We start from the raw sequence: 51,247 nt of genomic DNA, 5'->3' as shown, positions 1-51,247 counted from the left end.
CTCTACAACGCCATGGGCATCGACCTGCCCACCGAACCCCCCTTCGCCCCCGACCCACCGCCCGACTCCCGCCGCCACATCATCTTCGGCACCCCGGAACCCACCGCGTCCGAATCCCCCACACCAACCCCCGCTTTCAAAATTCAACCCGCCTGACCCAAGCGCCTTCGCACGCCCATATCGTTACGATATCGTAATAAATAGAGAGAACGACTGAACCATAGCGAACGCCGAACCCGTCCCCAGGCCAAACAACCAAAAGTTTTCCGCCTCACCACAACAAAAAAACGTCCCGCCCTTCCCCGCGCACCCCCACCCGGCCATTAGGCGAATCGGCGGTTTTCTGCTAGAAACACCGCAAATCCCACCCTTCGGAGTAACCACCCGGCATGACCGATACGGCCGATACGACCCCTATGCCCATTCCGCCCGAGCAACAGCCCGATGCCGCGTACGATGCCGCCTCGATCAGCGTGCTCCGCGGCCTCGATGCCGTGCGCAAGCGCCCCGGCATGTATATCGGCGATACCGATGACGGGTCCGGCCTCCACCACATGGGCACCGAAATCATCGACAACGCGGTCGATGAAGCGCAGGCCGGTTTCGCCGACAAGGTCGATGTCGTGCTCAACGGCGATGGCTCAATGACCGTGACCGACAACGGCCGCGGCATCCCGACCGATATCCACCACGAAGAAGGTATCTCCGCCGCCGAAGTCGTGCTCACCAAACTGCACGCCGGCGGCAAGTTCAACCAGAATTCCTACAAAGTCTCCGGCGGCCTGCACGGCGTCGGCGCCGCCGTGGTCAATGCGCTGTCCGAATGGATGGAAGTCCGCATCTGGCGCGAAGGCCTCGAACATTTCATCCGCTTCGAACACGGCGACGCCGTCGCCCCGCTGAAAATCGTCGGTCCGTCCGATCACCCGACCGGCTCGGAAGTCACCTTCAAACCCTCCTCCGGCACCTTCACCCATGTCGAATTCGACTACGCGATCTTCGAACGCCGCCTGCGCGAACTCGCCTTCCTCAACTCCGGCCTCGCCATTAACCTGCGCGATGAACGCCACACCCCGGTGCAGGAAGCCAATTTCCTCTACAAGGGCGGCCTGATCGAATTCGTCAACTGGCTCGACCGCGCCAAAACCCCGATTTTCGGCCCCCCGATCACCGACTATAAAGTCGATGCGGTCGGCGGCATCCGCGTCGAATTCGCCCTCGCATGGAACGAAACCTACCACGAAACCATGCTCTGCTTCACCAACAACATCGTCCAGCGCGACGGCGGCACCCATCTCGCCGGCTTCCGCTCGGCGCTGACCCGCGTCGTCTCCAAAATCGCCGACCAGGTCAGCAAAAAAGACAACCTCTCCCTCAACGGCGAGGATATGCGCGAAGGCCTGACCGCCGTGCTCTCGGTCAAGGTGCCCGACCCGAAATTCTCCTCGCAAACCAAGGACAAGCTGGTCTCCTCCGAAGTGCAGCCCCTGGTCCAGGCCGCCGTGGCCGATGCGGTCGAACACTGGTTCGAAACCCACCCCAAGGAAGGCCGCCTGATCGTCCAGAAAGTCATGGACGCCGCCTCCGCCCGCGAAGCCGCCCGCAAGGCGCGCGAACTCACCCGCCGCAAAGGCGTGCTCGACATCAGCACGCTGCCCGGCAAACTCGCCGATTGCCAGGAACGCGACCCCGCCAAATCCGAGATTTTCATCGTCGAAGGCGACTCGGCCGGCGGCTCCGCCAAACAAGGGCGCGACCGCAAAACCCAAGCCATCCTGCCGCTCAAAGGCAAAATCCTCAACGTCGAACGCGCCCGCTTCGACCGCATGCTCGGCTCCGCCGAAATCGGCACCCTGATCACCGCACTCGGCACCGGCATCGGCCCGACCGAACCCGAACAAGGCGGTTTCGACGTCTCCAAACTCCGCTACCACCGCATCGTCATCATGACGGACGCCGATGTCGACGGCTCGCACATCCGCACCCTGCTGCTCACCTTCTTCTTCCGCCAGATGCGCGAACTGATCGAACGCGGCCACCTCTACATCGCCCAGCCGCCGCTCTACCGCGCCAAACGCGGCAACGAGGAACGCTACCTCAAAGACGACGACGCCATGGAAGCCTACCTCTTCGAGCGCGCCCTCAACGAAGCCCGCATCGATGGCATCGACCTCGCAGCCGAACTCCCCTTCCTGCGCGAAGCCTCCCGCCGCATCACCGATCTCGCGCGCGACATGCCGGTCGCCTACATCGAACAAGCCGCCATCGTCGGCGTGCTCGGCGCCGAACCCGGCCAGATGACCGATCGCGCCCCCATCCTCGCCCAACGGCTCGATGCCATCTCTTTGCCCAACGAACGCGGCTGGGTCGTCGCGGTCGATGCCGGCGGCATCATCATCGGCCGCACCGTCCGCGGCGTCGCCGAACGCTTCACCCTCGACCTCGCCACCCTGCGCTCCACCGAAGCCCGCTGGCTCGCCGACCGCGCCGAACGCCTCGCCACCATGTTCACCACCCCGCCCGCCCTGCGCCAGGGCGAGACCGAAAAACCCGTCCAAGGCCCCTCCAGCCTGGTCGAAGCCCTGTTCGCCATCGGCCGCAAAGGCCTGTCGATCCAACGCTTCAAAGGCCTCGGCGAAATGAACCCCGACCAACTCTGGCACACCACCCTCGACCCCGACCTGCGCCGCCTGCTCCAGGTCCGCATCGGCGACGCCGAGGAAAGCGACCAGATCTTCTCAACCCTGATGGGCGACGTCGTCGAACCCCGCCGCGACTTCATCGTCGGCAACGCCCTCAAAGTCGCCAACCTCGACGTGTGAAGTTTGGGCTGGGGCGCGTAACGAAGGAAGGCCAGGGGCTCTGCCCCTGGACCCCGTTAAAGGCGGAGCCTTTAAAATCCATTAGTTTTAGGCAAGGGGAGGGCGCTGCCTCGGTCGTTCCGTCGATCTGACCTGTGTCGCCCTCCCCTTGCCTAAAACTAGCGGGTTCTAAGGGCTAAGCCCTTAGTGGGGGTCGAGGGGGCAAAGCCCCCCGCCTTGCTTCCTCACGCGCCCCAGCCCCAACCTCACATATCGAGGTCGGCGTGTTCGCGGAGGGTGCAGGTGCGGCGGGTGGTGAAGGTGCGTTTGGTATCGGCGAGGGTGTGGGGGGTGGACCAGCGGACGTTGGGGAAGATCGGGTCGGGTCGTTTCCCGGCGACGCCGATGAGCCAGTAGCCGCCGTCGGTGGCGGGGCCGAATACGGCGTCGGCGCCTCGCAGGCGGCGGCAGGCGGTGCGCAGGTCATCGGGTGTGATGGTGGGGATATCGCTGCCGATGATCAGCACCGGCCGGCGTTGGTAGTGCCGGAACAGGGCCTGCATGCGCGCACCGAGATCGCCGCGGCTTTGGCCGATGATCGTGAAGCCTGGGGCCCGCAGACGGGCGTGGTGTGCGGGGGCGACGGCGATGACGCGCTCGATCGTTCGCATGCCGCGCAGCAGCCGCATGGTGCGGTTCAGCATGGCGCGGGCGAGGCGCAGCGCCGCGCGATCGCCGCGGGTGGCGGCGAGCCGCCGTTTACCGACGCCGAGGCGCGGGATGCGGGTGAACAGCACGATTACGGGTCGCCTCATCGCCGGTATTCTGCCGCCAGAAGCACGGCATCGGCGCCGGCGAGAAACCGTGCCAGCCGTGCGAGGTTGCGCAGGCTGCGCCGCAGCCAGCCGTCGCGCGCATAGGCGGCGGCGTCGGTCATGACGATCATGTCGCAGGGTGCGAGCCCCGCGCGGCCGAGCCGGCGCGCGAGAGCGACGTCTTCCATCAGCGGCAGGGTCGGCATCCCGCCGATCGCGGCCAGCGTGTCGCGGTGGATCAGCAGCGCCTGATCGCCATAGGGCAGCCGGAGCAGCGCGCAGCGCAGCGCCGCACCGTATTCGATCAGCCGGGCGCGCGGATCGGCACTCGCCAGGCGCAGCCGCCCGTACCACGCCTGACCGGACCGATTGCTGGCGATGCAGCGGGACATCGCGTCATCCCAGCCGGGTTGCGGCAGCGAATCCGCGTGCAGCAGCAACAGCCACGCCGAGGGTGCGGCGGCGATGCCGCGTGAAACCTGCGCGCCCCGCCCGGCACCGCCGGCCACCACGATCGCGCCGTGCGATGCGGCGATCGCTACCGTGCCATCGGTGCTGCCGCCGTCGCTGATCACCACCGCGCCGACCAGGGCGGATCGCGCGAGCAGGGCCAGCAGCGCGGGCAGGGCAGGGGCTTCGTTCAGCGTGGGGATCACCACGGTCAGCGCGCCGTTCATCCGCGCCGCCGGGCGTGAAACCATGCCAGCACCGCGAGGCCGCGCGCCGAGGCATGGCGCTGCCGCCACTGCCCCGCCACCGCGCGGATCGCTTCGGACCGGGTTGGGTAGGGGTAGATCACGCCGAGCAGTTTTTTCAGGCCGAGCTTGTGCTGCATCGCGATGGTAAAGCCGGTCAGCATTTCGCCGGCCTGGGTGCCCACGATGGTCGCGCCCAGAATCCGGTCCGACCCCGGTTTGGTCAGCACGGTCACGAAGCCTTCGGTATCGCCTTCGGCGATCGCGCGATCGAGCTCGCTGAAGGCGTAGCGCGTCGTCTCGAACGCAATGCCGGCCTCGCGCGCCGCGCGCTGGTTCAGCCCGACCCGCGCGATTTCCGGGCTGGTATAGGTTACCGCCGGCACCGCCCGATAATCCGGCCGGAACCGCCAGAACGGCGCGAACAACCCGTTCAGCGCGGCGAACCCGGCCTGGAATCCGGCGACATGGGTGAATTGATACGGCCCGGCGACATCGCCGCAGGCGAACACATTGGGCAGAATCGTTTGCAGCCACGCGTCGGTCTCGATGGTTTTGGCCGGCGTCAGCGCGATGCCCAGCGCCTCCAGCCCGAACCCGGCGGTGCGCGGCACGCGGCCGAGGGCGACCAGGATGCGGTCGAACCGCAGCATCACCGGTGCATCGCCGTGTAGCGCTTCGAGCGAAAACCCCGCATCATCGCGATGCACCGCGACGGCGCGATGTCCGGTGAGCACCGCGACACCATCGCGCCGCAGGGCAGCCGCCATCGCCGCCGAGACATCATCATCCTCGCGCCCCAGCAGCCGGTCGGCCAGCTCCACCAGGGTCACCGTGCTGCCGAGCCGTGCGAAGGCCTGCGCCATTTCGCAGCCGATCGGCCCGCCGCCGAGCACGACCAGCCGCGCCGGCAGCGCCTCGATATCCCACAGCGTTTCCGAGGTCGCGAACGGGCAATCGGCCAGCCCCGGCAAATTCGGCACCAGCGGCGCGGCACCGGTCGCGATCACGATCGCGCGGGTCGTCAGCGTTTCACCATCGACCGAGACCGACCAGGGGGTTTCGATGGTCGCGTGGCCGCGCCGCACATCGACCCCCAGGGACTGATAGCGCGCCACCGAATCATGCGGCGCGATCGCCGCGATCGCCGCGCGCACCGCCGCACGCGCCTGGCTATAATCCATGCCGCCACGGGCCGCGTGAAGCAGCGCTTTCGAGGGAACGCAGCCGGTATTCAGGCAATCCCCGCCCATCGCGGCCTGTTCGATCAGCGTGACGCTGGCCTTCAGCGCGCTCGCGACATAGGCGGTCACCAGCCCGGCCGAACCCGCGCCGATGACCACCAGATTCCGATCGAACCGGCGTGGCCGCCGCCAGCCGGCATAGCGCTGGCGTGCAGCGAGCGCGTTGCGCAGCAGCGGGGCGGCAACCGGCAGGGCGGCCAGCAGCAGCAGCCCCATGATCAGCCGCGGCGTCAGGATCGCCTGATGCGGCCCGAGGGTTGCGAGACTGGCACCCGCGTTGACGAAAATCAGCGTCGCCGGCAGCATGCCGATCTGGCTCGCCCAATAGAACCGCCGCAGGGGCAGGCTGGTCAGCCCGGCCAGCAGATTGATCGCGACGAACGGCACCGCCGGCACCAGCCGCAGCGAGATCAAGTATAGCGCACCGTCGCGCGCGATTCCCCGTTCGATCCGCGCGAACAGGCCAGGAAACCGCGCCAGCGCCGCATCGCGCAGCAGGAACCGCGCGCTCAGAAACGCGAGCGATGCGCCGATCGAGGCGGCGAACGAGACCAGGATGCTGCCCGCCACCACGCCGAACAGCGCCCCGGCCGCCAGCGTCAGCACCACCGCACCGGGCAGCGAAATCGCCGTCGCCACGACATAGACCGCAAAATACAACGCGAACGCCGCAACGCGGTGCTGCGCCACCGCCGCCCCAAGCGCCGCCGCGTGAGCTTCCAGCCCCGCCAGCGTCAGCCGATGCCGCCCGAGCGCGATGACCGCCGCCACCACCAGCACGATCACCAGGCCGAATGCCGCCGGCCGCCACCAGGCACCGCGCGCCACCGCCGTGCCGCTCATCGCGCGCCCATGCAGGAGGAGGCGCCGAACACGCAGAATTGCGCGCAATACGGGTGATCGAGCGTGACCGGCCGCGCCGAAGCCGCCAGCGTCGATCCCAGATCGAACCGCGCCTCATAGGGCAGCAGCGTGCACGCCACGATCGAGGCGCGAGACTCTCCCTTGCGCTGCACCACCATCCGCGCGGTCCGGCACATCGCATCCGCCCCGCGCGACCGCAGCGCCTGCCACGCCGCCGCGGCGACGCCGGGAACCGGCGTTTCGGTCGCGAGTTCGGCGAACAGCACCAGCGCCGCGGGATCGGCCGCATCGATGGCGAAGCCCTCTTCCGCGAACAGCCCGGCAAACCCCGCCCGGATCTCGGCCTCGCTCGCCAGCGCCGGATCGAACCGCGCCGCGACCGAGGGGGCGAAACCCGCCGCATCCAGCGCGCGCAGCCCGGCCAGCGCCGGCTGCCAGCTGTCGGCGCCGCGCAACGCCTCATGCCCGGACGGGGTGAAATGATCGAGCGAAACCCGCACCCCGAGCTTTGCCCCATGCGCCGCGTGCAGCGCCCGCAGGGCGTCGAAATGCCGCTGCATCGGCCGCATCGCGTTGGTCAGCACCAGCACGCGATATCCCCGGTCGAGCGCATCACCCAGCATCGGCATGATCGCCGGGTTCATGAACGGCTCACCGCCGGTGAAGCCGATTTCGCGCAGGTCAGGCTGGACGTCACGCGCCTCGTCCAGCAGGGATTTCAGGATTTCGGGCGCGATATAGGCGAGCCGGTCGTTGCGCGGGCTGCTCTCGATATAGCAGCCGGCGCACGCCAGATTGCACAGCGTGCCGGTGTTGACCCACAGGGTTTCCAGCCGCTCCAGCGCGACCAGCGCATCGGCCGGCGGTGCGGCGGCTGCCGGCGGATCGCCCGGCACCGCGATCACTGCGGGCGCCAGCGGCATCGCGGTCGCCGCGCGTTCCGGCAGCGGCAGGATATCGAAATTGGGCCAAACCCCGGTCTCGATCGCGCCGGCGTAGTCCTCGGCCAGCCCCGCCGCGCGCATCGCGAACGCCGCCGCACGGTGATCGAACGCGAGCGGCATCGGCGTGATGCTGAACCCATCGCCGTGCGGCGTCAGCACCGAAAACCAGCCGCGCGGCGTGCCATCGTTCGCCGGCAGCCCCACCGCGCCGGCGTTATGCCAGAGTTTGCCGCCCACCATGCGGGTGAAACCGAGGCCGCAATGCCCGGCGATCACGCCATCCGCACCGGTCAGGGCGATTTCATCGGCAAGCATCGGCTCAGGGTCCGAGCCGAATACGAAGCGGTTGATCCGGCTCGGCGCGCCATGCACGATCGCGAGACGCCGGCCGCCGATCGCAAGGTCGATCCGGCGCGGCAGCCCCGCCATCCAGCGTTTCGCGGCCGCATCGACGCGCGCATTGGCGTAGCCGAACCAGCCGGCCGAAAGCCGGTCGCACGCCGAACCGGCCGCGAAGCCGCAGCCGCAATCGGGCGCGTTCTGGGCGAGTTGCTCCTCGCAATTGCCCATCACGGTCGCGACCCGATGGCTCCTGATCAAATCGACGCAGGCCTGCGGATCGGCGCCATAGGCCACGATATCGCCGGTGCAGATCATCTGGTCGGGCGCGATGCCGAGCCGCCGCGCCTCATCGAACAGCGCCTCGGTCGCCTGGATATTGCTGTACGGCCCGCCGAAAATCAGCACCGGCCCGGTCGCTGTGATCAACGGCACCACTGGCTCGCCATCAAACATAGCGCGCGGGCTCCACGGCGAGTTGTTCGAGCGCCAGCCCCCGCGCCTCGATGCCGCCGCGCCGCCGCCACACCAGAACAGCCACCGCGCCCAGTGCCCAGAATCCCGCCAGCATCACCAGCGCCGCCGGCATGCTGCGCGCGCCGACATACCCCACCAGAAACGGCGACAGCGCCGCCCCGATCCGCCCGACCGCGACCGAAGCGCCGATGCCGGTCGCGCGCAGGCTGGTCGGGAACAATTCGGCAAACATCGGGTAGGCGGCGATCCAGCTGCCGGTCGCCAGCAGATTGACCAGCGCGAACCCCAGCATGATCGCCCCGGCACCCATGCCGGTGATCGCGGCGAAGCCGATCAGCGCCAACGCGGTGGCGAGATAGAACCCCGCCACCGTGACCCCGCGGCCGATCCGGTCGAGCAGCGATGCGGCGGCGAACCCGCCGATCAGCGCGCCGACACTGCCCGCCAGATAGAACAGCGGCAGGCGCGCCGGCGGCAGATGCAGCGCGGGCAGCACCACGATCGGCAGAAACGCGAACAGGCCGTAGTAGCCGGAGGCTTCGGCGAAATCGAGCACGGCGCCGAGCGCGAGCCGGCCGGGATAGTGCCGCAGCAGCACGCGCAAGCCGTTCACCTCGCGCCGGACCCGCTGCACCACCGGCGCGGGCGCAAGCGTGGTCGCATCGGTCAGCCCCGCCGCGATCCGGCCGATGATCACGCGCGCATCCTCGCGCCGCCCCGCCTCGATCAGCCAGCGCGGGCTTTCGGGCAGATGCCGGCGAAACCACGCTGCTGAGAGTGCAATGGCGCCGCCGAGCGCGAACACCACCCGCCAGCCGAGGTCGGCCGGCAACGCCGACAGCACCAGCCAGGCCAGCAGGGCGGCCACGAAACTGCCGACCGGCCAGAAATTCAGCACGATCGCCGAGGCCCGGCCGCGCGACCGGCTCGGCACCAGCTCCGCGATCGCCGCATTGATCGCCGCATATTCCGCACCGACGCCGATGCCCGCAATCAGCCGCAGCACCATCAACGCCGCCAGATCGGGCGCAAACGCGGTCGCTAGCGTCGCCACGCCGTACAGCACCAGGCTGGCCAGAAACACCCGCCGCCGGCCGTACCGATCGGACAGGATGCCGAACCCCGAAGCGCCGAGCATCAGCCCGGCGAACCAGGCCGCCAGAATGAACGACATGGCGTTGCTGCCGAGGTGGAAATGCTGGCGCAGCGCGCCCAGCACATTGCCAATCAACGTTACCTCGAACGCATCGAGCGCCCAGCCAAGGCCGAACAGCAGGACGACGATGGTGTGAAACCGATTCCAGCGCAGGTTGGCCAGAGTCTCGAGCAAATGGGCATCGGTCGCGGCGGTGTCTGGATCGGTCATTGGGGTCCCTGGGTGATCGATATAGGGGAATACGGGCCAAGCGGGTCAATGGTTACAACTGAGAGATCAGGGAAAGGGAAGGTCTTCTTTTTTGTGAACAAAAAAGAAGCAAAAAAAACTTCATTAATCTGGGCCCGTGGTGGTCCAAACGCCGGTGCCCCAGTGTCGGAAAGTTTTTTGTTTCTTTTTTTCAAAAAAGCAGCGCTTCCCTTGCCTTCTCCCGAAACCCCGCCGAAACAACCCATCATGCCCTCCGCCGCCCGCACCCTCGTCCTGATCGGCGGCGGCCACGCTCATGTGGCGGTGATCCGCGGCTTTGCCACCAATCCGTTACCTTGCGTCGAACTCACCGTCATCGGCCGCGATGCCGAAACGCCCTATTCGGGGATGCTGCCGGGCCTGATCGCCGGGCATTACACCCATGCCGAGGCGCATATCGATGTCGCGGCGCTCTGCCGTTTCGCCGGTGCGCGCTTTATTCATGACGAAGCGACCGGCCTCGATCTCGCTTGCCAGCGCGTGCTGTGCCGCGCGGGGCCGCCGGTGCCTTACGATTGCCTGTCGATCGACATCGGCGCCAGCCCGTCGCCGCGCGCATCAGGCATCGGGGTCAAGCCGATCGCGCCGTTTCTCGCACATTGGGAGGCGTTGTGCGCGCGCACGCTGGCAACGCCGGAGCGATTGCACATCGGCGTCGTCGGCGCCGGTGCCGGTGGTGTCGAACTGGTGCTCGCCTTGCAAGTCCGGCTCGAAGGATTGCTGCGCGCCGCCGGCCGGCCGGACGATGCGCCGCGTTTCAGCCTGTTCGGCCAGGCCGCCACCATTCTGCCCGGGTTCGCAGAGCCAGCCCGCCGCCGGCTGGAACGCATCCTGCACCGGCGCGGCATCGGCGTGTTCACCGGCCAGGTGATCGGCACGACGGCGGACGGCGCGCGGTTCGACCTCGATGACGTGATCTGGGCAACCGGCGGTGTGCCCGCGCCCTGGCTTGCGCGATCGGGTCTGGCGCAAACGGGTCTTGCACTCGATCCAAAGGGCTTCATCGCGGTGCACGACACGCTGCAATCAACCTCGCACCCAACGGTGTTCGCGGCGGGCGATATCGCGAGCGTGATCGGCCGGAAGTTGCCGAAATCCGGTGTCTACGCGGTCAGACAGGGCAAGCCGCTCGCGGCCAATCTGCGTCGCGCGCTGTCCGGCCAGGCGCTGGTGCCGTTTCGGCCGCAGCGCCACGCCCTTGCGCTGATCGGCACCGGCGATTGCCGCGCGATCGCCGTGAAAGGCGGTTGGAGCGCCGAAGGACGCTGGGTCTGGCTCTGGAAAGACTGGGTCGATCGGCGATTCATGGGCCGCTATACCAATCTGGCGGACCATGCCCGCGCCGATCATCAGCGCTGATCCACCGGCGTCACCTTGCGGTCGATCGCGGCGGCGATCCGGCCGTTGCGCACGCCAAGCTGCGCGTCGAACAGGCTGATATCGCCGCAGCGCAATGCAATCGGTGCGCCTTTCGGCGTGCCGAGCGGCATGATGTCGCCCTCTTTCAGCGCCATCAACGCGCTCAGCTTCATGGTCTGCTGGTCGAGCACGGCTTCCAGTTCGATGTCGGTATGCCAAAGCTCCTCGGCCAGATGCGCCTCCCAGATCGAATCCCGGCCGAATTTTTCGCCCATGAACTGCTGCAACAGCAACTCGCGCACCGGTTCGATCGTGGCATAGGGCAGGATGATGCCGACCGAACCCTGCCGGCTCGCCGTCGTCATCCCGATCCGCGCGGTCAGTGCGGCGCCCGAATTGCGGCCCACCGCGGCAAAGCGCGGATCGGTCTCGGTGCGCTCCAGCTCGAAAGTCACCGCACAGATCGGCGCGAAACTCACCGTCAGATCCTGCAGCACGATGCGGATGAGCCGTTCGGTCAAATTGCGCTCGATCGAGGTGAGCGGGCGGGGCGCGTGCGGCTGGCCCGCCGGCACGCTGCGGCCACCGAGCAGGATTTCGGTCAGATTATAGATCGTGTCGTAATCGATCACCAAAATACCGAGATTGTCCCACTCCAGCGCGCGAAACACCGCCAGCAGCGAGGCTTGCCCGCTGCCCGGCGCGCTGACCCCGGCGATGCTCTCGGTCAGGCGCTGCGAGGCGAGGGCGGCGAGCCTGACATCGACATTGTCCTGAAACAGGTTGCGCAGGCTGCCGCCGAGGATGCGGGCGAGCCGCTCGAACACGATTTCCGCCATCGGCAGGCGTTCGTAGCGCACCGCATTGCCATGGATCAGCCGGTTCAGCGGCGGGGCGGCCGGTTCGGGCGCGCCGGAATCGGACTGCGTGCCGAGGATCATGTCGATTTCGGCCTGCGCGAGCAATGATTCAGCCGACCCGTCCTCGGAACTCATCATCGATATCAAACCTTATCTGCACGAAACGATTGGCCCGGTCAGATCCGAGCCAGCCCAGTATCGACCAGAAAGGTTAACATTTCATTGAGCCGCGACGATTTCAGAGCCCATGACCGAGATTGATCGTGCGCGCGCTGGTTACAGCACCGCCGATCGCACCGATCGCACCGCCGATCAGAGCACCGCCGGCCGGTCCGGTGCCGGTCGCCGCACCAATGATCGCGCCCGTACCGGCGCCGATCGCACCCCCGGAAAGCGCACGGCTGCCCGGCGTATAGCCGCAGCCCGACAGGCCGAGTGTGGCGCCTGCGAGGACGACGATAAGACCAAAAGCGCGTAATTTCATGGTCGGAATCCCAATGGTTGATGATGATCGAACGTCGTGTCGCGGATACCCGCCGATCATGTCCATTAAGTGGCACCGCCGAAGCCGGTTGACAGCCGGGCTTTCCGCATTATCCATGTTCCAGTAATTTCTGGAACTTCGAAAATGCAGCTCTCCCCGCTGACCGAAGCCTTCACCCTGCATTTCGGCGAAATGGGCAGCCGCTGGGGCATCAACCGCACCGTCGGGCAGATCTACGCGTTGCTCTATGTCTCCGAGCGCGCGCTGCCGGCCGACGAAATCGCCGAGATTCTCGGCTTCTCGCGCTCCAACGTCTCGCTCGGCCTGAAAGAGCTGCAATCCTGGCGCCTGGTGCGGCTGCAACATCTGCCCGGCGACCGGCGCGAACATTTTTCGACCCTGGGGGATATCTGGCAGATCGTCCGCGTCCTCGCCGAGGAACGGCGGCGCCGCGAAATCGACCCCACCTTGTCGGTCCTGCGCGAACTCATCATGGAAACCCCGGGCGGCGAGGCCGATCGCTACGCCCAGACCCGCCTGCGCGAAATGCATGATCTGATCGAACTGATCATGCGCTGGTCGGAAGACGTCCAGAAACTCGATACCGCCGATCTGACCCAGCTGCTCAAGCTCGGCGGCCGCGTCGTTGCCCTGCTCGAGCTGAAAAACCGCCTGCCGCTGATCGGTCGGGGCCGCCGCGAGCCCGCCATGAGTCACGATTCTGATGGCAGCCACGATCAGGAACTGGAAACATGAGCGACCCGACACACCTGATCAACCGATCATCCCGCAGCCGCACCGGCGCGGGCCGCGCCGTCATCCGCCTCCCGAACGAACCCGAAAGAGCCAGAAATGTCGGATAATTCACTCTCGGTCTTCCTCTCGCGCCTCGATTTCGCGTGGATCACCAGTTTTCACATCCTCTATCCGCCGCTCACCATCGGCCTCGCGGTCATTCTGTTCTTTTTCGAATGGCGCTGGGTCGCGACCAATGACGAGCGCTGGTATCGTCTGGCGCGCTTCTTCGAGAAGCTGTTCATCGTCAATTTCGGCGCCGGTGTCGCCACCGGCATCACCATGGAAATGGCGTTCGGCATTCTCTACGGCCCGTTCTCGCAGGCGGCCGGCCCGTTCTTCGGCCAGGTGCTCGGCTATGAGACCATCACCGCCTTCATGTACGAGGCCGGTTTCATCGGGCTGATGATCTTCGGCTGGGGCAAGATCAGCAAAAAGATGCATTTGTTCGCGACCTTCAACGTCGCTCTCTCGTCCTCGTTTTCGGCGATGTGGATCCTGGTCGCGAATTCCTGGATGCAGACCCCCGCCGGCATCGTGTTCAAACACGGCGTGTTCCAGGTGACCGACTGGGTCGCCGCCCTGTTCAATCCGGATGTCATGTACGGCTTCCCGCATATGCTGGTGGCAACCTTCGAACTCGCGCTGTTCTTTGTCGCCGGCGTCTGCGCCTGGTTCGTCCTGAAGCGCCGCAATGTCACGCTGTTTGCCCGGCCGCTGCGCTTTGCGTTGCTCGCCCTGGTCGTGGTTGCCCCGCTGCAGGTCTATCTGGGCGACGGCCTGGGTGCCACCATCGCGCACGACCAGCCCGCCGCGCTCGCCGCCATGGAAGGCCATTACAACACCTATAACAAGGACGGCTCGGTCAACACCGGCTGGCACATCCTTGCCTGGCCGAACGCCAAGGGCGACGGCAACGCCTTCGCCATCACCATCCCGCATGTGCTCAGCCTGCTGGAAACCCATAGCTGGAACGGCAAGGTCGAAGGGCTGAACAGCATCAAGCCGCAGGACCGTCCGCCGGTGGTGGTACCGTTCTATTCGTTCCGGATCATGGTCGCGGCGGGCATGGCCATGATGCTGGTCGCCTTCTGGGGCGGCTGGCTGGCGCTGCGCCGGCGCCTGTCGGCCGATACCATCGCCGCCAACCCATGGTTCCTGCGCGCCGTCACGGCCAGCGCCTTCCTGCCCTATCTCGCGGTCTGGACCGGCTGGTGGACCCGCGAAGTCGCCCGCCAGCCCTGGATCGTCTACGGCATGATGCGCACATCGGCCGGCGTCAGCCATATGTCGGTGCCGCTCGAAATCTTCTGGCTGGTCGGCTACATGGCGTTCGAACTGACGGTGTTCGGCGGCACCTGGTATTTCCTCGCCAAAATCATCCGCAAGGGCCCCGATCTGGTCAGCCCGGTCGCGCAGGACGGGCACCAGGCGCTCGGCCATATCGAAGAGCCCGCCCACCACGAGCCCGGCAAGCCCGAATACCTGCGGCCCGCTTGATACAGCGCGCCTGACCCGACCCGCGCGATGAAAGACCCGTTCCGATGCAAACGATGAACGCCCTGACCCAGACCCAGCACCTCCTCACCATCGTGTGGTGGATGTCGCTGGGGCTGAGCATCCTGCTCTACATCATCCTCGACGGCGCCGATCTCGGCGCCGGCGTGTTCTCCCTGTTCGTATCCGACGAGGATGAACGCGGTGCCATCATGTCCGCCATGGCCGGCACCTGGGATGCCAATGAAACCTGGCTGATCGTGGCCGGCGGCGTGCTGTTCGGCACGTTTCCCTTCGTCTACGGCTCGCTGTTCAGCTATCTGATGGTGCCGCTGGCCCTCGCCCTCTGGGGCATCATCACCCGTGCCGTCTCGCTCGAATTCCGCCACCTTGCGGAAAAGCGCTATCAGCGGTTCAGCGACTACGCCTTCGGCATCTCCAGCCTCGCCACCACCTTCTTCGGCGGCATGGCGGTCGGCGCTACGCTGCACGGGTTTCCGCTCACCCATGTGCCCGATCAGGTGCCCACCTATGTCGGCGGCGCGCTGCGCTTCATCAGCCCGTTCAGCGTCTGGACCGGCATCGCCGCGGTCATCGCGGTCTCGCTCGCGGGCGGCCTGTTCGTCCGCGCCCGGTTCGAGCCCGAGGAAGATATCCGCAAGCACGCCGCGCGCTGGACCAACTACGCCTTCTACGCCGCGATCGGCGCGGTCGCGATCACCATCGGCTGGAGCGTGATCATCTTCCCCTGGGTCTCGGGCAAATGGTTCGGCCCGTATTCCTGGGTCTATGGCATCGGCTTCCTCGCGGTGCTGTTCGCCATCGTGAAAATGCGCGCCGCCTCCAACGCCGAGCGCGACATCGCGGCCATCCTCTGGCTCAACGCCGCCATCGCCCTGATGGCGACCGGCATGATGTGGACGATGTACCCCTGGATGGTTCCGGACACCTGGACGATCTATGCCGGCGCGACCCCGCAGGTCTCGATCATCACCTTCACCCTGGCGATGGCCGGATTTTTCCCGGTGATGCTGATGTACAACTGGTACCAGATCTGGGTGTTCCGCGCCCGCGTCTCCAAACTCGCCGCCTACGGGCATTGATCGCGTCCCGATGGCCCAGGCAGCCCCCTCGGATCGGCCGCTGCTCCAGGCGCTGCGCAACCAGCGCCTCGCGGCCCTGTGCCTCGCCGGCCCCGCGCTCGGTGTGCTGCTCATCGAGGCGATCTTCGGCCTGCCGCGCGCCCTGCTGTTGATGGCGCTCGGCATGGCCGGCTTCACCGCCATCCTGTTCGGCATTCTGCTCCAGGGCGAATACCGCGCAGTCCGCCGCGCGCCGCGGCGCTGAGCGATGGCCAACGCCCCGCGCTCGCGCGCCGAGGCCAAAAGCCTCGAAGCCTGGCTGCGTGGCTTTACGGCCCGGGTGCGCATCCCGCTCACCGCCACGATCATCACCGGCGCGATCGGCGGCGTGCTCCTGGTCCTGCAGGCCTGGCTGCTCGCCCGCATCATCGATGGCGTGATCATCGAGCACCGGGCTCTGCACCAGGTCTGGCCGCTACTGATCGACCTGCTGGCCACCTTCATCGCCCGCGCGATCATCACTGCGCTCACCGACATCATCGGCTTCGAGGCCGCCGCCCGCGTCAAGCGTGACATCCGCCGCCTCGCCTACGCCCATCTCACCGCCCTCGGCCCGGCCTGGAGCCGCCGTGAGCGCAGCGGCGACCTCGCCACCACCCTGATCGACGGTATCGAGGCGCTCGATCAATACTATGCCAGCTACCTGCCGCAGATGGCGCTCGCCGTCTTCATTCCGCTCGCCATTCTGGTGTTCGTGTTCCCCGCCTACTGGGTCGCCGGGATCATCATGGTGATCACCGCGCCGCTGATCCCGCTGTTCATGATCATCGTCGGCAAGGGCGCCGAGCGGCTCAACCAGCGCCAATGGCGCAAGCTCGCCCGCATGAGCGCTTATTTCTTCGACGCGATCGAGGGGCTGACCACGCTCAAACTGTTCGGCGCCAGCCGTGCCGAAGCACAGATGATCGCCGACGTGTCGGACGATTACCGCATCACCACCATGGCGGTGCTGCGCGTCGCCTTCCTGTCCTCGCTGGTGCTGGAGTTTTTCGCGACCATCAGCATCGCGATGGTCGCGGTCTATATCGGCTTCGCACTCTACTACCGCGACCTCCACTTCCTGCCGGGGTTTTTCGTCCTGCTGCTCGCACCCGAGTTCTACCGCCCGCTGCGCAACATGGGCAGCTCCTACCACGCGCGGATGGAAGCGATCGGCGCCGCCGAACAGATCGTCCGCCTCCTCGCGACCGAACCGCCCGCATCACTACCCGCACCCACACCCGCGCCCGAACCGGCTCTCACCATCCGCTTCGAACAGGTCGATTTCGCCTATCAACCCAGCGAACCCATCCTCACCGGCATCGATTTCACCCTCGCGCCCGGCGAACGCCTCGCGCTGGTCGGGCCGAGCGGTGCCGGCAAGACCACGATCAGCCAGTTGCTGCTCGGCTTCCTCCACCCCAGCGGCGGCGCCATCCGCATCGGCGGCACCGATCTGCGCGACCTGCCGCCCGCCGCCTGGCTCGCCCGCATCGCCTGGCTGCCGCAACGCCCGACGCTGTTCCACGGCAGCGTGATCGACAACATCAGGCTCGGCCTCACCGCCGATGCCGCCGCCGTGCGCGCCGCCGCCGCCCAGGCCGGCGCCGATCATTTCATCACCAACCTGCCGCAGGGCTACGACACCATCGTGGGTGAGCGCGGCCAGGGCCTGTCGGGCGGTGAAATCCAGCGCATCGCGCTCGCCCGCGCCTTTCTGAAAAACGCCGAACTCATCGTGCTCGACGAACCCGATGCCAGCCTCGATCCCGCCACCGCCGCGCTGATCACCGCATCGGTCGAACGCCTCGCGCGCGACCGCACCATGCTGATCATCGCCCACCGCCTCGAATCGGTGCGCCATGCCGACCGGATCCTGGTCATCGACCACGGCCGCATCATCGAATCCGGCGACCACGCCAGCCTGCTCGCCCGCCACGGCCTCTACGCCACCATGAGCGCGCTGCGTCAGGATGTCCCGGCATGACCGATCTGCTGCGCCTGCTCCGCCTGTTCCGGCCCTACGCGCTGTGGCTGCTCGCCGGCATCGGCCTGTCGGTTGTGGTCATCCTCGCCAATGTCGGCCTGGTCGCACTCGCCGGCTGGTTCATCGCCGCCATGGCGCTGTCCGGCCTCAGCGGCCATCTGATCGAGTATTTCACCCCCGCCGCCGGCATCCGCGCCCTTGCCATTTTGCGCACCGGCGGGCGCTATGCCGAACGCCTGGTCACGCATGAGGCCACGCTGCGCCTGCTCGCCGCGTTACGGGTGTGGTTCTACCAGCATCTCGAACCGCTGGCGCCGGCCCGGCTGCAATATTATCGCGGCGGCGACCTGCTCAGCCGCATCCGCGCCGATATCGACAGTCTCGACAATCTCTATCTCCGCGTCCTCGCGCCCACCATCGCCGCCGCCGCCACCATCAACCTGATCGTCGCCTTCATGGCCGCCTTCAGCGTCAAAATCGCGCTGATCGACCTCGCTGGCCTGGTTCTCGCCGGCGTCGCCCTGCCGCTTGCCACCCAGCGCCTTGCCCGCTGGTCCGGCCGCCGGGCGGTCGCCATCCGCGCCGATCTGCGCGCCGGCGTCACCGATACCGCGCGCGGCCTCGGCGAATTGCTGGTCTATCAGGCCGCCCCACGCCAAACCGAAACCATCGCCGCGCTGAGCGATCGCCTGATCACCAGCCAGCGCCGCCAGGCATGGATCGCCGGCCCCGCCGCCGGCCTCGCCGGTCTCGCCGCCAATCTCGCCATGGGGCTCGCCCTCATCATCGCCATCCCGCTGGTCCGCCGCGGCGATCTCACCGGCCCCGATCTCCCGATGATCGCGCTGTTCGTGCTCGGCAGTTTCGAAGCCGTCGCACCCCTGCCCATCGCGTTCCAGGCGCTTGGCGAAACCCTCGCCGCCGCGCGCCGCATCTTTTCCATCATCGACACCGAACCCACCATCGCCGAACCCGCGCACCCGGCCGACCCGCCCACCCGGTTCGACCTGCGGATCACCGACCTGTCGATGCGCTACACGCCGGATGGCCCCTGGGCATTGCAACACATCGATCTCGCCATCCCGCAGGGCGGGCGCATCGGCATCATCGGCGAAACCGGCTCGGGCAAGACCAGCCTGCTCAACGTGATCCTCCGCTTCTGGGCGTTTCAGGAGGGCAGCATCACCCTCGGCGGCGTCTCGCTGCGCGATCTGCGCGGCGAGACCACGCGCGGCGTCTGCGCCGTGCTCGCGCAGCAGACCTATCTGTTCAACACCACCATCCGCGCCAATCTGCACCTCGCCCGCCCCGGCGCGACCGAGGCCGAACTGCACGACGCCCTCCGCCAGGCGCAAATCCTCGACGAAGTCCACAGCTTCTCCGCCGGGCTCGATACCATCGTCGGTGAAACCGGCATGCGCCTGTCCGGCGGTCAGGCCCGCCGCATCGCCATCGCCCGCGCCTTCCTGAAAGACGCGCCGATCCTGATCCTCGATGAACCGACCGAAGGGCTGGACGCCGTGTCGGAACGCGATGTCCTCGCCGCACTCGAAGTGCTGATGCAGGGGCGTACCACGATCATGATCACGCATCGGCCGCAGAGCTTGCGGCTGGTGGATCGGGTGTTTGTTATGGAGCGTGGTCGGCTGAAGCAAAGTAAAGGGTAGGGAAGTACTTCTTTTTTTGCAAAAAAAGAAGCAAAAAAACTCCCTTTAATTTGGGCCCGTGCCTTTGAAAACGCCCGTGCCCCAGGGTCGGAAAGTTTTTTGCTTCTTTTTTACAAAAAAGAAGCCTTCTTCCCCTACCCTTACTCCATCACCGCCATCTCATGCTTCTCCGCCTTCACCCCCGCCTGCGCCGGCGGCTTGCGCATCAGCAGCAGCGTGAAGATCGCGGGAACACTCACCATCAGCATGAATTTGAACGCATCGAGATACGAAATGATGTCCGATTGCTGCACGATCATCGTATTCAGCATCGCCGCCCCCTTGGACGTCATCGGGTTCAGATAATGCGTCACCGCCCCACCCACCTGCAGCGCCCGGTTGAACGGCGTGATCGCGTTCGAGACGGATTGGTGATCCACCTGCGACATCTGCACCTGCACCGCCTCGGTCACCGAAATCCCCACCGCCATACCGACATTGCGCATCAGGCTGAGCAGCGAAGTCCCCTGCGTCCGCAATGCCGGATCGAGCGTATAGAACGCCACCACCTGCAACGGCGTGAACACGAAGCCAAGCCCCGCCCCCTGCACCACGATGCTCTCGATCAGATACGATTGCGGCGACGACGGCAGCCACTGCATCATCATCCAGAACGACACGATCAGCAGCAAGAACCCGACGAACATCAGATAGCGCGGATCGACCTTGTTGGTCAGCCGTCCGGCGATCACCATCGCCCCCATCGTGCCCAACCCGCGCGGCGCCATCACCAGCCCCGCCAGCTCGACCGGATAATTGCCGAGTTTTTCCAGAAACGGCGGCATCAGCGTCGATGACGACAGCAGCACCGAACCCACCGCGAACATCGCGACCAGCGCGGCATTCAGATTCCGATCCTTGAACACCCCGCGCGGAATGAACGGCTGCTTGGCCGTGAACATATGCACGATGAACAGATAAAGCCCGATCGCCGCAAGCACGCCATACGTGACAATCTCGGTCGAGCTGAACCAATCCTTCTCCTCACCCCGATCCAGCAGAATCTGCAACGCCGCCAGAAACAGCGAGAGCACGGCAAAGCCGATCCAGTCGAAATGCCCGGTCGAGCGGTTGGCCGCACCGCGCTTCGGCATGAAAAACCCGAGCGCCAGAACCGCGGCGATGCCGAACGGCAGATTGACGAAAAACACATAGCGCCAGTCATAAAAATACGTCAGATACCCGCCCAGCGTCGGCCCCAGGATCGGCCCGACCATGACGCCGATGCCCCAGATCGCCATCGCCTGCCCACGCTTTTCCGGCGGATAGATATCGAGCATGGTCGATTGACTGAGCGGCACCAGCGCGGCGCCGAACATGCCCTGCAGCAGCCGGTCCACCACCATCTCGCCCAGCGAACTGGCAATGCCGCACATCATCGAGGTGATGGTGAACCCGATGATCGACACCATGAACACGTTCTTGCGCCCAAACCGCCCGGCCAGCCAACCCACCGGCGCGGTCATGATCGCCGCCGCCACCACATACGAGGTCAGCACCCAGGTGATCTCGTCATACGAGGCCGAGAGCGAGCCTTGCATATACGGCAGCGACACGTTGGCGATGGTGGAATCCAGCGCCTGCATCAGCGTGCCGATCATGCACCCGACCGTCACGATCACCCGTGGCATGCCGGAAACCTGCATCACCTCGTTCTTGCCCGGCCCGCCTTTGGCCTGATCATCCGCGGCCATGAAAATTCAGCCGATCAGAACAGGTTCGACAGTTTGTGCTGATGGCCGGTGATGATATCCACCTCGGCCGTCATGCCGTTGCGCAGCACCAGATGCTTCGGCCCATCGGTAATGTTCACCCGCAGCGGAATCCGCTGCACCACCTTCACCCAATTGCCCGATGAATTCTGCGCCGGCAAAATCGAAAAGCTCGAACCGCTGGCCGGTGCGATGCTCGCCACCACCCCGTGCCACAGCTTGCCCGGATAGGTATCGACATGGATCTTCACCTTGTCGCCCGGCTTCACCCAGGTCAGCGCGGTCTCTTTCGGCTGGGCGCGCACCCACACATCCGTGCTCGAAACCAGCCCGAACGCCGCCGTGCCGGCCTGCAAGTACATCCCCGGCTGCAACTGCTCGGTCTCGGTCACCACGCCATCGAACGGAGCCCGCACGATCGAATGCCGGTAGTTCAACTGCGCCGCCGCAACCGCCGCCGCCGCCGCCTTGTACTGGGGCGTATCGGCCAGATGGATCTTCGGATCGCCGGACAATTTCGCCAGATCAACCCCGGCCTGCGCCTGCATCGCCGCCAGATCGGCCTCGGCACCCTGGTATTTATACTTCGCATTGTCATAGTCGGACTGCGTCACGCCGCCGCCATGCACCAGCGAGGCATAGCGCTGATAATTCAGCCGATCGTTCTCGACCACCGCTTGCTGCACCTTGATCTTCGCAAGCTGCGCCTCGTAGCCGTGCCGCGCGCCCTCGATCTGCTGCTTCACCTCGGCCAGCTTCGCCTGCGCCTGATCCTCGGCCACGACAAACCGCGTCGGCTGCAAGCGGAACAGGATCTGACCCTTGGTAACGACCTGATGGTCCTTCACATCGACCTGATCGACCAGGCCGGACACATCGGTCGATAAATTGACCCGCGCCGCCTTGATATACGTATCCGTCACCGAAACCGACCCGCCGCTGAACAGCCAGTACAGCAATACAGCCAGCAAAATCAGCAGCACCCCGCCGATCATCAAGACCGGCCGCAGCAGCTTCGAGCCGCCCCGGCTACGCCCCTCAGACCGGGTCTTGGCGTCGCGCCCCGTGGTCTCGCGGCCCTCGGCATCGCGCGTCACGACCCCGGCGGTTGAACTTGTCTGCGACATCAAGCCATCTCCTGTTCGGCCTTGGCGGCACTGATCATATAGGTGTCGGCCGCACGATCGGCCGTGAGTAAAATTGTTTTCATCCGCATCAATCCATCGATCGTCGCCTCGATCACCTCGGGCGACAGCGTCTGCGTCACGAATTCGGCAACCAGGCCGCGCTGGGCCTCGATATCGCGCAGCAACGGGTCCGCCAGCGGGGTCAGATGCAGCCGCCAGATCCGCCGATCCCGCGGGTCCGCCCGCCGCTCCACCAACCCGCGCGCCTCCAGCCGATCGGTCAGCCGCGCCACCGTCATCGGCTCGACTTCGATGATTTCCGCCAGATCCTTCTGCGACAAACCAGGATTATGCGACAGGCGGATCATCATCACCCATTGCGCCCGGTTCATGTCATGCATCCGCGCCCGCCGGTCGATCTCGCGACGCAGCAACCGCGCGACATCATGCAGCAGATACAGAATATCAGGTTCGGTGCCGGCGCCCGGCGGCGCACAAGAAATGTTCGGATCCATCGTGATTGATATAATAGAGATTGATACGAGTAAGCGCTACTGCCCCAGTTCTGCGTTTTTCGCAGGGGGCCCTGCGGCAGCGCGGAGGCAAGGAAGGCCAGGGGCTCTCCCTCCGGAGCCATTCCAGCGATGAAGAGCATCGCTGGAACCTTCGGCTCCTCCGCCCCTGGACCCTGTTAAAGGCCCCACGGGCAAGATGCCCGCTATCATATGATAAGGCGCGCGACGCGCGCCGGGCTTTGAAATCCATTCGTTTTAGGCAAGGGGAGGGCGACACAGGTCACATCAGCGGAAAGTCCTGGGCAAAGCCCCCCGCCTTCTGTTTCTCGCCCCTCAGCCCCGAATCGCCTGATGCAGCACCGGCACCGCGCCGGACAGCATGATCTGCACGCCAATGCCCAGCAGAATAAAAGCGGCCAACCGTGACAAAACCCGCCGCCCGGTCGGCCCCAGCAATGCCCCGAGCCGATCCGCCGTGGCGTAGGACAGCCAGATCAACAGCGCCATGACAATGGCCGCGAGCGACAGGCCGGCAAAGAACATCGCGAGCGTCGCCCCCGAGGCCGGATGCTGCGTGCCGAGCGCCACGGCAACCGCAATCGTCCCCGGCCCGGTCGTGAACGGCAGGGTCAGCGGAAAGAACGCAAACCCCGATATGTCTTCCGCGGTCTCCTCGGCCTCGGCCCCCGCGCTCACCTGCGCCGTCGCGTGCGCCGCCTGGGCCTGCTTGCGCTCCTCATGCTCTTCCGGCGCATTCAGCATCTGAAACGCCCGCGCCGCCACCACCGCACCGCCCGCCAACCGCAGGGCATTCAGCGAAATGCCAAAAAAACTCAGGATATAACTGCCCGCCCACAGCGAAATCAGCATCACCAGCGCGCTGTTCAACCCAACCCGGCGCGCCAGATTAAGCCGCACCCGATGGCTGCGGCTTTCGGTGATCTCGTTGAAAATAATCGCCCCGCCCAGCGGGTTCACAATCGAGAGCAGGGCCGGGAACGCGAGCAGAAACGCGTCCGCCGCCTCGGCCAGCAGGTTCATCAGCCCGGCAATTCGCTGGCCGCGATGGACGCAAACACCGCCGCCCCGACCGGCAGGATCGCATCGTTGAAATCATAGCGCGGATGATGCAGCGGCATCGCCCCCTTTTCGCCATCCGCCTGCCCGATCCGGAAAAAACACCCCGGCCGCTGCATCGCGTAATAAGCAAAATCCTCGCCCCCCAGCGTCGGCGGCAGCGTGGTATGCACGTTCGCAGCCCCCACCACCGCCCCGGCGGCCCGCGCGACAACCCCCGCCATCGCGCCGTCATTCACCACCGGCGGATAGCCGCTCTGGTAATCCACCTCCGCCTCAACCCCCGCCGCCCGCGCCAGATGCCCGATCAGCTCGGGAATCTCGCGCGCCAGCCGCACCTGATTGGCCGGCGTCAGATTGCGCACGGTGCCGCTCAGCGTCGCGATCTCCGGAATAACATTGGTCGCACTACCCGCATGGAACGTACAGATCGAAACAACGGCCGATTCCAGCGGATCGACCCGGCGCGACACGATCGACTGCAACCCGAGCACGATCTGCGCCCCCGCCACGATCGGATCGATCGCCGCATGCGGCCGCGCCGCATGGCCGCCGCGCCCGGTCAGGCGGATCACGAAATCATCGGTCGCCCCATGCACCGTCCCGGTCGAAGCCGAAATCGCACCCACCGGCAGCGTCGGGTCGTTATGCGCGCCGAACACCGCATCGAACGGAAACCGCTCCAGCAACCCATCCTCGATCATCCGCAACGCACCGGCGCCACCCTCTTCGGCGGGCTGGAAAATGAAATGGATCGTCCCGGCAAAATCCCGCGTCGCCGCCAAATAGCGCGCGGCGGCGAGCAGCATGGTGGTGTGGCCGTCATGGCCGCAGGCGTGCATCCGCCCCGGATTCTGCGATTTATACGGCAGATCGTTCGCCTCATCCATCGGCAGCGCGTCCATATCCGCCCGCAGCGCAATCGCCCGATTCCCCCCCGCGGACGACCGCCCGCCCCGCAGCGTGCCCACCACCCCGGTGCCGCCAACCCCGGTGGTCACCTCGATCCCGAACGAAGCAAGCCGCTCGGCCACCAGGGCTGCGGTGCGATGCTCCTGATAAGCAATTTCAGGGTGAGCATGAAAATCCTGCCGCCAGGCGGCGAATTCGGGCGTCCAGTCGTGCAATTGCGGGTCGATGTTCATGCGCGCCAGCATAACCGCACCAGTTCGATCACGCCAAGTCTTTCCGCGCCGCGCCGTTTGGTTTCATACGCCGGCCGAATAGGTCTTACGCCGCAACTGCGGGTTATTGCAGCGCAGCATAACCCCCAATTCTGGCAGCGAGCAGGACACCACCTGCACCAATGTTTTGTTTTCAGGAGTTTTTATCATGCGTAAAATGACCCGTTTGTTGACCATCCTCGCCGTCGCCGGCGCTTTCGCACCGCTCGCCGCCAATGCCAGCTCGGTCGGCACCTCGATGTACCAGCCCGGCCCGCTGATCGTGCATGCCCAGCCGCAGCACAAGGCGGTCAACGCCAACGGCCGCACCGCCCACGCCCAGCAGATGCAGGCGATCGCGCGCAACGGCTGATCCAGGCTGATACGGCGGGGCGACCCGCCGTACGCTAATTGCCGGTTGAAGGGCGGCACGGGTTCGGTTGTTGAAAAACACCGAAACCGGCCGCCCTTCGCCTTGATTGCCCCACAATGAGCGGGCACAAGCCTGCCCATGACAAGCCAAGCGGCACTCGTGCTGTTCTCCGGCGGACAGGACAGCGCCACCTGCCTCGCCGATGCGCTCGACCGGTTCGACCGGGTCGAGACCATCGGGTTTTTCTACGGCCAGCGTCACGCCGTCGAACTCGAATGCCGCGCCCCGCTCCGCCGCACGATCGCGGCGCTGCAACCCTGGCGCGCCACTCTTGGCCCCGACCACATGCTCGACATCGCCGCCGCCCTCGCCGCGCTGGGTGAAACCGCGATGACCGCGGATATCGAAATCGCCACCACCGCCGCTGGCCTGCCCAACACCTTCGTGCCGGGGCGCAACCTGCTGTTCCTCACCTATGCCGCCGCACTCGCCTACCGGCGCGGCCTCGGCGTGCTGGTCGGAGGCATGTGCGAGACCGATTATTCCGGCTACCCCGACTGCCGCAACGACACGATGCGCGCCATGCAATCCGCCCTCGGCCTCGGGCTCGACCGGCCGATCATCATCGACACCCCCTTGATGTACCGCGACAAGGCCGCCACCTGGCGCCTCGCCGAAACCCTCGGCGGTGCCGCGCTGGTCGAGACCATCCGCACCGAAAGCCATAGCTGCTACAAGGGTGATCGCGCGGTCCTGCACGACTGGGGCTATGGCTGCGCCGCCTGCCCGGCGTGCGATCTGCGGGCCGCCGGCTGGGCGCGCTATCGCGCCGGCGCTGCGCCCGGCGGCGATACCATGGACGGAACATGACAATTTTGTTTAACCAGCGCCACCCGGGCGCTGTATGGCGCATCCGATCCGTGCTACGCACACGTAGGACAGGATAAGGACGGACGGCGATGGTTTCCACAACCTGCCGCCGCACCATATCAACGTCAGGGACGAAATCACCACCGATCGGCTGCCCCGGCTGGCCGGTTTGAACTTCAGGAACAATCGCAGCGCGATGAACAGGTTGCCGACACGATGAAAACGATCAACGCGATCCGGATGGGCGGGGCCGATGTGCTGCCGCTGGTCGAAGGCGGCAAAGGCGTCGCAATTTCGAACGGGCGTTCGGCCGGCCAATGGGCGGCGTCGGGCGGCGTCGGCACGTTCAGCGCGGTCAATGCCGATTCCTACGATGCGGACGGCAACCCGATCCCGCAACTCTACCACGGCACCACCAGGCGCGCCCGCCACGAGGAACTCGTGACCTACGCGATCGAAGGCGGCATCGCCCAGGCCCAGCGCGCGCACGAGGAATCCAACGGCCAGGGCCGTATCCACGCCAATATCCTGTGGGAAATGGGTGCCGCCGAGCGCGTCATCACCGGCATTCTCGAAGGTGCTAAGGGGCTGATCAGCGGCATCACCTGCGGTGCCGGCATGCCCTATAAACTGTCCGAAATCGCCTCGAAATTCAACGTCCACTACTACCCCATCGTCTCCTCCGCCCGCGCCTTCAACGCGCTGTGGCGCCGCGCCTATCACAAGGCGGCCGATCTGATGGGCGGCGTCGTCTATGAAGACCCCTGGCTCGCCGGTGGCCACAACGGCCTGTCGAACTCCGAAGATCCCACCAAACCCGAAAACCCGCTGCCGCGCGTCATCGCGCTGCGCAAACAGATGCGCGAATTCGGCCTCGATGCCACGCCGATCATCATGGCCGGCGGCGTCTGGTGGCTCGAAGAATGGGAGGATTGGCTGGACAACCCCGATGTCGGCCCGATCGCCTTCCAATTCGGCACCCGCCCGCTGCTGACCCAGGAAAGCCCGATCAGCGATGTCTGGAAACAGCGCCTGCTCACCTTGAAGGCAGGCGACATCTTCCTCAACCGCTTCTCGCCCACCGGGTTCTATTCCAGCGCGGTCAATAACGACTTCATCCAGAGCCTGCGCGCCCGCTCCGAACGCCAGGTCGCCTATACCGGTGAGCCGGTCGGCGCCCACACCGCCGAATATGGCGTCGGCCCGCGCAAACGCCCGGTCTGGCTCACCACGGCCGACCTCGCCCGCGTGCGCGGCTGGGAGCGCGAAGGCTTCATCGAGGCGCTCCGCACCCCCGATTCGACGCTGGTGTTCGAAACCCAGGCCGCCCTCGAAGACATCCAGCGCGATCAGGTCAACTGCATGGGCTGCCTGTCGCACTGCCGGTTTTCCAACTGGTCGCAGGAAGGCCCGGAGTTCTCGACCGGCAAAAAAGCCGACCCGCGCAGCTTCTGCATCCAGAAAACCCTCCAGGACATCGCCCATGATGGCGAAAACCCGGAATCGGTCGAACGCAACCTGATGTTCAGTGGCCACAACGGCTACCGCTTCGCCACCGACCCGTTCTATTCCAACGGCTTCATCCCCACCGTGAAGCAATTGTTCGAACGGATCATGACCGGCCGCTGACCGCGGCCGCTCACGCGGCGCTACACTACCGCGCTCTGCCCCATCGCCAGGAATTTCTCCCGGCGCTTGGCGCGCAGCGCTTCCGGCGCCATCGTCTTGAGCGGCGCGAGCGCGGTGGCGATCGCCTCGCCCAGCTGCGCCACCGCCGCATCCGGCGCGCGATGCGCGCCGCCGAGCGGTTCGGGCACGATCCGGTCGATAATGCCCAACCGCTTCAAATCCTGCGCGGTCACCTTCATCGCCTCGGCGGCCTGCGGGGCCATCGCCCGGTCCTCCCACAGAATCGCCGCGCAGCCCTCCGGCGAGATCACCGAATAGATCGCATGCTCATACATCAGAACCACATCGGCGGCGGCGATCGCAATCGCACCGCCCGAACCGCCTTCCCCGATGATCGTCGCAATGAACGGCACCGGAGCCGCAAGACACGCATCGATCCCGCGCGCAATCGCCTCTGCCTGGCCGCGCGCCTCGGCATCGATGCCGGGATACGCCCCCGAAGTATCGACGAACGATAAAATCGGCAGGCCGAACCGCCCCGCCAGCTCGATCATCCGCCGCGCCTTGCGATAGCCCTCCGGCCGCGGCGAGCCGAAATTATGCTTGAGCCGGCTATCGAGATCGGACCCTTTCTCGATCGCGATGACCATGACCGGCTCACCCTGAAACCGCCCCGGCCCCGCGATGATCGCGGCATCCTCGGCAAACGCCCGGTCCCCGGCAAGCGGGGTGAACTCGGTGATCAGCCCGGCGATCATGTCCTTCGCCTTGGGCCGTTCCGGATGCCGCGCCACCTGGGTCTTCTGCCAGGGCGTGAGCTTGCCGTACAAATTGCGCAACTGCCGCTCGGCCTTGTCGGAAAGCTGCGATACCTCCTGGGCGATGTTCAACTCGCCCGGATCGGTCATCCGGCGCAGCTCTTCAATCTTGGCCTCCAGTTCGGCGACCGGTTTTTCGAAATCGAGAAAATGACGCATGGGTGTCGGGTGTCGCAGAACGGCCGTGATGTCAAATCATCCAGCCCTTCAGGGCGGCGCGAAGGGTAAGAAAGAACTTCTTTTTTGTGAACAAAAAAGAAGCAAAAAAAACTTTGTTAATTTGAGCTAGTGCCGGTGAAACCGCCCGTGCCCCAGATCAAAAAAAGTTTTTTGTTTCTTTTTTACAAAAAAGAAGACCTTGCCTTCACACGCCCTCGACTCCCCGCTCGCGCAGCGCCGCCCGCGCATAAGCCGCGCGCACATACCGATCGATCGTCTCCGACAGCATCCGGTTCCGCTTGGGGGTCACGATCATCTTGCAGCGCAGCCGCAGCGCATGGGGCTTCGCCAGCCATTTCAACCGCCGGTGGCGGCGCGCCAGCGGCGGTTCCGGTGCATCCGGGCGCAGGAAGACCGTGACGATGCAAGTGGTCCTGTTGTGGTTCAGCCGCACATGCCGAACCGCCAGCCAGTCGATCTTGCCCTCCAGCCCAGCGCTCGCGAATCCCTCCGGCCGCAGGATCAGAAACGGCGCGGCCCGATCGCGCAGCAGGTTGAACACGGTGTAGCTGCCATATAAACCCAGGCTCAGCATCACGCCGCCGAACGCAAACATACTGGTGGCCGATGATCCGGCGGTGCCCGTCACCGGCGGGGTGAACCCAAGATACAGATATCCCGCGCCCACCAGCAGTGCCAGCAGGGCCAGTGCGCCATAGGCCACACAAATCAGCACCGGCTGCTCGTAATAGACCGTCTCCGTGCCATCGACCTCGGCAGCCTTGGCAGCCAGGGCGGTGTTGATGGCGTTATTGTCTGCCGCAACCTTGGCGCGGAAATCAACGCTCAACTGCGTGCAGAGCTCAGGCAGGTCCGCGAACAGCGCGGCGATGAACGCCGTCTCCGCATCGCCCACCGGCCGGCGCGCCATCGACAGCAGCGCCTCGTCGGGCACCACTCCCATCGACTCCAGCCGCACCGACACCGGCGGATGCCGATCGGTCGGGTGCGGCTGGCGCTTTTGCAAATGCCCATCCGCCGCCGGCACGCCGAACGCGGCCATCCGGCGTGACAGGATTTCGATCAGATGCGGCGCATCCGCCATTGGCCGTGCGGCATCGTCGCGCAGTACGGACGTGGTCAGATCATCGCTCGCCGCAATCCGGATCAGCGCGCTCCCCGCGTGCAGCGGCGTCACCAGCGCCGCACCGGCACGGTCGGCTTGCAACTCGCGCTGCCGGCTCCAATGGCTCACCGCCTCGTCGAAACACGCGGTCACGAACAGGCTGAGCGCAAGCCCGGGCAGCAGCACCAGCGTCCGCGGTGGCCGGCGCTGCGCCACCATCATGGCCAGCGCGCTGCGATGCAGGCTGGCGTAGGTCGGCAGGAAGCGCAGGCTGTAAACCGTGTCCTCCCCGGCGAAATGCGCGAGTTCATGCCCGATCACCGCAAGCGTCTCCTCCCGCCCCAGCAGCGACAGGGTGGTGAGCGGCACATGCAGCGTGCGCCCCTCGATCACCCGTTCCTCCGGCAGCAAACGCACCCCGCCCGATGTCACATGAAACCCATCGGTCACCCCCACCACGATATGATCGGGTGCCAGCGCCGCCTGCCGCTGCGCCGCATCGCGCACCAGCGCCCATAATCCCGGCGCATCGGCATCGGCCAATTCGCGCGCCAGCAGCGGATAGGGCTCGGCGGCGAACAGGCTGAACGCCGCGCGCAGCCGCAGCAGGATTTTCCACGCCGCCGCCAGCAGCACCCCCGCCAGCGCAATCGCCAATATCAGCGGGCGCGGATCATCGAGGATCGCGCCAGGATCACTGAACAGCGCCATCACCAGGCTGAACACCACCCCGGTAACACCCAGCGCGATCGCGACATACTGCACGCCCAGCACCGCCGGCAGCGTGCGCCGCGTCAGCGCCGCCACCATCACCAGGCGCTCGCGCGAGACCACGCTGCCAAACTTGAGCGCGGCGGCCACCAGCCACCCGGCCAGTCCGGCGATCAGCGCCACCAAGCCGGCCACCACCGCAAGCACCGTGAACCCGAACCGGATGCGCGCCATCACCACCCGCCCGCCGGTCCGATCCCGCGCACCGCGCACCAGCGCCAGCGCGTCCGGCGCCGCAAGCCGCCTGCCATCCCGAAACGTCAGCACCGTGTGCGGATCACGCGTCACCACCGCGCCGATCTGCCCAACCTCACGGTCGAACCCCTGCACCATCCGCACGCGCTGCGCCACGTCATGCCCGACCACCGGCACCTGCCAAAGGCCGAACGCCAGCAACGCCACCGGCACCGCCACCATCAATCCGGCCAGACGAACCAGCGAAGTCTGACTTGGTGCAACGGTCATGTCGATCCCTCCCGCCGCGCTCAATCGTTCAGTGCGAACGACAGCCGCGGATATGTCCTGAACAACGTAGCGCCATATTTTGCCGCCTCGTCGCCGACGCCCGATGATTGATCAGTCGCAACCGCAACCGCCAGCGCCGATGCCCGGTGGTGTAGCCCGGTACCCTTTTTGGTCATCTGCGCCGCAAGCTCCGCCGCCGCAATCGCCCGCACCGGTGCCGTGGGCGGCCCATCCGGCACGATCTTGCCCAGCGCATACAGCCGCGCAAGCTGAAACGCCGCCCGCGCGCTGCCGTCGTGCATCGCCCGCGTGTACCACACCGCCGCCTCACGGTCGGACGGCGTCAGGTTCCAGAACCCCTCCAGCCACGCATCCCCAAGGAATCGCTCAGCGGTCGCCGAAGGATAGGGCAGGGTCGCCGCCGTCATGATCCAGCGCTCGCCCTCGCCATGCAGCTTGGCGGCAAGGGCAGGGTCGGTCGACTTCAGCCGGGCGGAATGGCGGATCAGCAGGACGGCATAGGCAAAGCAGCCCCTGTGATACCCGCGCAGTGCCGACACATGATAAAGTGCATCTCTCAGCGATCCGGCCGTCGGCGCCGCGGCGGCGCTCGACAATGCCCCCGCCGCCGCCGCGCTCAACACTGGCAGCACCGCGACCTTGGGATGAAGTTGCAGCAGAACCGCCGCCTGCGCGGCACTGCGCGCCGAACCGGCGGCAATCGCCGCGGCATACGCCCGCTGCGCCGCCGCCAGATCGACCACCGTCCGATCGGAACCGGCCCCGAACAGCCGGATGTCCCCCAGCGACGTACAGGCCGCCACTCGCACAACCCGATCATCCCCCGCCGCGCAGCGTGAAGCGAGCGTCGCAAGCCCGGTTGTCCGATCGGCTGGAATCGCGTGCCGATAGCCGTAAACCTGCTGCGCCGCGATGAACACATCGGCCAGCGCCCGGGTCCGTGCATCCGGCGAATGTGCCATGGCAAGCGCCTGCTTGCCCGAAACATCCGGCGCGTACAGCGCACTGCGATGCCACACCGCGACCGGATAGGGTTTCGGCAATCCCGCCGGACCATGCCGCCCGCTCACAACCGCAATACCGGCGATCATCAGGCACCACAGCCCAACCAGCGCGTAGAAAATCCGGTCCGCCCGCGTTGTTGCCGGCTTCACGCCGCGCGCTCCGCCCTCGTACGGAAATCCCAGCCGCCGTCGCTGGCCTTGCGCGCATTGCCGATCAAAAACGTCACATCCGCCGCCACCAGCCCCCGGCCGCGCCGCGCCATCACCTGAATCGTGATCAGCAGACCAATGCTCACCAGAAGCCCGACCGCCCCGATCGAACCACCATCGATCTCGACCAGCCCGAGCCCCGCCCGCAGCGACATCGCGAGCAACATGAGCGACACCGCGACCAGCCCGGCAAACGCCACGCCGGTCGGCTGGCGGTAAACCCCCCAGCCGGTCATCGCGATGCTCGCGGCAAACCCCAGAATGAACAGCGAAAGCAAAATCTGCGCGACCGGCGGCAGCATCGGCGCATCAGCCACCACCAGCACGTTGAGCGACAGCAACAGGGCATAAATAATGCAAAGGACAGCCAGCGTCATCGCCACTCGTGGCACCGCCGGCGCCTGCGGTGCCGCCGGCAGCAGTGCAACCATCCGCGCCAACGCCGCATCCTGGCGTCGCGTCAGCGCGCCACCAACCTCGTATTGCGCCTTGATTTCCTGATAAACCGCAATCCGCTCGGCGGTCGATCGCGGTTCCGGCAATGCCTGCCAGGCAGCCCGCACCGATTTCTGCACCGCCCGTAGCTTGAACCCTGCCGCCATTGTCGCTCCCTCGTTGGTTCAAAGATGTCAGAGATACGATGTAACCGACAGATCATGAGAAGTCCTGCGCTTTGTGAACAAAAAAAGCACAAAGACAATTTTTTAGTGCGAGTCCGCGCCACCCGCAGCACCCAACCCCCGCACCAGCGCCACCGCCTGCCCCAGCACCCCCGCCAGCGCCGCCCGTTGCGCGGCAACCAGATCGGGCGCCGTCACCCCCGCCAGCGGCGCCGTCGCCCGCAGCCGCCGCTGCGCCAACGGCCGCTCGCCGATCCCCACCGGCTTGGCCACCACCAGCGTCAACGCCGCCCGCGCGACCTGAGCAGCCGGATCAGCCAGCAGCGTATCCAGCGTCCCCTCCACGATCAGATCCGGCGTCAGCGAACTACCCTCGCCCACCACGGCGGCAAACGCGCCCGAAGCCTCCAACCAGGCGATCAGCGCGGCGGTGGTCGCCTGCGCCGGCGCGGTCGCCCAGCGATTGTAATACCCCTGATGAATGCTGCCATCCGCCAGTAGCGTGATCAGCCCGCGCTGGCTCAGCGTCGGCCCGGCAGCAATCCCCTGAACCTGCACCACCCCGCGTCCACCCACCCCGGCACCCACCGGCGGCGGCGGTGCCAGCGGCCAATCGCTCCGCGCGACATATGGCTGCTTGGCCAGAATGCCGCCGCACCCGGCCAGCGCCAGCGGTGTCGCAAGCAGAAAATGGCGGCGATCGAGGCTCATCATGCGTCGGCTCCCAAACATCAGCGCGGCATCCGCGGCGGCGGCGGCGCGCCCCGCAGCACCACCGCCGGATTATTCTTCAACGTCTCGGATAGTTCATCGAGGTTGGACGATGCCTGATCCAGATTGCGCAAAATCGGCATCATCTGCCGCGTCAGCGTCGCCGTCGCCCGGTTCGCCGTCGCAACCGTCGCCTTGGTATCCGCCAGCAGCGCCGGCATCGCGGCGGTCGCGGTCGCCAATTCACGGCTGGTCCGATCCAGCTGATCCAGAATCGCATTGGTCTTCGCCCCATCCGCCAGATTGCGGATCGAAGCGGTCGTCGCCGGCAGATCCGCCTGCGCCACCTGCGATTTCAACTCCGCCAGCAACCCGTTGGCGTTTGCGATCGCCTGATGCGCATCCCCGGTGGTAATCTCCTGATTCAGCGTATCGATCGTCGAGGTCAGCAGCTTCACAGTCTGATCGAATTTCACCCCGTTCATATTGGTCAGGAAATTCTGCACCGCATCCTGCACCTGCGTCAGCGTGCTCGGAATCGAGGGTATCACCAAGCTGCGCGGATGCCACGCGATCGGCTTGACCGGATGCTGCGTCGGCGAGACGAAGCTGAGCTCCAGATACGCAAGCCCGGTAATCCCCTGCGGCGCCACCTGCACCCGCAACCCATGATCGATCGCCCCGCCGAAATTCGCATCCGGCCCGATCTTCTTCGGATCGACCCGAAACCGCACCACCACCTGATGATACACCGGCTGGACCAGATCGGCCGGATTGGCCGGCGGATACTCCGCCGAAACCAGCCCGATATCCGTCACCTTGCCGATCGTCACCCCCCTGAACTTAACCGCCGAGCCGACATCGAGCCCCTGCACCGATTCCGCGAAATAGGATTCATAATTCAGCCCCGAGCGGAACGCATTGCCCGACAAAATGAAAATCGCCCCGATCAGCACGACAATGCCGCCCAGCACGAACAGCCCGGTCCGCAGCGCCGCCCCCTTACCCTCCATCTCTGGCGTTCCTCTCGCAATCCATCATGGGGCATCCCGGTTGAAAAACGCGCGCACCGTCGGGTGCGTGCTCGATTGCTGCAAATCGCGCGGCACCCCGAGCGCGATCATGCCGCGCGCCTCGCGATCGAGCATGACACACCGGTCCGCGATCGCGAAAATCGACTGCAACTCATGCGTCACCACCACGAACGTGCAATCCAGCGTCGCCCGCAAATCCAATATCAACCGGTCCAACCCCGCCCCGGTGATCGGATCGAGCCCGGCCGAAGGCTCATCGAGAAACAAGATCGGCGGGTCCAGCGCCAGCGCCCGCGCAATCGCCGCTCGCTTCGCCATGCCGCCCGAAATCTCGGATGGCAGCAAATTCACCGCCTCCGCCAGCCCGACCATCGCGAGCTTGATCCGCGCAATCTCCGCCCGCGCCCGCGCCGGCAAATCCGTGAACATCACCAGCGGCAACATCACGTTCTCCAGCAGCGTCATCGATCCGAACAACGCGCCCGATTGAAACATCACGCCAATCTCGCGCCGCACCAACGCCACCCGCTCCACCACATCATAGCCGCCTACGGTGATCCGCCCCTTGGTCGGCGTCAGCAGCCCGATCATCTGCTTGAGCAGCGTCGATTTGCCGCACCCCGACCCGCCCAGCACCACGAACACCTCGCCGGTCGCAACCGTAAAACTCACATCCTCGAAAATCACCCGCCCGCCGAAACTCTGCCCGGCATGATCCACCACGATCGCCGGCGCACAAGCCGCGCTCACAGGCCCAACCGATAAAAAATCACCGCGAACAGCCCATCGAGCAGAATCGTCACCACGATCCCGCCCACCACCGCCGATGTCGCCGCCTCGCCCACCGCGCGCGGCCCACCCCCCGCGGTCAACCCCGCCCGGCACCCGATCAACCCGATCGCCGCCCCAAACACCACCGCCTTGAACAGCCCGAGCAACAGATCATACGGCCCGGTCGCCATCTGGATCTGATTGAGAATCGCCGAAGGCGGAAACCCCAGGATCATCATCACCAGCCCCATGCCCAACACCCCGGCAATGTCCACGCCCAGCGCCAGCGCCGGCATCACCACCATCGCCGCCGCCATCCGCGGAATCACCAGCATCGTCTCCGCATCGATCCCCATGGTCGTCAGCGCTGCCACCTCCTCGTTGACCACCATGGTGCCCAATTCGGCCGCGAACGCCGACCCGGTCCGCCCCGCGAGAATAACCGCCCCCAGCAGCGGCCCCAACTCCCGAAACAACGACAGCGACACCAGCGCCGCCACATAAATATCCGCCCCGAACTGCCTCATCGGAATCGCCGACTGGAACGCCAGGATCATCCCGATCAAAAATCCCATCATCCCCACCAGCGGCATCGCCTGCGTCCCCGCCCGCTCCACCAGCCGGAAAAAATTACCCCCCCGCAAAAACCGCAGCTTGCCCGGCAGGCTCGCCGTCGCCAGAATCGTCTGGCCGAAAAACGTCACCCGGATCAAAAATGTCCGCCATACGCTGGTGCGCGCCACCGTCCGCGCCGGCACCTTCGCCGTCACCCCCTCCGGCACCGCCAGGCGCAGCCGCGCCATCAACTGCGCCGGCTTCTCGCCCAGCCCGCGCCACTCGATCCGCCCCGAATGATCCCGCTCCAGCGCCAGCAGCAGCGCCGCCCCCGATGTATCGATCAGCTCAGCCCCGGAAACATCGATCGCGAGCCCATCCCCCGCCCGCCGCGCCGCATCCACCGCGCGCGTCCACACCGGCGCCAGCGCCGTCGCGGTCAGCGGCCCGGCCAGGCTGATCACCGTGCCGCCGCCCTCGCTGGCAACCTCAAGCTGAACCGCCGTCATCCGAGCCATGCAGGCACGTGCAATCCCATGTGATGAGCGACCTGCAGGCCCCCCGCGTGAATCATTGTCAATGCCACATATAGCACGATGGCAAGCCCAACCCAGACCAGCCAGCGATGCCGCGTCAACAACCGCGCCACGATATTCGCGGCCAACCCCATCAACGCCACCGAAAACACCAGCCCGCCCGCCAACAACAACGGATGATCCCGCGCCGCCCCTGCCACCGCCAACACATTGTCCAGACTCATCGACAGATCGGCAATCACGATCCGGATCGCCGCATCCCGCAGCCGCGCCGGCGCCGCCTCATTCACCGCAAGCGGCTGGCGCCGAAACTCCCGCCACGATTTCCACGCGACATACAAAAGGAGAATCCCGCCCGCCAACGTCAGCCCGATCACCGCCAGCAGCCGCAACGCCACCAACGCCAACCCGATCCGAATGACCGTCGCCGCCCCCACCCCGATCAAGATCGCCTGCCGCTGCTGCGCCTTCGGCAACCGCGCAACCGCCAACCCGATCACGATCGCATTGTCGCCCGCCAACACCAGATCGATCAGCAAAACCTGCGCCAGCACGGCAAGATCGGCGAGAGCCATGTTCATGCAGCGTGGTTCGCGTCTGCGTCCTTGGTTGTCAACCGGAACGCCAGGGCAGGGGCAGGAAGGTCTTCTTTTTTGTGAACAAAAAAGAAGCAAAAAAAACTTCGTTCGTTCGCGTCCGTGCCGATCGACCGTCTCAAACTCAATATTGTTTACCCGATCTTGAGAACTCTGTGCTAGAAAAATGAGACCAGCGATGATTCCGAACCCCAGGGGCGCGACCGATGAAGACCGCTTCCGCAGCGGCGGGCCAATCGAGCAAAGCGGCCCCGCCACACCAGGTGGGCGGATCGGCCATCGCCAAAAACAGCTGGGTCCTGCTCGCACGCATCGTCATCGTCGCCGGGCTCGACGATCTGCTCTTCGTCCCCTTCTTCCTCGCCGAGCATTCAGTCACCCAGGCCGCGATGAACCTGTTCAGCGCTGGCCTCTACGCCGTCATCCACCGCCTGCTCAAGCACAGGCGCAACCGCCTCGCCGTCGCGCTGATCTGGGCGGAAGTCTTCGGCCACGCCACCATCGGAACCCTGCTCAGCGGATGGAACAGCGGCTATTTCTTCTATCTGCTCATGTTCGTGCCCACAATCGCCATCAGCATGCCGCGCCGGCGCGCCATCATCCTCATCGCCTGGCTATGGGCCTATTTCATCGCCCTGATGATCCTCGCCGCAACGCTGCACCCGCTCGCGCCGATCGGCCACGCCGCCCTCGTGTTCCTGCAAGCCTACAACGCCACGGTCCTGATCGGCATGGTCACCTACTTCACCCTGATGTACCGCCGCCTCGCCATCGCCGCCGAACAGAAACTCCAGCGCCTCGCCACCACCGATCCCCTGACCGGATTGCTCAACCGCCGCTCCACCATCGAAATGGCCGCCCGCAGCATCGCCGCCGCCGAGCGCGGCAGTGCCGATCTGTCCTTCATCCTCGTCGATATCGATCATTTCAAACTCATCAACGACCGGTTCGGCCACAAAGCGGGCGATGGCATCCTGACCACGGTCGCCGCAGAACTCAGCGAGCTGATCCGCGGCGAGGATATCCTGGCCCGCTGGGGCGGCGAAGAGTTTCTCGTCGTCCTGCCCGACACACCAATCGAAGGCGCCGCCGAACTCGCAACCCGGTTTCAGGAACGCCTCACCGCCTTCAAGCCGCAAATCGGCGACATCCACGTCAGCATCAGCCTCACCATGGGCATCAGCACCCTAGCCCCCGGCGAATCCTTCGATGCCGCCGTCGCCCGCGCCGATCAAGCCCTCTATCGCGGCAAAGACCAGGGACGAAACCGTATCATCCTCGATACGGGCAACACCGGGTCACCGCAGGACAAGGTCACGGCAGCGTAGCTCTTCTTTTTTGCGAACAAAAAAGAAGCAAAAAAACTTCACCAATCTGAGCCCGTGCCGCCTCAAACGCCCGTGCCCCGGAGTCAAAAAGTTTTTTGCTTCTTTTTTCCAAAAAAGAAGCCTTCCCTTTTCCCGCGCCCTCCCCTTGCCAACCCAACCGCCCCCGCCCAAAACCGCCGCGCGAGCAAGGAGACCCCGATGGTACCGCGTTATTCCCGCCCCCTCATGGTGGCGATCTGGCAGGATCTGAACCGCTACCGCATCTGGTTCGAAATCGAGGCGCTGGCCGCCGAAGCCATGGTCGCCACCGGCGATGTCCCGGCCGAAGCCGCCGCCGCCATCCGCACCCACGGCGGCGCCGCGATCGCCGCGATGACCGAGGCCGATGTCACCAAAATCGCCGACATCGAAGCCGTCACCCGCCACGACGTCATCGCCTTCCTCACCTGGCTCGCAGAACCGATCGGGCCGGACAGCCGCTTCGTCCACCTCGGCATGACCAGCTCGGACGTGCTGGACACCTGTCTCGCCGTCCAGCTCACCCAGGCGACCGACCTCCTCCTCCAGGGCATCGATGCCGTCATGGCGGCGCTGAAAAAACGCGCGCTCGAACACAAACTCACCCCCACCATCGGCCGCAGCCACGGCATCCACGCCGAACCCACCAGCTTCGGCCTCAAACTCGCCGGCCACTACGCCGAATTCGCCCGCAATCGCGCCCGCCTGCTCACCGCCCGCACCGAAATCGCCACCTGCGCCATCTCCGGCGCCGTCGGCACCTTCGCCCATCTCGACCCGCGCATCGAAGCCCACGTCGCCGCCCATCTCGGCCTCGCGGTCGAACCGGTCTCGACCCAGATCATCCCGCGCGACCGCCACGCCGCCTATTTCTGCACCCTCGCGGTCATCGCCTCCGGCATCGAACGCCTCGCCACCGAAATCCGCCACCTCCAGCGCTCGGAAGTCCGCGAAGCCGAAGAGTTCTTCCACCCCGGCCAGAAAGGCTCGTCGGCCATGCCGCACAAGCGCAATCCGGTCCTGTCGGAAAACCTCACCGGCCTCGCCCGCATCGTACGCGGCTACGCACTCCCCGCGCTCGAAAACGTCGCCCTCTGGCACGAGCGCGACATCAGCCACTCCTCGGTCGAACGCGTGATCGCCCCCGACGCCACCATCACACTCGACTTCGCCCTCAACCGCCTCGCCGGCATGATCGACAAACTCACCATCTACCCCGACCGCATGACCGAAAACCTCGAAAGCCTCGGCGGCGTCGTCCACTCCGGCGAAATCCTCCTCCTCCTCGCCCGCTCCGGCATCTCGCGCGAAGATTCCTATAAAATCATCCAGCGCAACGCCATGGCCACCTGGACCACCCTCGGCCACCCCGACGCGAAACGCTTCCGCGACCACCTCCTCGCCGACCCCGAGGTCGCCGGCCGCATCACCCCCGAAGCCATCGACACCGCCATGAACCCGAACCTGCACCTCGCCCGGATCGACACGATTTTCGAGCGGGTGTTTCAGGAATAGGGAAAGTAAGGCTTCTTTTTTGTAAAAAAGAAGCAAAAAACTTTGGGTGATCAGGAACCGGGGTGGAGGCACAAACAGCTTCATCCGGTAGTCCGCGCATGGCGCCGCCCACCATCACCGCTACCCTCGCCGCGAGCCTGTATAACGCCCGGCGCGGCCTCGGCAGCGAAACCAGTCTGCACCTCATTGTCGTTGGTCGACGACAACGGCCCCCGATACGCCCTGGAGTGTCGGAATCTTTTACATCTAAATTATTGTACGCGCTTATGTCATTGTTTTTACTGAAATGAAAAATTGGCACGTAAATTGCAATAATCCGATTACGGTTGTGCATAATTGCATGCTCGATACAACGAAAGGTTAATTGAATGCGAAATTTGAAAAAACTGCTTCTCCTGACGGCCACGTCAATGTCGATGGCCGTCGTCAGCCTCGGCGCCGCTCAGGCCGGAACGATCGATGTGGTCTGGAACTTTGTCGGTAGCAACGGCAGCCTTGGACACACTCATACCTACGCAAGCACCCCCGTCCTCAACCCGCCGATCGACATCACCGCGACCGGCTATACCAAGGCCGACGGCAACCGCTATAAGTTCCAGGATCTCTACGGCAAAGACCAGGGGTCGGGCGAACAAGGCGTCGGCCTGACCAACGATCCCTCCGGTGATCACGAAATCACGCCCGGCAGCTTCATCCAGCTAGACCTGATCAATCTGGCCAGTTCCTCACAGATCACCAGCATGGCGCTCAGCTTCCAGGCCGGCAGCACGAGCGGCAACGACGAATGGGCGGTCTACGGCTCCAACGTCGCCGGAAAACTGAGCACGCACCAACTCGCCACCGGCACCAACGACAACCTGATCGGCAATCTCGCCGGCAACATCATCGGCACCTACCGCTATCTCGACGTCACCGCCCTCAGCGGCAACATCCTGCTGGCCGAAGTGGACAACAAGGTGAACGTCCCGGAACCCGGCTCGCTCGCCTTGCTTGGCACCGGCCTGATCGGTCTCGGCGTGGTGCTCCGCCGCCGCCGCAAAACCGCCTGATCCGCCCCTCCGCGCGGTGCGTCCCAATCATCGGGTCGCACCGCCCGGCCCGCATCGCAGCGACCAACGGGTCATGGCTCGGGCGGATTGGATGGGGGAGCGGCGTAAGGCTTCTTTTTTGTAAAAAAGAAGCAAAAAACTTTTTTGATCTGGGACTGGGGTGGGGGCGGCTGGTTGCCTCACTGAAAACTAACGGCTGCCCTAACAAAACGCTTTCTCACCCCCCGGCCTGCCGCCTATCATGCCTGCGTGCGCGCAACCCCAACCAATCCCCCCTTCGTCATCCGCTGCTTCATCGTCATGATGAACGCCCTGTGCGACGCCGTGGCCGAACACGGACCCGCCGGCTACGTCCCCATCCCCATGGTCAACCGGATCTGGACCCGCCTGCAAAACCTCACCACCCGCTTCCTCGCCGCCCTCGCCCGCGGCCCCATCCAACCGCGCGCCAAACCAGCCGCCAAACCAACCCCCGAACCCAACCCCGAAGCCCAACCCGACCCCCAGCCACCCCGCGCCCGCCGCAAACGCCTCACCCTGCCGTGCCGCGAAGCCTGGCTCTACCGCCTGATCCCCGAAACCGGCTTCACCCGCTTCACCCTGCAACACATCCTCGCCGACCCCGAATTCGCAGGGTTCCTAGTAGCCAACCCCAGACTCATCCGCATCCTGACCCCGCTCTACAACGCCATGGGCATCGACCTGCCCACCGAACCCCCCTTCGCCCCCGACCCACCACCAGACTCCCGCCGCCACATCATCTTCGGCACCCCAGACCCCACCCAATCCGAATCCCCCACCCCAACCCCCGATTTCAAAATTCAACCCGCCTGACCCAAGCGCCTTCGCACGCCCATATCGTTACGATATCATAACAAAAAACACAGAATCCCGTGCCGCACCTCCGCCTCACATCACCCACACAACCGATCGGGATACATCAGCGACGCTAACGGGTTGGTGCGTTCACACCACGCGGCGACGGCTTCGATCCGCATTGGTTTTGCGAACAAATAGCCCTGGATGAGTTTGGCACCTAAGCTGAGCAACAGCGTCAGCTGAGCCGGCGTTTCAACCCCCTCGACGACGCAAGAGACTTCGAGGTTTCGGCAAAGATCGATCAGCGAGCGGATGATTTTCGGCGCGGTGTCGCTGTGTTCGATATCACTGACGAAACCGCGGTCGATCTTGATCTTATCCAGTTTCAGACGATGCACATAACCAAGGCTCGAAAACCCCGCACCGAAATCATCGAGCGCGATGCTCGTCCCCATGTCGTGCAACGTCTCGATCGTCTCCGCGGCAAGGTCGAAATCCCGCAGCAGCGCCGTCTCGGTGATTTCGAACACGATGCGTGACGGATTGACGCCGGAGCCGCGCAGCATCTCCTGAATTTTCGTTATGGTGGCGCGCGAATTCAGGTCGTGGGCCGAAAGATTGAAACCGACCAGCGCCGTTGCCGGCACCAGACTTAGGGCGTCGAGATATTTCGCGAACAGCACGAGCGTGATGTGGTTGATCAGCTGGGCGTGTTCGGCGATCGGGATGAACACGCCGGGCGATACCGCGCCAAGTTCTGGGCTCTCCCAGCGGGCAAGCGCTTCGAACGCGTGGATTCGGTTGGTCGTCGCATCGACGATCGGCTGAAAGGCGAGCCATAGCTCGCTTTCAAGGTCGGCGTTGCGCAGCGCCTGTTCGATCTGGCTCGATGTGCGAATCTGGGTCTCCAGCGCTTGCGAAAACAGCACGATCTCGCCCTTGCGATGCTGTTTGCCGTCATACAGCGCGTAATCCGCGCGCTCGAATAAATCCTCCGCCGTCTGGCCGGTTTGCGGATAGGTCGCAACACCGATCGAACAGCCGATGGTCGCCAAAGCGGTAGCGTTGAGCGCAAACGGCGCTTCGAGCAGCTCTTGCAGCCGGGCGCCGAACGCCAGAATTGCAGCTTCATCCGCCGTGTCCTTCAGGATCGCGCCGAATTCATCGCCGCCGAGCCGGGCAATGAACCGATCCGCCCCGGCAATGGTGCCCAACCGCCCGCCGATCTGTTCCAGCAGCCGATCGCCGGCGCCATGGCCGTAACTGTCATTGACGGCTTTGAACCGGTCCAGATCGATCATCGCGACGGCAAAACACGTGCCGGATTGCTGGGCGGCGGCGAGGGTATCATCGAGCTCCGCGATGAAGCGGCGCCGGTTGGGCAGACCGGTCAGCCCATCCTGCTGCGCCAGGCGCAGATTTTCATCCGACAATCGCTGCGCGCTGCGCTGCGCGACGACCAACGTGTCGAAACTATGGTTGTTGCGGAGCATGATAATGATCAAACCCCAGGTAACAACAACAACATTGGCAACCATGGCGATCAGCACCAGGTTTTCGGTAATCAGGAAAAAAATGGTGAAGGGGATCAGCACAAGAAACGTGAGCAGCAGGGCAGCGCTGCGGTGTTGCGTTAGGCACAGAATGCAGCTGATCACGGTGATCGACATATAAAAGGCAACATGGCAGCGCGCGTAGGCATCGCCATAAGGGTAGAGCGCCAGCGACCAGGCGGTGAAAACCGCACCCAATACGGCGACCGCGAAAGTAATCGTTTTCAAAAAATGCAGCGCACCAACCCCATCCACCGATCGCAGCGACAGCCGGCGCCAGAACCTGACCCGATGGGCACAGATCAAACAGAACACGATCGGCATCACGATGGTCAGGAACGGCGGCGCGGTTTCGATATGGGTCGCGGCGAGCGCCAGAGCATTGGCGGTCAGGATGATGAACAGCATCGGAATCTGTCGGGCCAGAGCCGTCAATTGGGCGTGCGCCAGGTCCAGATCGTGATAGGGCAGGCCGAACATCGTTCGAAACGCGGCGAGGCGCGTGCCGATCCCGTGCCGGGCGGCGTGTTCCGCAGGTGGTGCGAACGGATGAGGCGGCATTGCTCTGCCAGCGCTCCCGAACCGGGCAGAATACGCCACCACATCGCTCCTTTCTGCCGTCGCTGCGGCCCAAAGCATCTCAGCCTAACGTTTGCTCACGCATCGTCGCCCGGTCGTCGATCGAATGCGGGGGGCGGGACGTTTTTCGACCTCTCGCCACTCACGAATACGCGATAGACATTACTCATTACTTAACGGCGATCCGCGCGACAGTCCTTCCGTTCGAAATCGGATCGCAAAACGCAAAGCACGCCTCGTTTACCGCGCTGCGCGTTCCAGCCGTTCGATCACCAGTTCACGTGTGATGAGAGGCAGCAGCGCCGCAAGATCCGGCCCGTGCGGTTCGCCGGTCAGCGCGAGCCGCAGCGGCATGAACAACGCCTTGCCGCGCGTATCGGTCGCAGCGGCGATCATCGTGGTCCAGGATTTCCACGTCGTCTCATCCCAGGGCGCCTCGGGCAGGCTGCCCAGTGCGGCCTGCAGGATCGACCTTGCTTCGGGAATCTCGGGCGGATCGATCGGCCCGTGGGTAATCTCCCACCAGTGCCGGGCCTCGGAAAGCAGATCGATATTGCCGCGAATCGCCTGCCAGAACGCCGGGCTCGCCCCCTCGGGCAGCCGGTCGGCCACGAAATCGAACGCAACATTGTGCAGGATGCGGCGGTTGAGGCTGAGCAATTGCTTCGCATCGAACCGCGGCGCGCCGCGCGAAAACGCATCGAGGTTGAAACTCGGCCCGAGTTCGGCCAGCGTCAGCGGCTCCGGGTCCCGGCGCGAGCCGAGCCGGGCAAGATAGGCCGCCAGCGCCATGGGTTCGATCCCATCGCGCCGGAACGTCCGCAACGAGACGCTGCCCGAGCGTTTCGAGAGTTTATCGCCCGCGATATCCGAAATCAGCGGCAGATGCGCAAACGCCGGCAGCGGCTTTTTCGGCGCCAGCGCGCGCCACAGATCGATCTGCACAGCGGTATTGGTCGTATGGTCCTCACCGCGAATCACATGGGTGATGCCGGTATCCAGATCATCGACGACCGAGGTGAAAGTATAAAGCGGCGTGCCGTCGGCGCGGATCAGCACGGGGTCGGACAGCGTATTGAACCGGATGGTCCGCTCGCCGAGCACCAGATCCTCCCAGAGGGCCGCACCATCCGAAAGCCTGAACCGCCAGTACGGCGTCTTGCCGTTGGCCTCGGCGGCGGCGCGCTGCGCCGGCGTCAGCGACAGCATGGCCCGATCATAGATCGGCGGCAGTTTGCGCTTGGCCCGCAGCGCGCGTTTGGCCGCGAGTTCCTCTTCGGATTCAAAGCAGGGATACAGCCGGCCCGCCCGCTTCAGCGTCTCGGCCGCCTCGGCATAGCGGGCGAGCCGGGCGGATTGGTTGAATTTGTCATCCCACGTCAGCCCGAGCCAGGCGAGGTCCTGCTCGATCGCGGCTTCGTACTCGGGGCGGGATCGTTCAGCGTCGGTATCATCGATCCGCAGCGTGAACCGCCCGCCCTGCGCCCGCGCGAACAGATAATTAACGATCGCCTGCCGGGCGTTGCCGGCGTGCAGATAGCCGGTGGGTGAGGGCGCGAAACGGACATGCGGGGAGCTGGCGTTCATCCCGGCTGGTTAGCATGGCTTCGTTGCGGAGAACAAAGGTGCACGAGGCCGTGATTTGCCTTATTTGCGAACGGTATCCAAATCCGGCCCGGGGGCAGTCTGTCGTGAGCATGGTGGTTGAAACGCGGCGGTCCGCGGCGGCGCGAACGACGTTTGCGGTCCTGATCGCGATCAGCATCTGCCACATGCTGAACGACATGATGCAGGTCCTCCTGCCCGCGATCTATCCGCTGCTGAAAGGCGGATTCCACCTGAATTTCGCGCAGATCGGCCTGATCACGCTGGTCTATCAGGTGACGGCGTCGATCCTCCAACCCATGATCGGCCTCTATACCGATGCACGGCCCCAGCCGTTTTCCCTGCCGTTCGGCATGGGCTTCACCCTGATCGGCCTGGTCGGTCTCGCCTTTGCCGGCACCTATCTGGAATTGCTGGGCGCCGCGGCGCTGCTCGGCGTCGGCTCGTCGATCTTTCATCCCGAATCCTCGCGGATCGCGCGCGTTGCGTCCGGCGGGGCACATGGGTTTGCCCAGTCGATCTTTCAGGTCGGCGGCAATTTCGGCCAGTCGCTCGGCCCGTTGCTGGCCGCGTTTTTCATCCTGCCGCGCGGGCGGGCGAGCATGGCGTGGTTTTCGCTGGCGGCGTTGCTGGCCATGGCGATCCTGACCGCGGTCGGCGTCTGGTTCCGCGCCAGCGGCCACGCCAAGCCGCGGGTGCGCGCGGCGGTCGCGGGTGCCAAGCCGGCCAGCGTCGTGGTGCCGCTGGTGCTGCTCGGCGTGCTGATGATGTCGAAATTCGTCTATCTCGCCAGCATCAATTCCTATTACATTTTCTACCTGATCCACCGGTTCCACATCACCGTGCAGCAGGCGCAGATCGATCTGTTCGTGTTCCTCGCGGCGGCGGCGGCCGGCACCATGATCGGCGGGCCGATCGGCGATCGCATCGGGCGGCGCGCGGTGATCATCGGCTCGATCCTCGGCGTCCTGCCGTTCACCCTCCTGCTGCCCTATGTCGGGCTGAACGCGACGGTCGCGCTCAGCGTGGTGATCGGCCTGGTCCTGTCCTCGGCGTTCTCCGCGATCGTGGTGTTTGCCAACGATCTGATGCCCGGGCGCGTCGGCGCCGTTTCCGGCCTGTTTTTCGGCCTCGCCTTCGGTGTCGCCGGGCTGGGTGCCGCAGGGCTCGGCGTGGTGGCGGATTGGACCAGCATCACCACCGTCTACCGCATCTGCGCCTTCCTGCCCGTGCTGGGACTTGCGGCGTTGTGGTTGCCCAAGCGGATCAAATAGCCAAAAATTGGCGTTTGCCGCCGGCGCGGCTATGGGTAGTGGATGCCTACGGAGACATCATGACCGCCGCCCCCGCACGCGATGATGGCCTACCCGCCGAACCGACCCAGGCCGAGCGGTTCGGCCGGGCGCGGACGGCGCAATCAACCGCGCTGCTCGAAGATTATGTCGAACTGATCGCCGATCTGCTGGCCGCCAATGGCGAGGCACGGCCGATCGACATTGCCCGCCGACTCGGCGTTTCCCACCCGACCGCGGCGAAAAGCATCAACCGCTTGAAGCGTGAGGGGCTAGCGACCGCGAAACCCTATCGCGGCGTGTTCCTGACCGCGGCCGGGCTGGCCCTGGCCGAGCGGGTGCGCACGCGCCATCGGCTGGTGGTGCAGGTGCTCGAAGCGATCGGCGTGCCGGCGGACACCGCCGAGGCGGATGCCGAGGGCATCGAGCATCACGTGTCGGATATCTCATTGCGCGCGTTCAGCCGGTTTCTGCAGGCGCGCGGCTAACTCAGGCATCGGCATCCGGCGCGGTGTTGGCCAGAACCTCGTCGATATTGATGTCGAGCTTGCGCAGCATCGCGATCAGCAGGGCGTTCTGATATTCCAGATGGTTCAGAATAACCTCGATTTCCTCCTCGGCGCGGACATTGATGTCGAGATCGTGCTCGGCCCGCAATTCGGCCTGCCGGCCCTGAATGTTCTGCCCCACCATGATCAGCGGCATCAGCAGGAGCTGAATGACGTTGGAAATGAACAGCCAGAACACGAAAGCCATCGGCGGGTCGAACTGCAAGGGCTTCGGCGCCAGCACGTTCCAGCCGAGCCAGGTGACCGTCCAGGTGAAAATGACCAGAAAAAACCCCATGGTGCCGACCCGGCTGGTGATCCAGACCGCCAGATTGTCGAACGGCTTGATCGGCGCCGGGGAGGGCGCCAGCACGTCGCGCAACGGCTGGCGCCGGGTGCGCAGCTGACGCAGTGAGAGCGGGGGCTTGGAAAGGTCGGGGATCGGGGCGGTGGGCATGTGCAGATTCCAAGGGTTTGGCCGGGTCGCGGGCGGACAGGGAAGCGCTTCTTTTTTGTAAAAAAGAAGCAGAAAACTTTTTGGTTTGACAAAATTTGCGTGAGCCAACAATCTGCCTGCGGCGATGGAGTTCGCCATGTAACCGCCCGCGGGGCTGATGACTCCTGTTCCTTGCAAATCCGTCGTTCGGAAGGATCAGGCCGTGCCCGCAACTCCACCCCAAGCCCAACGCCCGCGACACCGCCCCCAACCGGGCGGCGTACGCGCGTTTTTGGTTGCCATCACGAAAGGACAGATATGAAAACACTCCTCGCCATCGCCGTCTTCGGCACGCTCGGCTGCTGGGCGCGCTACGGCCAGACCATCGCCGTGCAGAACACCCTGGGACGCGATTTTCCGTTCGCCGTGCTCAGCATCAACCTGCTCGGCTCCCTGCTGATCGGCTTCCTGTTCTTCGCAACCCTCGAACGCTTCGACCTCGGACCCGCAATCCGGACCGGCGTGCTCACCGGCTTCCTCGGCGGCTATACCACCTTCTCGACCTTCGAACTCGAAACCCTGCTGCTGGTCGAAAACGGCGAAGCAATGAAAGCCGCCCTGTACGTCGCACTCTCGGTCGGACTCGGCTTCGCCGGCGTGTTCCTCGGCGCCTACGCCGCCCGCAACCTGTAAGGAAGCTCAACCATGACCCAGCCAGCCACCATGATCCGCATCGCCATCCACGAATCCGATCACGGCAAACGCAAATCCCTGATGGATGACATCCTCAAATCCCTGCAATCCCAAGGCATCACCGGCGCCTCCGTGCTGCGCGGCATCGCCGGACTCTCCGCCAAAGGCATCATCCACGCCGCCGACATGCTGCACTTCGACGTCGACCTGCCCCTCGCCATCGAATTCTGCACCGACACCGACACCGTCGATGCCATCATCGCCACGTTGGTGCCCATGGTCCCCGCCGGCCACGTGATGTCGTGGCCGGTTGTGCGGCATGGTGGGTGAGGCTGGGAGCGAGCAAGGCGGGGGGCTTTGCCCCCTCGACCCCCACTAAGGGCTTAGCCCTTAGAACCCGCTAGTTTTAGGCAAGGGGAGGGCGCTGCCTAGGACTTTCCGTCGATCTGGCCTGGGTCGCCCTCCCCTTGCCTAAAACTAATGGATTTTAAAGGCTCCGCCTTTAACGGGGTCCAGGGGCAGAGCCCCTGGCCTTCCCTACTCCCAGCGCCACTCATCAAGCCGCCAACTGGATCGACATTTCGTGCCAGATGGTGGCCAGGGCGTCGACCAGGTGGTCGATATCGGCGTCGGTGTGCAGGGGTGAGGGGGTGAGGCGCAGGCGTTCGGTGCCGCGGGGGACGGTGGGGTAGTTGATGGGTTGGACGTAGATGCCGAAGCGATCGAGCAGGGTATCGCTGATGGTTTTGCACTGGACCGGGTCGCCGACCATGACGGGGACGATATGGCTGGGGTTTTCGAGGTGGGGCAGCCCGGCGCGGGTGAGTTTGGCGCGCAGGCGGGCGACGCGGTCGTGCATGCGGTCGCGTTCGGCGCTGCTGGACTTCAGGTGACGGATGCTGGCGAGCGCGCCGGCGGCGACCATGGGTGGCAGCGCGGTGGTGAAGATGAAGCCGGAGGCGTAGCTGCGGACAAAGTCGCACAGCGCGGTCGAGCCCGTGATGTAGCCGCCGATGACGCCGAAGCCTTTGGCGAGGGTGCCTTCGATCACGGTGAGGCGGTGGGCGTTGTTGTCGCGTTCAGAGATGCCGCCGCCGCGCGGGCCGTACAGGCCGACGGCGTGGACTTCATCGAGGTAGGTCATCGCACCGTATTGGTCGGCGACATCGCAGATATCGGCGATCGGCGCGACGTCGCCGTCCATTGAGTAGACTGATTCGAAGGCGATCAGTTTGGGGCGCGCGGGATCGATGGCCGCGAGTTTGCGGGCGAGGTCGGCGGGGTCGTTATGGGCGAAAACCTCGCATTGGGCGCGGCTGTGGCGGATGCCTTCGATCATCGAGGCGTGGTTGAGCGCGTCGGACAGGACGACGCAGTTGGGCAGTTTATGGGCGAGGGTGCAGAGCGAGGCCCAGTTCGACATATAGCCCGAGTTGAACAGCAGGGCGGCGTCTTTGCCGTGCAGATCGGCGAGTTCGTGTTCGAGCACGGTATGGTAGTGGTTGGTGCCGGCGATGTTGCGGGTGCCGCCGGCGCCGGCGCCGCATTTGTCGAGGGCTGCGTGCATCGCGCTGAGCACGGTGGGGTGCTGGCCCATGCCGAGGTAGTCGTTCGAGCACCAGACGGTGACGGGGCGTTCGCCGCCTTCGCCGTACTGGGTGGCGTGCGGGAAGTTGCCGGCGTGGCGTTCGATGTCGGCAAACACGCGGTAGCGGCCTTCCTTTCGGAGTTGGTCGAGCCCGGACGTGAAGAAAGTTTCGTAGTTCATTGGATGATCTCCCAGATCGATGGCTTATTCGGCCGCGAGGCGCATGGAGCAGCCGGCGAAGGCGGCGGCGAGGCCGGCTTCATCGAGGTTGCGGCCGATTGCGATGACGCGGGGTTCCTCATCGGCCGGGGCGGCGAAGGCACCCATGCTGGCGCGGTGGCCGGCGATGTCGAACTGGACCCAGCCGCGGCCGATGCGGGCGAGGCCTTTGAGCCGGGCGATGCTGCCGAAATTGCCGGCGGCTGCGGCATCGAGCACGTGGCGAAGGGCGTCGGCGTCGCAGATGTTATCGAGCGTGCCGGCCCATGAGCTGAAGCCGAGTGCGTCCTGGTGGGCGTGGTCGTGATCGTGGTGATGATCGGGGTGGTCGCAGCCGGTATCGGTGCAGGCCGCGTGGTCGTGCGCGGCATGGTCGTGGGCGTGATCGTGGTTATGCGCCTGCGGGGCGTGGTTGACTTGCTGCGGCGCCGGCGTTGGGGCCGCTGCGGGGCTGGGGGTGAGAACCGGTGCGGGTTTGGCCTCGTATTCCTGCACGTGGCGCACGGTTGGCGTGGGGGTGGCGGCGCGTTCGTCATCGGCGGCGGTGGGGTCTTTGCGGGCTTTGGTGGTCGCCGCGAAAACCTCGGCCGGTACCGAGCCGTAGCGGGCGGTGATGATCCGCACATCCGGGTTCAGGCGTTGCAGGGTTTCCTCGACCAGGTCGCGTTCGGCGGCGCTGACCAGATCGGTCTTGTTGACGATCAGCAGCGAGGCGAGTTTGGCCTGGGCGGTGAAATGTCCCTGCATTT

46 protein-coding genes and 1 riboswitch (1 of these 47 running past the window's edge) are annotated in these 51,247 nt (G+C 65.3%); of the genes, 19 read left to right on the top strand and 27 right to left on the bottom strand.

All coding sequences use genetic code 11. The features are described 5' to 3' along the window. The first annotated feature begins 389 nt into the window (after positions 1-389). The gene (gyrB, locus tag BW994_RS02295; protein ID WP_029314304.1) at positions 390-2,822 is read left to right on the top strand and encodes a DNA topoisomerase (ATP-hydrolyzing) subunit B; all 2,433 of its coding nucleotides are present in this window, start codon (positions 390-392) and stop codon (positions 2,820-2,822) included. Positions 2,823-3,067: 245 nt separating this feature from the next. Here gyrB and BW994_RS02290 read toward each other — a convergent pair whose 3' ends face one another. From BW994_RS02290 to BW994_RS19855, 6 genes are read right to left on the bottom strand one after another with little or no spacing between them, the layout of a single operon-like run. After that, the gene (locus tag BW994_RS02290) at positions 3,068-3,616 is read right to left on the bottom strand and encodes a TIGR04282 family arsenosugar biosynthesis glycosyltransferase (protein WP_076454330.1); all 549 of its coding nucleotides are present in this window, start codon (positions 3,614-3,616) and stop codon (positions 3,068-3,070) included. Continuing rightward, positions 3,613-4,317, bottom strand: a complete 705-nt coding sequence (locus tag BW994_RS02285) for a glycosyltransferase (RefSeq protein ID WP_245594178.1) — start codon at positions 4,315-4,317, stop codon at positions 3,613-3,615. Before BW994_RS02285 ends, BW994_RS02290 begins: the two co-directional genes overlap by 4 nt. Beyond that, the gene (locus BW994_RS02280; protein WP_051657513.1) at positions 4,290-6,398 is read right to left on the bottom strand and encodes an FAD-dependent oxidoreductase; all 2,109 of its coding nucleotides are present in this window, start codon (positions 6,396-6,398) and stop codon (positions 4,290-4,292) included. Before BW994_RS02280 ends, BW994_RS02285 begins: the two co-directional genes overlap by 28 nt. Beyond that, a complete protein-coding gene (locus BW994_RS02275) occupies positions 6,395-8,137 on the bottom strand; it encodes a radical SAM protein (RefSeq protein WP_245594179.1) in 1,743 nt (580 codons plus the stop codon). The genes BW994_RS02280 and BW994_RS02275 overlap by 4 nt, the downstream gene beginning before the upstream one ends. A 13-nt stretch (positions 8,138-8,150) precedes the next feature. Beyond that, entirely contained in the window at positions 8,151-9,545 is a 1,395-nt protein-coding gene (locus BW994_RS02270) for an MFS transporter (protein WP_029312983.1), read from the bottom strand. Further along, on the bottom strand, positions 9,542-9,790 hold the full coding sequence (locus tag BW994_RS19855; RefSeq protein WP_217696425.1) for a hypothetical protein: 249 nt from the start codon (positions 9,788-9,790) through the stop codon (positions 9,542-9,544). Before BW994_RS19855 ends, BW994_RS02270 begins: the two co-directional genes overlap by 4 nt. Before the next feature lies 1 nt (position 9,791). On the opposite strand from BW994_RS19855, the gene BW994_RS02265 reads away from it, so the two are divergent. After that, positions 9,792-10,943, top strand: a complete 1,152-nt coding sequence (locus BW994_RS02265; protein ID WP_217696424.1) for an FAD-dependent oxidoreductase — start codon at positions 9,792-9,794, stop codon at positions 10,941-10,943. On the opposite strand, the gene BW994_RS02260 is transcribed toward BW994_RS02265, so the two are convergent. Next, positions 10,934-11,941 (bottom strand): FliM/FliN family flagellar motor switch protein, encoded by a 1,008-nt coding sequence (locus BW994_RS02260; RefSeq protein ID WP_029312985.1) that lies wholly within the window; start codon positions 11,939-11,941, stop codon positions 10,934-10,936. The genes BW994_RS02265 and BW994_RS02260 overlap by 10 nt on opposite strands. 100 nt (positions 11,942-12,041) lie before the next feature. Continuing rightward, complete coding sequence (locus BW994_RS02255; protein ID WP_029312986.1) at positions 12,042-12,287, bottom strand: YMGG-like glycine zipper-containing protein; 246 nt, start codon at positions 12,285-12,287, stop codon at positions 12,042-12,044. A 144-nt stretch (positions 12,288-12,431) separates the two neighbouring features. Between BW994_RS02255 and BW994_RS02250 the strand changes: the two genes are divergently transcribed. The 6 genes from BW994_RS02250 to cydC all read left to right on the top strand — a co-directional run bounded on the left by BW994_RS02250 (position 12,432) and on the right by cydC (position 19,354). Then, the gene (locus BW994_RS02250) at positions 12,432-13,043 is read left to right on the top strand and encodes a GbsR/MarR family transcriptional regulator (protein ID WP_035229840.1); all 612 of its coding nucleotides are present in this window, start codon (positions 12,432-12,434) and stop codon (positions 13,041-13,043) included. Positions 13,044-13,139: 96 nt separating this feature from the next. After that, positions 13,140-14,582, top strand: coding sequence for a cytochrome ubiquinol oxidase subunit I (locus BW994_RS02245; protein WP_029312988.1), 1,443 nt, complete (start codon positions 13,140-13,142; stop codon positions 14,580-14,582). 44 nt (positions 14,583-14,626) lie between these two features. Then, a complete protein-coding gene (locus BW994_RS02240) occupies positions 14,627-15,682 on the top strand; it encodes a cytochrome d ubiquinol oxidase subunit II (protein ID WP_245801492.1) in 1,056 nt (351 codons plus the stop codon). Positions 15,683-15,692: 10 nt separating this feature from the next. Beyond that, on the top strand, positions 15,693-15,926 hold the full coding sequence (locus BW994_RS02235; RefSeq protein WP_029312990.1) for a hypothetical protein: 234 nt from the start codon (positions 15,693-15,695) through the stop codon (positions 15,924-15,926). A 3-nt stretch (positions 15,927-15,929) separates the two neighbouring features. After that, positions 15,930-17,687, top strand: a complete 1,758-nt coding sequence (cydD, locus tag BW994_RS02230) for a thiol reductant ABC exporter subunit CydD (RefSeq protein WP_051657515.1) — start codon at positions 15,930-15,932, stop codon at positions 17,685-17,687. After that, positions 17,684-19,354 carry a thiol reductant ABC exporter subunit CydC gene (gene cydC, locus BW994_RS02225; protein WP_029312992.1) on the top strand — a complete coding sequence of 557 codons (1,671 nt, stop codon included), beginning with the start codon at positions 17,684-17,686 and terminating at the stop codon, positions 19,352-19,354. Before cydD ends, cydC begins: the two co-directional genes overlap by 4 nt. 140 nt (positions 19,355-19,494) lie before the next feature. On the opposite strand, the gene BW994_RS02220 is transcribed toward cydC, so the two are convergent. From BW994_RS02220 to BW994_RS02200, 5 genes are all read right to left on the bottom strand, one after another. Next, a complete protein-coding gene (locus BW994_RS02220) occupies positions 19,495-21,087 on the bottom strand; it encodes a DHA2 family efflux MFS transporter permease subunit (protein ID WP_051657516.1) in 1,593 nt (530 codons plus the stop codon). A gap of 14 nt (positions 21,088-21,101) precedes the next feature. Beyond that, on the bottom strand, positions 21,102-22,232 hold the full coding sequence (locus BW994_RS02215) for an HlyD family secretion protein (protein ID WP_029312994.1): 1,131 nt from the start codon (positions 22,230-22,232) through the stop codon (positions 21,102-21,104). Further along, positions 22,232-22,747, bottom strand: a complete 516-nt coding sequence (locus BW994_RS02210; protein ID WP_051657517.1) for a MarR family winged helix-turn-helix transcriptional regulator — start codon at positions 22,745-22,747, stop codon at positions 22,232-22,234. Before BW994_RS02210 ends, BW994_RS02215 begins: the two co-directional genes overlap by 1 nt. A 333-nt stretch (positions 22,748-23,080) precedes the next feature. After that, positions 23,081-23,788, bottom strand: a complete 708-nt coding sequence (locus tag BW994_RS02205; RefSeq protein WP_029312996.1) for a MarC family protein — start codon at positions 23,786-23,788, stop codon at positions 23,081-23,083. Further along, complete coding sequence (locus tag BW994_RS02200) at positions 23,788-24,969, bottom strand: amidohydrolase (RefSeq protein WP_029312997.1); 1,182 nt, start codon at positions 24,967-24,969, stop codon at positions 23,788-23,790. The genes BW994_RS02205 and BW994_RS02200 overlap by 1 nt, the downstream gene beginning before the upstream one ends. Positions 24,970-25,156: 187 nt before the next feature. Between BW994_RS02200 and BW994_RS02195 the strand changes: the two genes are divergently transcribed. From BW994_RS02195 to BW994_RS02185, 3 genes are all read left to right on the top strand, one after another. Continuing rightward, complete coding sequence (locus BW994_RS02195; RefSeq protein ID WP_139333948.1) at positions 25,157-25,360, top strand: hypothetical protein; 204 nt, start codon at positions 25,157-25,159, stop codon at positions 25,358-25,360. A gap of 138 nt (positions 25,361-25,498) precedes the next feature. Continuing rightward, on the top strand, positions 25,499-26,230 hold the full coding sequence (gene queC / locus BW994_RS02190) for a 7-cyano-7-deazaguanine synthase QueC (RefSeq protein WP_029312999.1): 732 nt from the start codon (positions 25,499-25,501) through the stop codon (positions 26,228-26,230). Positions 26,231-26,446: 216 nt separating this feature from the next. Further along, the gene (locus tag BW994_RS02185) at positions 26,447-27,859 is read left to right on the top strand and encodes an NAD(P)H-dependent flavin oxidoreductase (RefSeq protein ID WP_029313000.1); all 1,413 of its coding nucleotides are present in this window, start codon (positions 26,447-26,449) and stop codon (positions 27,857-27,859) included. Positions 27,860-27,879: 20 nt separating this feature from the next. On the opposite strand, the gene BW994_RS02180 is transcribed toward BW994_RS02185, so the two are convergent. The 9 genes from BW994_RS02180 to BW994_RS02140 all read right to left on the bottom strand — a co-directional run bounded on the left by BW994_RS02180 (position 27,880) and on the right by BW994_RS02140 (position 37,241). Continuing rightward, positions 27,880-28,836, bottom strand: a complete 957-nt coding sequence (locus BW994_RS02180; protein WP_029313001.1) for an acetyl-CoA carboxylase carboxyltransferase subunit alpha — start codon at positions 28,834-28,836, stop codon at positions 27,880-27,882. A 205-nt stretch (positions 28,837-29,041) separates the two neighbouring features. Then, positions 29,042-31,198, bottom strand: a complete 2,157-nt coding sequence (locus BW994_RS02175) for a M48 family metallopeptidase (protein ID WP_139333947.1) — start codon at positions 31,196-31,198, stop codon at positions 29,042-29,044. Between the two features lie 20 nt (positions 31,199-31,218). Beyond that, entirely contained in the window at positions 31,219-32,373 is a 1,155-nt protein-coding gene (locus BW994_RS02170) for an SEL1-like repeat protein (RefSeq protein ID WP_029313003.1), read from the bottom strand. Then, positions 32,370-33,035, bottom strand: coding sequence for a hypothetical protein (locus BW994_RS02165; RefSeq protein ID WP_029313004.1), 666 nt, complete (start codon positions 33,033-33,035; stop codon positions 32,370-32,372). Before BW994_RS02165 ends, BW994_RS02170 begins: the two co-directional genes overlap by 4 nt. A 102-nt stretch (positions 33,036-33,137) precedes the next feature. Further along, entirely contained in the window at positions 33,138-33,767 is a 630-nt protein-coding gene (locus tag BW994_RS02160; RefSeq protein WP_245594180.1) for an ABC-type transport auxiliary lipoprotein family protein, read from the bottom strand. A gap of 17 nt (positions 33,768-33,784) precedes the next feature. Further along, positions 33,785-34,777, bottom strand: coding sequence for an MlaD family protein (locus tag BW994_RS02155; RefSeq protein WP_029313006.1), 993 nt, complete (start codon positions 34,775-34,777; stop codon positions 33,785-33,787). 24 nt (positions 34,778-34,801) lie between these two features. Next, positions 34,802-35,548, bottom strand: coding sequence for an ABC transporter ATP-binding protein (locus BW994_RS02150; RefSeq protein ID WP_175612077.1), 747 nt, complete (start codon positions 35,546-35,548; stop codon positions 34,802-34,804). Then, positions 35,545-36,642: an ABC transporter permease gene (locus BW994_RS02145; RefSeq protein WP_245594181.1), complete on the bottom strand. Its 1,098-nt coding sequence runs from the start codon at positions 36,640-36,642 to the stop codon at positions 35,545-35,547. Before BW994_RS02145 ends, BW994_RS02150 begins: the two co-directional genes overlap by 4 nt. Beyond that, positions 36,630-37,241 (bottom strand): YjbE family putative metal transport protein, encoded by a 612-nt coding sequence (locus BW994_RS02140; protein ID WP_029313009.1) that lies wholly within the window; start codon positions 37,239-37,241, stop codon positions 36,630-36,632. The genes BW994_RS02145 and BW994_RS02140 overlap by 13 nt, the downstream gene beginning before the upstream one ends. Before the next feature lie 221 nt (positions 37,242-37,462). On the opposite strand from BW994_RS02140, the gene BW994_RS02135 reads away from it, so the two are divergent. From BW994_RS02135 to BW994_RS02120, 4 genes are all read left to right on the top strand, one after another. Beyond that, a complete protein-coding gene (locus BW994_RS02135) occupies positions 37,463-38,584 on the top strand; it encodes a GGDEF domain-containing protein (RefSeq protein WP_051657519.1) in 1,122 nt (373 codons plus the stop codon). Positions 38,585-38,782: 198 nt separating this feature from the next. Beyond that, a complete protein-coding gene (purB, locus tag BW994_RS02130; RefSeq protein ID WP_029313011.1) occupies positions 38,783-40,117 on the top strand; it encodes an adenylosuccinate lyase in 1,335 nt (444 codons plus the stop codon). Between the two features lie 410 nt (positions 40,118-40,527). Next, positions 40,528-41,166, top strand: coding sequence for a PEP-CTERM sorting domain-containing protein (locus BW994_RS20085; protein WP_245594182.1), 639 nt, complete (start codon positions 40,528-40,530; stop codon positions 41,164-41,166). 249 nt (positions 41,167-41,415) lie between these two features. After that, the gene (locus BW994_RS02120) at positions 41,416-42,000 is read left to right on the top strand and encodes a hypothetical protein (protein ID WP_139333946.1); all 585 of its coding nucleotides are present in this window, start codon (positions 41,416-41,418) and stop codon (positions 41,998-42,000) included. Positions 42,001-42,080: 80 nt separating this feature from the next. On the opposite strand, the gene BW994_RS02115 is transcribed toward BW994_RS02120, so the two are convergent. Both BW994_RS02115 and gltX read right to left on the bottom strand, forming a co-directional pair. Continuing rightward, positions 42,081-44,099 (bottom strand): putative bifunctional diguanylate cyclase/phosphodiesterase, encoded by a 2,019-nt coding sequence (locus tag BW994_RS02115; protein ID WP_051657264.1) that lies wholly within the window; start codon positions 44,097-44,099, stop codon positions 42,081-42,083. 258 nt (positions 44,100-44,357) lie between these two features. Beyond that, positions 44,358-45,704 carry a glutamate--tRNA ligase gene (gene gltX / locus BW994_RS02110; protein WP_029311381.1) on the bottom strand — a complete coding sequence of 449 codons (1,347 nt, stop codon included), beginning with the start codon at positions 45,702-45,704 and terminating at the stop codon, positions 44,358-44,360. A 110-nt stretch (positions 45,705-45,814) separates the two neighbouring features. Here gltX and BW994_RS02105 point away from each other — a divergent pair, with 110 nt between their 5' ends. Beyond that, the gene (locus BW994_RS02105; RefSeq protein ID WP_139333951.1) at positions 45,815-46,996 is read left to right on the top strand and encodes an MFS transporter; all 1,182 of its coding nucleotides are present in this window, start codon (positions 45,815-45,817) and stop codon (positions 46,994-46,996) included. A gap of 59 nt (positions 46,997-47,055) precedes the next feature. Next, positions 47,056-47,502 carry a manganese-binding transcriptional regulator MntR gene (gene mntR, locus BW994_RS02100; protein WP_029311383.1) on the top strand — a complete coding sequence of 149 codons (447 nt, stop codon included), beginning with the start codon at positions 47,056-47,058 and terminating at the stop codon, positions 47,500-47,502. A gap of 1 nt (position 47,503) precedes the next feature. Here mntR and BW994_RS02095 read toward each other — a convergent pair whose 3' ends face one another. After that, positions 47,504-48,019: a DUF1003 domain-containing protein gene (locus tag BW994_RS02095; RefSeq protein ID WP_035228563.1), complete on the bottom strand. Its 516-nt coding sequence runs from the start codon at positions 48,017-48,019 to the stop codon at positions 47,504-47,506. Between the two features lie 111 nt (positions 48,020-48,130). Next, a riboswitch (Fluoride riboswitch) is annotated at positions 48,131-48,193 on the top strand. A 123-nt stretch (positions 48,194-48,316) separates the two neighbouring features. Between BW994_RS02095 and crcB the strand changes: the two genes are divergently transcribed. Then, on the top strand, positions 48,317-48,691 hold the full coding sequence (gene crcB / locus BW994_RS02090; RefSeq protein ID WP_029311385.1) for a fluoride efflux transporter CrcB: 375 nt from the start codon (positions 48,317-48,319) through the stop codon (positions 48,689-48,691). A 12-nt stretch (positions 48,692-48,703) separates the two neighbouring features. Then, on the top strand, positions 48,704-49,021 hold the full coding sequence (locus BW994_RS02085) for a DUF190 domain-containing protein (protein WP_029311386.1): 318 nt from the start codon (positions 48,704-48,706) through the stop codon (positions 49,019-49,021). 226 nt (positions 49,022-49,247) lie between these two features. On the opposite strand, the gene hemA is transcribed toward BW994_RS02085, so the two are convergent. Beyond that, complete coding sequence (gene hemA / locus BW994_RS02080; RefSeq protein WP_029311387.1) at positions 49,248-50,459, bottom strand: 5-aminolevulinate synthase; 1,212 nt, start codon at positions 50,457-50,459, stop codon at positions 49,248-49,250. A 24-nt stretch (positions 50,460-50,483) separates the two neighbouring features. Continuing rightward, a protein-coding gene (gene puhE, locus BW994_RS02075; RefSeq protein ID WP_029311388.1) for a putative photosynthetic complex assembly protein PuhE crosses the window boundary here: on the bottom strand, positions 50,484-51,247 show its 3' end. The gene runs 1,180 nt beyond the window's last position; only the last 764 of its 1,944 coding nucleotides appear in the window; its start codon lies off the right edge, out of view; its stop codon occupies positions 50,484-50,486.

Origin of the sequence: Acidiphilium rubrum, from assembly GCF_900156265.1 — a bacterium.
GTDB lineage: Bacteria > Pseudomonadota > Alphaproteobacteria > Acetobacterales > Acetobacteraceae > Acidiphilium > Acidiphilium rubrum.
Note: the sequence above shows the minus strand (reverse complement) of the source record. Positions and strands in the feature narration are given on the sequence as shown.

Excerpts from the sequence above, each read along its gene's own strand:
- gyrB (WP_029314304.1), top strand. The coding sequence starts at position 390 with ATGACCGATACGGCCGATACGACCCCTATGCCCATTCCGCCCGAGCAA.
- BW994_RS02290 (WP_076454330.1), bottom strand. The coding sequence starts at position 3,616 with ATGAGGCGACCCGTAATCGTGCTGTTCACCCGCATCCCGCGCCTCGGC.
- BW994_RS02285 (WP_245594178.1), bottom strand. The coding sequence starts at position 4,317 with ATGGTTTCACGCCCGGCGGCGCGGATGAACGGCGCGCTGACCGTGGTG.
- BW994_RS02280 (WP_051657513.1), bottom strand. The coding sequence starts at position 6,398 with ATGAGCGGCACGGCGGTGGCGCGCGGTGCCTGGTGGCGGCCGGCGGCA.
- BW994_RS02270 (WP_029312983.1), bottom strand. The coding sequence starts at position 9,545 with ATGACCGATCCAGACACCGCCGCGACCGATGCCCATTTGCTCGAGACT.
- BW994_RS19855 (WP_217696425.1), bottom strand. The coding sequence starts at position 9,790 with ATGGGTTGTTTCGGCGGGGTTTCGGGAGAAGGCAAGGGAAGCGCTGCT.
- BW994_RS02265 (WP_217696424.1), top strand. The coding sequence starts at position 9,792 with ATGCCCTCCGCCGCCCGCACCCTCGTCCTGATCGGCGGCGGCCACGCT.
- BW994_RS02260 (WP_029312985.1), bottom strand. The coding sequence starts at position 11,941 with ATGATGAGTTCCGAGGACGGGTCGGCTGAATCATTGCTCGCGCAGGCC.
- BW994_RS02255 (WP_029312986.1), bottom strand. The coding sequence starts at position 12,287 with ATGAAATTACGCGCTTTTGGTCTTATCGTCGTCCTCGCAGGCGCCACA.
- BW994_RS02250 (WP_035229840.1), top strand. The coding sequence starts at position 12,432 with ATGCAGCTCTCCCCGCTGACCGAAGCCTTCACCCTGCATTTCGGCGAA.
- BW994_RS02245 (WP_029312988.1), top strand. The coding sequence starts at position 13,140 with ATGTCGGATAATTCACTCTCGGTCTTCCTCTCGCGCCTCGATTTCGCG.
- BW994_RS02240 (WP_245801492.1), top strand. The coding sequence starts at position 14,627 with ATGCAAACGATGAACGCCCTGACCCAGACCCAGCACCTCCTCACCATC.
- BW994_RS02235 (WP_029312990.1), top strand. The coding sequence starts at position 15,693 with ATGGCCCAGGCAGCCCCCTCGGATCGGCCGCTGCTCCAGGCGCTGCGC.
- cydD (WP_051657515.1), top strand. The coding sequence starts at position 15,930 with ATGGCCAACGCCCCGCGCTCGCGCGCCGAGGCCAAAAGCCTCGAAGCC.
- cydC (WP_029312992.1), top strand. The coding sequence starts at position 17,684 with ATGACCGATCTGCTGCGCCTGCTCCGCCTGTTCCGGCCCTACGCGCTG.
- BW994_RS02220 (WP_051657516.1), bottom strand. The coding sequence starts at position 21,087 with ATGGCCGCGGATGATCAGGCCAAAGGCGGGCCGGGCAAGAACGAGGTG.
- BW994_RS02215 (WP_029312994.1), bottom strand. The coding sequence starts at position 22,232 with ATGTCGCAGACAAGTTCAACCGCCGGGGTCGTGACGCGCGATGCCGAG.
- BW994_RS02210 (WP_051657517.1), bottom strand. The coding sequence starts at position 22,747 with ATGGATCCGAACATTTCTTGTGCGCCGCCGGGCGCCGGCACCGAACCT.
- BW994_RS02205 (WP_029312996.1), bottom strand. The coding sequence starts at position 23,788 with ATGAACCTGCTGGCCGAGGCGGCGGACGCGTTTCTGCTCGCGTTCCCG.
- BW994_RS02200 (WP_029312997.1), bottom strand. The coding sequence starts at position 24,969 with ATGAACATCGACCCGCAATTGCACGACTGGACGCCCGAATTCGCCGCC.
- BW994_RS02195 (WP_139333948.1), top strand. The coding sequence starts at position 25,157 with ATGCGTAAAATGACCCGTTTGTTGACCATCCTCGCCGTCGCCGGCGCT.
- queC (WP_029312999.1), top strand. The coding sequence starts at position 25,499 with ATGACAAGCCAAGCGGCACTCGTGCTGTTCTCCGGCGGACAGGACAGC.
- BW994_RS02185 (WP_029313000.1), top strand. The coding sequence starts at position 26,447 with ATGAAAACGATCAACGCGATCCGGATGGGCGGGGCCGATGTGCTGCCG.
- BW994_RS02180 (WP_029313001.1), bottom strand. The coding sequence starts at position 28,836 with ATGCGTCATTTTCTCGATTTCGAAAAACCGGTCGCCGAACTGGAGGCC.
- BW994_RS02175 (WP_139333947.1), bottom strand. The coding sequence starts at position 31,198 with ATGACCGTTGCACCAAGTCAGACTTCGCTGGTTCGTCTGGCCGGATTG.
- BW994_RS02165 (WP_029313004.1), bottom strand. The coding sequence starts at position 33,035 with ATGGCGGCAGGGTTCAAGCTACGGGCGGTGCAGAAATCGGTGCGGGCT.
- BW994_RS02160 (WP_245594180.1), bottom strand. The coding sequence starts at position 33,767 with ATGATGAGCCTCGATCGCCGCCATTTTCTGCTTGCGACACCGCTGGCG.
- BW994_RS02155 (WP_029313006.1), bottom strand. The coding sequence starts at position 34,777 with ATGGAGGGTAAGGGGGCGGCGCTGCGGACCGGGCTGTTCGTGCTGGGC.
- BW994_RS02145 (WP_245594181.1), bottom strand. The coding sequence starts at position 36,642 with ATGGCTCGGATGACGGCGGTTCAGCTTGAGGTTGCCAGCGAGGGCGGC.
- BW994_RS02140 (WP_029313009.1), bottom strand. The coding sequence starts at position 37,241 with ATGAACATGGCTCTCGCCGATCTTGCCGTGCTGGCGCAGGTTTTGCTG.
- BW994_RS02135 (WP_051657519.1), top strand. The coding sequence starts at position 37,463 with ATGAAGACCGCTTCCGCAGCGGCGGGCCAATCGAGCAAAGCGGCCCCG.
- purB (WP_029313011.1), top strand. The coding sequence starts at position 38,783 with ATGGTACCGCGTTATTCCCGCCCCCTCATGGTGGCGATCTGGCAGGAT.
- BW994_RS20085 (WP_245594182.1), top strand. The coding sequence starts at position 40,528 with ATGTCGATGGCCGTCGTCAGCCTCGGCGCCGCTCAGGCCGGAACGATC.
- BW994_RS02115 (WP_051657264.1), bottom strand. The coding sequence starts at position 44,099 with ATGCCGCCTCATCCGTTCGCACCACCTGCGGAACACGCCGCCCGGCAC.
- gltX (WP_029311381.1), bottom strand. The coding sequence starts at position 45,704 with ATGAACGCCAGCTCCCCGCATGTCCGTTTCGCGCCCTCACCCACCGGC.
- BW994_RS02105 (WP_139333951.1), top strand. The coding sequence starts at position 45,815 with ATGGTGGTTGAAACGCGGCGGTCCGCGGCGGCGCGAACGACGTTTGCG.
- mntR (WP_029311383.1), top strand. The coding sequence starts at position 47,056 with ATGACCGCCGCCCCCGCACGCGATGATGGCCTACCCGCCGAACCGACC.
- BW994_RS02095 (WP_035228563.1), bottom strand. The coding sequence starts at position 48,019 with ATGCCCACCGCCCCGATCCCCGACCTTTCCAAGCCCCCGCTCTCACTG.
- crcB (WP_029311385.1), top strand. The coding sequence starts at position 48,317 with ATGAAAACACTCCTCGCCATCGCCGTCTTCGGCACGCTCGGCTGCTGG.
- BW994_RS02085 (WP_029311386.1), top strand. The coding sequence starts at position 48,704 with ATGACCCAGCCAGCCACCATGATCCGCATCGCCATCCACGAATCCGAT.
- hemA (WP_029311387.1), bottom strand. The coding sequence starts at position 50,459 with ATGAACTACGAAACTTTCTTCACGTCCGGGCTCGACCAACTCCGAAAG.